49 protein-coding genes (2 of these 49 cut by a window edge) are annotated in these 57,671 nt (G+C 58.0%); 21 read left to right on the top strand and 28 right to left on the bottom strand.

The annotated features are described in order from the left end of the window. Nucleotides 1-530 carry the 3' end of a hypothetical protein gene (locus JK199_RS02445; protein WP_212373687.1) on the top strand. Its footprint begins 1,777 nt before the window's first position, so the window shows 530 of its 2,307 coding nt (coding positions 1,778-2,307); its start codon lies off the left edge, out of view; it ends in the stop codon at nt 528-530. Between the two features lie 139 nt (nt 531-669). Continuing rightward, nucleotides 670-3,051, top strand: a complete 2,382-nt coding sequence (locus tag JK199_RS02450; protein ID WP_077931670.1) for a TonB-dependent receptor — start codon at nt 670-672, stop codon at nt 3,049-3,051. A gap of 205 nt (nt 3,052-3,256) precedes the next feature. On the opposite strand, the gene JK199_RS02455 is transcribed toward JK199_RS02450, so the two are convergent. The 8 genes from JK199_RS02455 to JK199_RS02490 form a co-directional block, all read right to left on the bottom strand. Further along, entirely contained in the window at nt 3,257-3,463 is a 207-nt protein-coding gene (locus tag JK199_RS02455) for a hypothetical protein (protein ID WP_077930359.1), read from the bottom strand. A gap of 2 nt (nt 3,464-3,465) precedes the next feature. After that, nucleotides 3,466-4,422 (bottom strand): glycosyltransferase family 2 protein, encoded by a 957-nt coding sequence (locus JK199_RS02460; RefSeq protein ID WP_456304278.1) that lies wholly within the window; start codon nt 4,420-4,422, stop codon nt 3,466-3,468. A 650-nt stretch (nt 4,423-5,072) separates the two neighbouring features. Continuing rightward, nucleotides 5,073-6,485, bottom strand: coding sequence for a hypothetical protein (locus JK199_RS02465; protein ID WP_212373691.1), 1,413 nt, complete (start codon nt 6,483-6,485; stop codon nt 5,073-5,075). Nucleotides 6,486-6,562: 77 nt separating this feature from the next. Beyond that, nucleotides 6,563-7,510, bottom strand: coding sequence for a glycosyltransferase family 2 protein (locus JK199_RS02470; RefSeq protein ID WP_212373693.1), 948 nt, complete (start codon nt 7,508-7,510; stop codon nt 6,563-6,565). Nucleotides 7,511-7,806: 296 nt separating this feature from the next. Beyond that, entirely contained in the window at nt 7,807-8,814 is a 1,008-nt protein-coding gene (locus tag JK199_RS02475; protein WP_212373695.1) for a glycosyltransferase family 2 protein, read from the bottom strand. Between the two features lie 160 nt (nt 8,815-8,974). Next, nucleotides 8,975-10,978, bottom strand: a complete 2,004-nt coding sequence (locus JK199_RS02480; RefSeq protein ID WP_212373697.1) for an OPT family oligopeptide transporter — start codon at nt 10,976-10,978, stop codon at nt 8,975-8,977. 168 nt (nt 10,979-11,146) lie between these two features. After that, complete coding sequence (locus JK199_RS02485; protein ID WP_408736772.1) at nt 11,147-12,916, bottom strand: alginate export family protein; 1,770 nt, start codon at nt 12,914-12,916, stop codon at nt 11,147-11,149. Nucleotides 12,917-13,435: 519 nt separating this feature from the next. Next, a complete protein-coding gene (locus JK199_RS02490) occupies nt 13,436-14,173 on the bottom strand; it encodes a hypothetical protein (RefSeq protein WP_212373699.1) in 738 nt (245 codons plus the stop codon). A 219-nt stretch (nt 14,174-14,392) separates the two neighbouring features. On the opposite strand from JK199_RS02490, the gene JK199_RS02495 reads away from it, so the two are divergent. Next, nucleotides 14,393-14,626: a DUF3126 family protein gene (locus JK199_RS02495; RefSeq protein WP_025829560.1), complete on the top strand. Its 234-nt coding sequence runs from the start codon at nt 14,393-14,395 to the stop codon at nt 14,624-14,626. A 64-nt stretch (nt 14,627-14,690) separates the two neighbouring features. On the opposite strand, the gene JK199_RS02500 is transcribed toward JK199_RS02495, so the two are convergent. Continuing rightward, nucleotides 14,691-15,302, bottom strand: a complete 612-nt coding sequence (locus JK199_RS02500; RefSeq protein ID WP_212373701.1) for a DUF2939 domain-containing protein — start codon at nt 15,300-15,302, stop codon at nt 14,691-14,693. A gap of 202 nt (nt 15,303-15,504) precedes the next feature. Between JK199_RS02500 and JK199_RS02505 the strand changes: the two genes are divergently transcribed. The 5 genes from JK199_RS02505 to JK199_RS02525 all read left to right on the top strand — a co-directional run bounded on the left by JK199_RS02505 (nt 15,505) and on the right by JK199_RS02525 (nt 20,647). Continuing rightward, nucleotides 15,505-16,287: a HesA/MoeB/ThiF family protein gene (locus JK199_RS02505; protein WP_212373703.1), complete on the top strand. Its 783-nt coding sequence runs from the start codon at nt 15,505-15,507 to the stop codon at nt 16,285-16,287. Continuing rightward, complete coding sequence (locus JK199_RS02510; protein WP_212373705.1) at nt 16,280-16,771, top strand: DsrE family protein; 492 nt, start codon at nt 16,280-16,282, stop codon at nt 16,769-16,771. Before JK199_RS02505 ends, JK199_RS02510 begins: the two co-directional genes overlap by 8 nt. A gap of 43 nt (nt 16,772-16,814) precedes the next feature. Beyond that, a complete protein-coding gene (locus JK199_RS02515; protein WP_212373708.1) occupies nt 16,815-17,807 on the top strand; it encodes an SH3 domain-containing protein in 993 nt (330 codons plus the stop codon). A gap of 37 nt (nt 17,808-17,844) precedes the next feature. Further along, nucleotides 17,845-19,278 carry a pyruvate kinase gene (gene pyk / locus JK199_RS02520; protein ID WP_212373710.1) on the top strand — a complete coding sequence of 478 codons (1,434 nt, stop codon included), beginning with the start codon at nt 17,845-17,847 and terminating at the stop codon, nt 19,276-19,278. 136 nt (nt 19,279-19,414) lie between these two features. Next, the gene (locus JK199_RS02525; RefSeq protein WP_025829511.1) at nt 19,415-20,647 is read left to right on the top strand and encodes an SMP-30/gluconolactonase/LRE family protein; all 1,233 of its coding nucleotides are present in this window, start codon (nt 19,415-19,417) and stop codon (nt 20,645-20,647) included. Between the two features lie 21 nt (nt 20,648-20,668). Here JK199_RS02525 and JK199_RS02530 read toward each other — a convergent pair whose 3' ends face one another. Then, a complete protein-coding gene (locus JK199_RS02530) occupies nt 20,669-21,124 on the bottom strand; it encodes a hypothetical protein (protein ID WP_086655124.1) in 456 nt (151 codons plus the stop codon). A 91-nt stretch (nt 21,125-21,215) separates the two neighbouring features. Beyond that, nucleotides 21,216-22,373 carry an MFS transporter gene (locus JK199_RS02535; RefSeq protein ID WP_244984846.1) on the bottom strand — a complete coding sequence of 386 codons (1,158 nt, stop codon included), beginning with the start codon at nt 22,371-22,373 and terminating at the stop codon, nt 21,216-21,218. Between the two features lie 260 nt (nt 22,374-22,633). Here JK199_RS02535 and JK199_RS02540 point away from each other — a divergent pair, with 260 nt between their 5' ends. After that, nucleotides 22,634-25,018, top strand: a complete 2,385-nt coding sequence (locus JK199_RS02540) for a TonB-dependent receptor (protein ID WP_244984847.1) — start codon at nt 22,634-22,636, stop codon at nt 25,016-25,018. A gap of 19 nt (nt 25,019-25,037) precedes the next feature. On the opposite strand, the gene JK199_RS02545 is transcribed toward JK199_RS02540, so the two are convergent. The 4 genes from JK199_RS02545 to JK199_RS02560 are packed head-to-tail and all read right to left on the bottom strand — an operon-like array spanning nt 25,038 to nt 28,421. After that, nucleotides 25,038-25,958, bottom strand: coding sequence for an alpha/beta fold hydrolase (locus JK199_RS02545; RefSeq protein ID WP_244984848.1), 921 nt, complete (start codon nt 25,956-25,958; stop codon nt 25,038-25,040). A 46-nt stretch (nt 25,959-26,004) separates the two neighbouring features. After that, complete coding sequence (locus JK199_RS02550; protein WP_077930351.1) at nt 26,005-26,244, bottom strand: DUF6587 family protein; 240 nt, start codon at nt 26,242-26,244, stop codon at nt 26,005-26,007. Nucleotides 26,245-26,274: 30 nt separating this feature from the next. Further along, complete coding sequence (feoB, locus tag JK199_RS02555; protein ID WP_212360236.1) at nt 26,275-28,113, bottom strand: ferrous iron transport protein B; 1,839 nt, start codon at nt 28,111-28,113, stop codon at nt 26,275-26,277. Beyond that, the gene (locus JK199_RS02560) at nt 28,110-28,421 is read right to left on the bottom strand and encodes a FeoA family protein (protein WP_212373712.1); all 312 of its coding nucleotides are present in this window, start codon (nt 28,419-28,421) and stop codon (nt 28,110-28,112) included. The genes feoB and JK199_RS02560 overlap by 4 nt, the downstream gene beginning before the upstream one ends. 294 nt (nt 28,422-28,715) lie before the next feature. Here JK199_RS02560 and typA point away from each other — a divergent pair, with 294 nt between their 5' ends. Together typA and JK199_RS02570 are read left to right on the top strand one after the other, a co-directional pair. Continuing rightward, complete coding sequence (gene typA, locus JK199_RS02565) at nt 28,716-30,539, top strand: translational GTPase TypA (RefSeq protein ID WP_212357668.1); 1,824 nt, start codon at nt 28,716-28,718, stop codon at nt 30,537-30,539. 293 nt (nt 30,540-30,832) lie between these two features. After that, a complete protein-coding gene (locus JK199_RS02570; protein WP_386884775.1) occupies nt 30,833-31,252 on the top strand; it encodes a hypothetical protein in 420 nt (139 codons plus the stop codon). A gap of 120 nt (nt 31,253-31,372) precedes the next feature. Here the strand turns inward: JK199_RS02570 and JK199_RS02575 are convergent, their stop codons facing one another. Then, nucleotides 31,373-32,101 (bottom strand): DUF2268 domain-containing putative Zn-dependent protease, encoded by a 729-nt coding sequence (locus JK199_RS02575; RefSeq protein ID WP_212373714.1) that lies wholly within the window; start codon nt 32,099-32,101, stop codon nt 31,373-31,375. Nucleotides 32,102-32,197: 96 nt separating this feature from the next. Here JK199_RS02575 and JK199_RS02580 point away from each other — a divergent pair, with 96 nt between their 5' ends. Further along, a complete protein-coding gene (locus JK199_RS02580) occupies nt 32,198-33,328 on the top strand; it encodes an acyltransferase family protein (protein ID WP_212373716.1) in 1,131 nt (376 codons plus the stop codon). A gap of 276 nt (nt 33,329-33,604) precedes the next feature. Here JK199_RS02580 and JK199_RS02585 read toward each other — a convergent pair whose 3' ends face one another. After that, nucleotides 33,605-34,537, bottom strand: coding sequence for an SDR family oxidoreductase (locus tag JK199_RS02585; RefSeq protein ID WP_212373718.1), 933 nt, complete (start codon nt 34,535-34,537; stop codon nt 33,605-33,607). Between the two features lie 150 nt (nt 34,538-34,687). On the opposite strand from JK199_RS02585, the gene JK199_RS02590 reads away from it, so the two are divergent. Then, a complete protein-coding gene (locus tag JK199_RS02590; RefSeq protein ID WP_212373720.1) occupies nt 34,688-35,380 on the top strand; it encodes a type 1 glutamine amidotransferase domain-containing protein in 693 nt (230 codons plus the stop codon). Here the strand turns inward: JK199_RS02590 and JK199_RS02595 are convergent. After that, a complete protein-coding gene (locus tag JK199_RS02595) occupies nt 35,377-35,889 on the bottom strand; it encodes a MerR family transcriptional regulator (protein ID WP_244984849.1) in 513 nt (170 codons plus the stop codon). The two genes, JK199_RS02590 and JK199_RS02595, sit on opposite strands and share 4 nt — an antisense overlap. Nucleotides 35,890-35,981: 92 nt before the next feature. On the opposite strand from JK199_RS02595, the gene JK199_RS02600 reads away from it, so the two are divergent. Continuing rightward, nucleotides 35,982-36,818 carry an alpha/beta fold hydrolase gene (locus tag JK199_RS02600; RefSeq protein ID WP_212373722.1) on the top strand — a complete coding sequence of 279 codons (837 nt, stop codon included), beginning with the start codon at nt 35,982-35,984 and terminating at the stop codon, nt 36,816-36,818. 242 nt (nt 36,819-37,060) lie between these two features. Here the strand turns inward: JK199_RS02600 and JK199_RS02605 are convergent, their stop codons facing one another. The 3 genes from JK199_RS02605 to alr all read right to left on the bottom strand — a co-directional run bounded on the left by JK199_RS02605 (nt 37,061) and on the right by alr (nt 41,113). Continuing rightward, nucleotides 37,061-38,614, bottom strand: coding sequence for a M81 family metallopeptidase (locus tag JK199_RS02605; RefSeq protein ID WP_212373724.1), 1,554 nt, complete (start codon nt 38,612-38,614; stop codon nt 37,061-37,063). Nucleotides 38,615-38,724: 110 nt separating this feature from the next. Continuing rightward, nucleotides 38,725-39,978, bottom strand: coding sequence for a D-amino acid dehydrogenase (locus JK199_RS02610; protein ID WP_086655152.1), 1,254 nt, complete (start codon nt 39,976-39,978; stop codon nt 38,725-38,727). A 4-nt stretch (nt 39,979-39,982) separates the two neighbouring features. Then, nucleotides 39,983-41,113 carry an alanine racemase gene (gene alr / locus JK199_RS02615; protein ID WP_212373727.1) on the bottom strand — a complete coding sequence of 377 codons (1,131 nt, stop codon included), beginning with the start codon at nt 41,111-41,113 and terminating at the stop codon, nt 39,983-39,985. Nucleotides 41,114-41,254: 141 nt separating this feature from the next. Between alr and JK199_RS02620 the strand changes: the two genes are divergently transcribed. From JK199_RS02620 to JK199_RS02640, 5 genes are read left to right on the top strand one after another with little or no spacing between them, the layout of a single operon-like run. Further along, nucleotides 41,255-41,830, top strand: coding sequence for a TetR/AcrR family transcriptional regulator (locus JK199_RS02620; RefSeq protein WP_212373729.1), 576 nt, complete (start codon nt 41,255-41,257; stop codon nt 41,828-41,830). Between the two features lies 1 nt (nt 41,831). Beyond that, nucleotides 41,832-42,149: a DMT family transporter gene (locus JK199_RS02625; protein WP_077930339.1), complete on the top strand. Its 318-nt coding sequence runs from the start codon at nt 41,832-41,834 to the stop codon at nt 42,147-42,149. 33 nt (nt 42,150-42,182) lie between these two features. After that, nucleotides 42,183-43,280, top strand: a complete 1,098-nt coding sequence (locus JK199_RS02630) for an efflux RND transporter periplasmic adaptor subunit (RefSeq protein WP_244984851.1) — start codon at nt 42,183-42,185, stop codon at nt 43,278-43,280. Further along, nucleotides 43,280-46,324 carry an efflux RND transporter permease subunit gene (locus JK199_RS02635; protein ID WP_212373731.1) on the top strand — a complete coding sequence of 1,015 codons (3,045 nt, stop codon included), beginning with the start codon at nt 43,280-43,282 and terminating at the stop codon, nt 46,322-46,324. The genes JK199_RS02630 and JK199_RS02635 overlap by 1 nt, the downstream gene beginning before the upstream one ends. 43 nt (nt 46,325-46,367) lie before the next feature. After that, nucleotides 46,368-47,774 carry an efflux transporter outer membrane subunit gene (locus JK199_RS02640; RefSeq protein WP_244984852.1) on the top strand — a complete coding sequence of 469 codons (1,407 nt, stop codon included), beginning with the start codon at nt 46,368-46,370 and terminating at the stop codon, nt 47,772-47,774. A 25-nt stretch (nt 47,775-47,799) separates the two neighbouring features. On the opposite strand, the gene JK199_RS02645 is transcribed toward JK199_RS02640, so the two are convergent. Beyond that, on the bottom strand, nt 47,800-48,252 hold the full coding sequence (locus JK199_RS02645) for a hypothetical protein (protein WP_212373735.1): 453 nt from the start codon (nt 48,250-48,252) through the stop codon (nt 47,800-47,802). A gap of 277 nt (nt 48,253-48,529) precedes the next feature. Here JK199_RS02645 and JK199_RS02650 point away from each other — a divergent pair, with 277 nt between their 5' ends. Further along, entirely contained in the window at nt 48,530-49,042 is a 513-nt protein-coding gene (locus JK199_RS02650; RefSeq protein WP_212373737.1) for an SMI1/KNR4 family protein, read from the top strand. A gap of 115 nt (nt 49,043-49,157) precedes the next feature. Here JK199_RS02650 and ppk2 read toward each other — a convergent pair whose 3' ends face one another. The 6 genes from ppk2 to JK199_RS02680 form a co-directional block, all read right to left on the bottom strand. Beyond that, nucleotides 49,158-50,072: a polyphosphate kinase 2 gene (gene ppk2 / locus JK199_RS02655; protein ID WP_077930333.1), complete on the bottom strand. Its 915-nt coding sequence runs from the start codon at nt 50,070-50,072 to the stop codon at nt 49,158-49,160. A gap of 95 nt (nt 50,073-50,167) precedes the next feature. Beyond that, the gene (locus JK199_RS02660) at nt 50,168-51,658 is read right to left on the bottom strand and encodes a carbohydrate porin (RefSeq protein ID WP_237591932.1); all 1,491 of its coding nucleotides are present in this window, start codon (nt 51,656-51,658) and stop codon (nt 50,168-50,170) included. Nucleotides 51,659-52,097: 439 nt separating this feature from the next. Next, a complete protein-coding gene (locus JK199_RS02665) occupies nt 52,098-53,117 on the bottom strand; it encodes an NAD(P)/FAD-dependent oxidoreductase (RefSeq protein ID WP_212373740.1) in 1,020 nt (339 codons plus the stop codon). Nucleotides 53,118-53,453: 336 nt separating this feature from the next. Then, nucleotides 53,454-53,816: a hypothetical protein gene (locus JK199_RS02670; protein ID WP_212373742.1), complete on the bottom strand. Its 363-nt coding sequence runs from the start codon at nt 53,814-53,816 to the stop codon at nt 53,454-53,456. 411 nt (nt 53,817-54,227) lie between these two features. After that, nucleotides 54,228-54,518, bottom strand: coding sequence for a hypothetical protein (locus JK199_RS02675; protein WP_212373744.1), 291 nt, complete (start codon nt 54,516-54,518; stop codon nt 54,228-54,230). A gap of 600 nt (nt 54,519-55,118) precedes the next feature. Beyond that, entirely contained in the window at nt 55,119-56,336 is a 1,218-nt protein-coding gene (locus tag JK199_RS02680; RefSeq protein ID WP_212373746.1) for an NADP-dependent isocitrate dehydrogenase, read from the bottom strand. Nucleotides 56,337-56,584: 248 nt separating this feature from the next. Between JK199_RS02680 and JK199_RS02685 the strand changes: the two genes are divergently transcribed. Beyond that, nucleotides 56,585-57,671: the 5' portion of a peptide MFS transporter gene (locus JK199_RS02685; protein WP_077930328.1), read on the top strand. Its footprint extends 404 nt past the window's final position; only the first 1,087 of its 1,491 coding nucleotides appear in the window; the start codon lies at nt 56,585-56,587; its stop codon lies off the right edge, out of view.

The raw sequence follows: 57,671 nt of genomic DNA on the forward strand, positions 1-57,671 counted from the left end.
GCATTACCCCCAACCGCCCCGGTGGCCAGTTTTTTCTGGCGGACACACTTGCGAAAAGGCCAGAGGTTTTTGAAAAACTGGGTGTGGCGCTGGCTCTGGTGCCGCATGGGTTCCCGCTGCCGGGCAGCGAGGCGCTTGCGCCGGAAAACCGCCTGAAGCTGCTTTATACCGATGCCACAGCCGATGTGTATCGTCTGCCGCATGCCGCCCCGTATTTTGAGGCAGGGACCGGCTGCCATGTGCAGGCTGCCAGCCAGACAGAAGCGCGGACAGACTGTGCCGCGCCCTCTTTTCTGATCCGGCGGGAACTGATGATGGCGGGCTGGACAGCGCGCGTGAACGGCCAGACCGTCGTGCCCGTTTTTGAGGACGGCCTGTTTGAACGCATTCTCCTGCCAGCGGGGCAGGCGGAAGTCCGCTTCAGCTTCACACCGCCCTTTATGGTGTGGGGCTGGGCCGGTTTTGTGGCGGGGCTGGTGCTGCTGGGGCTGGGATTTGCGGGAAAAATCCGCCCGGCCTCAGGCGACTGAAGATCAGGAGAAAGCCGGGGAAAGACCGCGATAAGGTTTAAGCGGGACAGCTATGCACAATCTGAATTTGCGAATCATTATCATCCGCTGTTACAGCACGACACCTTCAGGCTCTTATTATAACAGGCTGTATTATCCCATGCGTAAAAACACTTTCCGGCGGATTCACCCCGCTCCTCTGGCCTTTGGTCTGGCTCTGGGGTGCGGCACGGCCCTTCCTGCCATGGCGGCGGATGATGCAACGGGGAAAGAGCCTGCGCACCCCCCTCATGCGCCTGAAAAATCAGAGAAGCTTGCCGGGCAGCCTCAGGCTGTGCTGAGCAACCCGAAGGGCCACGGGCCGGATCTGGTTAAAGAAAAGGACGGCACGGAGTCCGAGCACTGGGTTGTTACGGCCTCCCCCATGAACACGCTGCGCACGCCCATTGGCATCAGCCGCATGCCGCAGGACGTGCTGCACACGCCGCAGACGATTGATGTTGTGCCGCAGATCCTGATGCAGCAGCAGAACGTGAAGTCACTGGATGAAGCCCTCAAGAACGTGCCGGGTATTACGGCGTCCGTGGGTGAGGGGGAAGGTGGAATGTCCGGGGATCAGTTCCTGATCCGCGGGTTTGCTGCCCAGAATGATATTTATGAAAACGGCCTGCGGGATTTTGGTGTCTATACCCGTGACTCCTTTGATTACGACCATGTGACCGTGATCAAAGGTCCGTCCTCTCAGGTCTTCGGGAACGGCACCACGGGCGGTGCAATCAACATCACCACCAAAACGCCTAATGAGCAGAACCATATTGGCGCGAGCTTTTCAGGTGGGAGCGGGTCTTATTATCGTGGCACGCTGGATTTTAACCACAAGATTACCGACACCATTGCCGTGCGCCTGACCGCCATGGGGAATGAGAATAATATGGTCGGGCGTGACTATATCTATTCCCATCGCTGGGGGATCGCGCCGTCCATTATTTTCGGACTTGGTAAAAAAGTTAATTATACCATCGAATATTTCCATCAGTCTGATAACCGTATTCCTGATTACGGGGTGCCGACCGTCAAAAAACCGGGGGCGCAATATGCCCGTCCGGCTACGGAATATGGCGTAAGCCGCACCAACTGGTATGGCACGACGTTTGATCAGGACAATACCAGCGATGATATGCTGACAGGCCGCCTGAAGTGGGAAGTTAACCCGCACATCACGGTCTATAACGATACGCGCGGCGGCCTTTACAGTCGGTATTATTCTGCATCGCAGGAAGCGTGTGGCACGGTCTGTAATGCGGCGCTGTTTTCTTCCCATCCGGGAACAGCCACAATTTCCCGCAATGGCGGGCTGGGCGGGCCGAACCCCTACCAGCAGGATGACTGGTCTGTGCAGAACGTCGCCTCTGCTGTGGCGAATTTTAATACAGGGACAATCCGGCACCAGATGATTGGCGGCGTGGATGTGGAACATATTTACGACCGCCGCCTGAACTATGCCTATAACGGCACACGTCAGGGCACCAGCCTGCTGAACCCGTCCATGTTGGTGCCGGGGCTGGAACGCGGTGCCGCCGGGCAATATGCCAACAACCTGACCAACATGCCCAATGGCGTAGGGAAAAAGGAATGGAAAACGGGTGACGCCACGGATGTCGGCGCATTCTTTTCCGAACAGGCGTGGCTCGCTCCGTGGTTTTCCGTACGGGCCGGGTTCCGCTGGGACCATTGGGACAGCCACTACAGTGCAACGGGCGGTGTGGCCTCAACACCGGATACGCATCTCGGCCAGAAGCAGGATACCTTCAACCCGAATGTCAGCCTGATGTACACGCCGAATGATCATTCCATGATCTATTTCAACTGGGCGCAGTCCACCACGCCGATTGGCCTGTATGTGACCAACAGTTCTGAACCGCTGACGCCCAAGAATGCGGCTTTCAAGCCCGAACGCAGCAACCTGTATGAAATTGGCGCGAAATACTCAGCGTTTCATGACCGGATTGGCTTTACGGCTGCGGTGTTCCGGCTGGAAAAAAGCAACTCTCTCATGACGGACCCCAGCTCTGGCGATGTGACGGCCTCCAGTGACAACCAGCGCAACCAGGGACTGGAACTGAGTGCTTCCGGCCAGATTGTAAAAGGCTGGAACATGATTGCGACCTATGCGCGGTATGACAGCGAGACAACATCGTCCCTCACGCTGGCGGATGTGGGCAAGCAGGTGCAGTACGTGCCGCGTAATCAGGCAACTGTCTGGACCACGTATGAGTTCGCGCCCAAAAAAGCCTATAACCTGACCTTTGGCGGTGGCGTGACATGGCGGGAAGGCGTGTTTCTGGATCCGGCCAATACGGCACGCGTGCCAGCAAACGTCGAGTTTGATGCAATGGTGTCTCACCAGTTTGGTCAGCACTGGAAAGTCACCATGAATGGCTACAATCTGGATAACCGCCTGAACTACAGCAACCTGTTCAGCAACCGCGTGACGCCGTCCATTGGCCGGGCGTTCCTGTTCAACCTCTCCATGACATACTAACAAAAAACCCGGAGGGCGCAGAACGCGCTCTCCGGGTCGGTATCAGCATCGTTTTCCGGCCTCTGTCCTGATCAGGACAGAGGTTTTTTTGTTCAGGACGCCTGTGGGCGCTGGTTGCGCACCAAAGCGCGTCCGGCGCGTAACAGTCCGGGCAGCAGAACAAGATAGAGCGCCAGACTGAGGCCGAGGAACAGGGAAACCCATTTCACGGTAAAGACTGGAACCAGCGGTAAAAAGGGGAGTGCCAGTCACTATATCTGTGGGTCTGTATTTCTTCGAGAATGAGTTTGGAGTCAGAATACAGATACCCCGGAAGGGTGGCGCGGAGATTGAGCACAACCCCGATAAACGCCAGACAGGTAAAGAGCAGTCCCTGTCTGGACTCCGAATTCTGCGCAGGGCTTACGGCCATGCTCAGTGTCCGGCGGCGGAAGGGGTGGAGCTGGCAGGCAGCGCGCTTTCCAGCCGGAGGGGGGCGGGCAGGGCAAGGTAGGCGAGCCGTTTGGCTTCACGCCGCCCGAGCGCCACGCTGTCCAGTATCAGGCCGCAGCCCATGGAAAACGCCGAGAGTGTCACCAGTCCAGTGGCCAGAACCGCTGTAGGCAGGCGCGGCACCAGCCCGGTGCGGAAGAAGTCCAGCACGACAGGAACGCCAAGGCCGATCCCGCACAGCAGGGTGAGACCGCTGATGATGCTGAAAAACATCAGCGGGCGTTCCTGTTTGACCAGATTGATGATCATGCCAAGAATACGGAAGCCGTCGCTGTAGGTTTTCAGCTTGGAGGTAGAGCCCGGCGGCCGCTCGACATAGCGGGTTGGCAGTTCGCCAATGGGCATGGCCTGCTCAAGCGCATGCACCGTGAATTCAGTTTCCGTTTCAAACCCGGAGGACAGAGCCGGGAAGGATTTGACAAACCGGCGCGAGAAAACCCGGTAGCCGGTGAGCATGTCAGACAGCCTGCGGCCAAAAACACTGGTGACAAGGCCGGTCAGAACCCGGTTGCCCAGAACATGGCCGCGCCGGTAGGCGTCTACCCGGTCTGTCACGCGGGCGCCGTTGACCATATCCAGCCCGTTTTCCATGGCCAGTTGCAGCATGGCGGGCGCGGCTGCGGCCTCATAGGTCGCGTCCCCATCCACCAGAATGTAAAACTCGGCATCAATGTCCGAGAACATGCGCCGGATGACGTAGCCTTTGCCCTGAAGGGATTCCGTCCGGACGATAGCCCCCGCCGCCTGCGCGCGGGCGACCGTCTGATCCGTCGAGTTGTTATCATAAACGTAAATAGGGGTCTCAGGCAGCGCTGCCCGAAAGTCCTGCACAACAGAGGTAATTGTAATTTCCTCATTATAGCAGGGAATCAGGACCACAATTTTAGGGACCCTCTGATCTGAGGGAAGAAGAGTTGTCACATGATCCTCGATATACAGCACTTGTTGAGAGAAATGCCTGAATGTTCTCTGTCAAAATCTGCTGGATGTGATCTTTAGCATGAGAGAACAGGCCAAACTACCCTGCGATGCCGATGTGAAGATACTCTGGGATTCCGCCCACCGGGCGCGCCCGACGCATCTGGTACACGCTGGTGCGGAAGGGACGCGCTGCATTTTATAGCGTGTGGATTGCTCAGTTCTGGCTAGTGTGGCGATCGTGTCGTCCGGTGCTTCCTGACACAGAAAGCTTTCGACATGCAAGGGGGGGGCCGGTTCCTGATTTCCAGATAAATCTTGCAAACATATTCTCCAAAAATGTCCAGAGAGGGTGTCTGTAAGCACCATTGGAGGGAATGATTAAGGTCATCCGGTTATTCCGCAACCGCGTGATTCCCTCCATTGGCCGTAAGATCCTGTTCGATCTATCATGACTTATTGAAATCAATTGTAAATTTTGTTCATGAATAGGGTTTACAGCAGTCAGGTATATGGAAAATGAAAAAGCCGGAGAGATCTTATTATGGTTTTTCCGGCTTTTGTTTTGCAAAATTTGTATGAGGCTGCTGGCGATTATACGACTGTTAAACTTACATACAGGCTAGAACGCCATTTTCCGAAAGGTGATGCAAATATCCGGGAGCCGGGAAGCGTGGTGAGTTATGACACTGGGCAGCCTCCCCCGAAGTGGGAGTGTTGACAGGCCAGTCAATATTGGCGGTTTCATGAAGCAGTCCTTTGATGGACCAGGAAACTAGAAAGGTTGAACGACCATAAGATGCGGGATTGGATACGACTGAAAGCGAAGCCGGGGGCTGGTTCTGGGTAAAGATTTGTACATCCCGGACCAGAGACCATGCCACGTTCATATCCCACCGATTTTCCTTGAGTTGGTTCGCCAGGAAATCATTGGATACCATCATGGAGTGCAAGGAAAAAGCCAGCATGATTCCGGCCAGAACCCGGGTAAGGCAGCCGGAAATACCGCAGATCCACACAACCCAGAGTGAAATGATAAAATAGCTGCCCAGCAGTGTGCGCGGTGTCGGCTCCCAGTGTTCCAGAATGGAAAGGGGAAGCAGGATAAGCGCGTAGAGAGCTAGTGCAGCCAGAAAAGTCAGGCCGGTAGGAAAGCTGCGCTTGAAAAATGCCAGCATGCTCAGGCTGACCAGCACAATGGTAAAACAGATTTTTGCACTGATAAGATGCGTGTTGAGGTCTAGAATGAATTTTGTAACATCGTAAATATCATGCAGTCTTTGCGGAATACTGGAAAAGTGAAGAAGTGTTCCTCTCTGGTCCCAGTCATTTGTGCCAGCAAGATGTCTAGTTGCGGCGAAAAGGACCATATACAGAACGAGGCTGGAAACAGGGGCAGCAAAAATTTTCGCGACTAAAGATAGGGAAAAGCAAGTGCCTTCATATGTTTCCTTGATGACGAGGAAAGAGGCGTACACAAAAATAAGAATGACAAAAATCTGGTAGCATCCAAGCGCCAGCGTAAAACAGAGAGACGAAAGAGCGATATTTAAAAAATCACGGCTCTCATACCTGATGTTTCCATGGAAATAAAAACCACCAGCAATAAAAGCAAAACCAAATGCTGTATTGAAAGTTGCTTCCCGGTAGTTCAGAAGAGTTGCCATAAAAGGGCTTGAAGCAACGTAAGCTCCGGCAGCAGCCAGCAGCAAGCGGTTGAACGTTTTGGGTGTACAGCTATCCAGAATATAGGTGATCAGAAATGCATAAAGTACCAGTGCCAGACATTCAAACCCAAATCCGACATTGAACATTGTCAGATGCAGGGAGTTCATGCAAAGGACGATCAGTCCTTCAGTAAAGCGCCCCTGATTGAGGAAAAAGGCCGTCGGAAGAAAGGTGCTCCCTGTCAGAAAATCGTCAGGTGTATATCCGGGAAGTAGGGCCTGACCAAAGCTGAATATGGACACGGAAAAAATCGCCAGAAAAAGTACGATAAACGGCTTTTCTGTTATTCTTTGCATATGACTGTAGTCCTGAACGGTGTGTTGCCGGTATCTGGTGTGCAGCTTACAATTTAAAAATGATAATATAGTATTTTTTATGGAATATTTTTATTTTTCTGATGGATTTTTCTTACAAGATAAACTGGGCGCTGCTTGGTTTCCACGTAAATACGGCCAATATATTCTCCTAACATCCCGATGCTGATGATCTGAATACTTCCGAAAAATGTCACGGCAAAGAAGAGTGAGGCATAACCTGGGACGGAATTTCCCAGAAGCAAAGTTCGTACAACAATAAACAGGCCATAGAGCAAGGCGAAAAGGGCTCCTATGGTGCCAACGTATGTCCAGATGCGGATGGGTAGTGTTGAAAAGCTGGTCAGTCCTTCCAGTGCGAAGTTCCATAAGGCCAGTCCGGAAAATTTGGTCTCACCCACATGACGGGCCGCACGGACATAATCCAGAGTAACAGTGCGGAACCCGACCCAGGCATACAACCCTTTCATAAAACGCTGGCGTTCCGGAAGCTGCTGGAGGGCGTCAACGACGCACCGGTCCATCAGGCGGAAGTCTCCAACATTGGAGGGGATTTTGATTTTGGAAAGACTGTTGTGCAGGGAGTAGAACCATGAAGCCGTGAGGCGCTTGGCGGCACTGTCGGATGAGCGGTCTACACGTCGGCCCAGAACGACCTCAGCGCCATTCCTCCATGCGTCTATCATGTCGGGAATAAGTTCTGGCGGGTCCTGCAGGTCAGCATCAATGACGATAACGGCAGCGCCGGTCGCAGTGTCCAGACCGGCTGTCATTGCGGCTTCTTTGCCAAAGTTGCGCGACAGCTCAACAATCCTGAACTGGTTGTGCTGTTCGGACAGGGCAATTAGCCGTTTAAGGGTATCATCCCTGCTGCCATCATCAATGCAGAGAATTTCCCATTCTGTTTCCGGGATGGCTGCCAGTACCGGCATAATGGTCTGGGCGAAGAGCTCAACACCATCCCCCTCATTATAAAAGGGTACAATTAAAGAAATGAGGCTTGGCATTGAAGTTCCGTTATCCATGGTCGTGCTATTTCAAAGCAAGTCTGATCCAGAAGAAGAAGGCTTTGAACGCTTTATAGAAGAAGGGTCTGGAAAGGATAAAGCAATATGTAGCATGGGAACAGTCCGGGCAACTAGAGCAGATCCAGTTTGAATGGACCCATTCGAACTGGTGAAGATGCTCGATAAACACTGAGTTATAGAAATTCCACTGAGCCAGAGTTTAGTGGAACTGCTCTTGAAGCGAAGGATAATGCCATTCCTGCTACGTCCGCAGGAAGCATCCTGCGTGGCTGGGGCTAATCATTCTCTTCCGTGTGGTCAGAGAGGGGGGCTAAGGCACCCCGGCTAAGGACGCTTTCAATATGGAAGCGGGGACGATGCTTGGTTTCCAGATAGATCTTGCCAATATATTCGCCAAGAATACCCAGAGAGAGCATCTGAACACCCCCCATAAAGAAAATGGAAAGGATAAGGGAAGACCAACCTGCTACGGTTGCGTTGCTGAATTTTTGTACCAGCACATAAAGAGCGGCGATTACTGAAAGCAGGCAGATAAAACATCCGAGTGCGGCAATCAGTCGCAACGGGGTGATGGTCAGGGACGTAATGCCTTCCATGGCCAGCCCCAGCATTTTGCTGAGTGGATATTTAGACTCTCCGGCTGTACGGCTGCCGCGGGTATAGGTGACTTCTGTCGAAGGAAAACCAACCAGCGGGACAAGCCCGCGAATATAGACGTTGCGTTCTGCGTAGCGGAGCAGGCCTTTTACAGCGCGCTGGCTCAGCAGGCGGAAGTCGGCATGATTGAAAACCTGCTGCACGCCCATAATTGCCATCAGCCGGTAGAACCCTTCGGCAGACGTGCGCTTGAACCATGTATCTGTCTGGCGTGATTCCCGCACACCGTACACAATATCGTATCCGGCGTGATAGCAGGCTATCATACGAGGAATGGCCTGAATATCGTCCTGAAGGTCGGCATCAATGCTGATAACTGCGTCTGCCTGCGGGGCGGCAGCAGCAAGACCAGCCAGAAGAGCAGTCTGGTGGCCTTCGTTACGGGAAAGTTTCAGCCCCTGAACATAGTTCTCTTCCGTGCAGGCTGTGCGGATTTGTGCCCATGTGCTGTCCCGGCTGCCATCATCCACAAACAGCAGAAAGCTGTCCGGCTGTACCATCTGATCCTGCACCATGGCATACAGCAGTGCGCTCAGCTCCTGCTGGCAAAAGGCGAAAACCTCTTCTTCATTGTAACAGGGGATGACAATGGCAAGCCGGGGTGCAGGAAAGGTGGCTGTCGGCATCAATAAGAGTCTTTCAACGCGGGGAGAATAATAAAGCTGATTAAAAACCAGAGTATCATTTTCAGCTTTAGGTTCGATCACCTCTTTCTAAGCCGGTTTGGCAAAACGTGTTTCTATAAAAAACAATGTTTGCCAAACCTGATAGATATGACGCTTTTCCTTATTTTTGCAGCACTTTCCGGCTAAACCAGAAACACACAGCGCAGAAGGCCGCCAGCCCCAGAATGGCGGGGGTTCCGGCGGGCAGGAAGGCGGCGAGGGAGAGCGCATTGTCTTTCCCCAGTGCGCCGGACAGCACCGCCAGCGCGACGCCAATCAGGCTTTCCCCCACAATAAAGCCGGAGGCGAGCATGGTGCCGATGCTGGCATCATGTTCCGGTGCGGTGCCGTCTGGATGGTGGCGGGCATCCTCTGTGGGAGTGGCCGGGGCACGGCGTTTTTTCAGCGCGCTGTTCAGCACCCAGCCCAGCACCGCGCCGACGGCCAGCGTGACGCTGACGGAGGCGGGCAGGTAGATCCCCACCGCAACGCCAAGCGGCGGCAGGGAGAGCTGGCGGCGGCGGAGCAGCAGATCCAGCCCGATCAGCACAGCCCCAAGCCCGAACCCGATGGAGAGCATGCTCCAGTCCAGTGACTGCGTGAAAATCCCCTTGGCGATCATGGCAATCAGCGCGGGCTGAGGGGCGGCCAGCGCGTGGGCCGGATCCATGCCGGGGCGCGGCATGGGGGCACCGGCAAAGCCGTAGGCCTGATACAGCAGGTTCAGCACCGGCGGGATAACGGCGGCGCCCACAACGCACCCGGCTATCAGCGCGACTTCCTGCTTCCAGGGGGATGCGCCGACAAGCTGGCCGGTTTTCAGATCCTGAAGGTTATCGTTGGAAATGGCGACGGTCGCGGTAATGGCGGAGAGCAGGAGAATGGTGAAGCCGGTGGCGAGTGTCTGCCCTTCCGCCATCATTTCCGCAGGCATCAGGCCGAGGGATTCCAGCCCCAGAATCATCAGCGCGCACAGCACGGCGGCAATAATGATAATGCCGGAAATAGGCGAGGAGGAGGAGCCGACAATGCCCGCCATGTAGCCGCAGGCGGCCGCCATCACAAACCCGAACACCACGCAGAACAGCACCGCAGCACACACGGCGGGCCAGATGCCATGCGCCATAGGGGCAAGGAACGCGGCAAACAGGCCGCCCAGCAGCAGCACGGTTACGGCGAGAAGCGCCATCATGGTGCGGGGGGAAAGGTCACGGTCTGCGTCCGGCACCAGTGCGCCGCTGCGGTTGCGGAACACGCTGCTCAGGCCACGCAGGACGGGGCCCATCAGTTCCACCAGTGTCCAGAGTGAGGAAATGGCAATCGCGCCTGCCCCGATAAACCGGACTTTATGCAGCCAGATGGCATTGGCAAAGCTGGCGGCGTCCAGATGCTCCGGGTTGGGCATGTGGGCTGTCAGCCAGGGCACGCCGAGGCCCCAGGCCAGCACACAGCCCAGCAGCATGGCCAGCCCTCCGGCCAGACCGACCAGATAGCCCGCGCCAAGAAGGGCGAGGGACAGGCCGCCGGAAAACCGGAAAACCGCAGCGCCCACGGACCCGGTGATGCTGACGGTATCCGCCAGAATTTGCAGGCCGCTACAGGCAAAGGAGAAGACCCCGGCCACAACGCTGCCACCGATAAGAGCGGAGAGGCTTTTGCTGTTGCCTGTCTCTCCCCCGGCGCGAAGGATTTCAGCCGCGGCAACGCCTTCCGGGTAAGGCAGGGCGCTTTCCGTCACCAGTGCGCGGCGCAGGGGGATGGTAAACAGTACGCCCGCAATGCCGCCCGCCAGTGAGAGGCCAGCCGTCTGCCAGAACGGAAAACTGTGCCAGAAGCCGGTCATGATCAGGCCGGGGAAGGTGGCAAACACGCAGGAGAGCGTACCCGCCGCCGAGGCCTGACTCTGCACCATATTGTTTTCCAGCAAAGTGCTGCGGCCCAGCGCACGCAGCACGGCCATGGAAATGACAGCGGCAGGGATGGAGGAGGCAAAGGTCAGCCCGATCCGTAACCCCAGATAGACGTTGGATGCGGTGAAGACGATGGTGATCAGCGCGCCCAGAATCAGGCCGCGTACGGTCAGTTCCCGCACGGAAGGGGTTTGCAGGGGGGAGGGTGCGGTCATGCCCGGAACCTTGTCAGCGTATCAGAAATCATAAGCATTTCGATACGCTGCCTGATGCGCCTTGTCTCCCCTGAATGAACCGGAAAGGCAATGAGACGGTAAAAGAAAGCCTGATGCCCGGGGGAAATCCGGCCATCAGGCCCGTTATCTCAACACAGCAGGCTGGGCTCAGAACGTGAGTTCCAGATTGCTCTGCACATATGCGCCAGAAGAGGCTCCGGCTTTGATCATAGCGCGGGAGGCGAAAATATATTCGCCATCAAGGCTGAAGGTCACGTGCCGGGTGGCACGCCATGTAAAGCTGGCCTGTGGCATGGTGGCGGTGTAGCCCCCCTGCGGGCGAAAGTTGTAGGCGGCCGTCGGGTTGGCATAAATCGCGTCATTGGTGCTGTTGCGCCAGATAACCGGCACTTTCAGCAGCAGGCTGGTGTTGCGGCTGGTGGCAATGGTGGCCAGCGGGCCGACGTCAATCAGGTTGGAGTTGCCGATATAGGTGCTCATATCCAGATAGTAGGCGCTGGGCACGAACGGGGAGAGGAAATTGCCCCAGCTACTGGTCTGGCTTTTACGGGTATCCCCGCCGGAAATGGCGTCCGCCTGAAGGCCGATGGCCGGTTTGCCCCACCATCTGGCGAAGCGCCAGGAAACGGTGGCGTTGAACGAGTAGGCCGAGACAGGGCGTGACGGCCCGTTTTTGGCGGCGTTAAAGGAGCCGCCCTGCCACATGCCCCCCAGTGAAAATTCAATCGGTCCGGCATTGCCCCAGACGCGCATGCCGGGTGTGTCACGATGCGTGGACCCGGCAATGGTGCCGGTGGTGCTGGCAATGGGGTTGCTGGCCAGAATGTAGCCCAGATAAAAGGTGTCCACAAAAATCTGGCTGTTTTTCTCCATGAATTTAAAGTTCGGAATGGCGTAGGAGGTGTATGCGCCAAACAGGCGTGTTCTCCAGCCCACCTGATCATGGAACGCGGTTGTGGGGGCGTTGTTGGTCAGGCTGAGGTCAAACAGATCCACGCGGAAGCGCTTCCAGAAGGCGTAGCCGCGCACACCGTTCCAGGAATAGGGGAGTGTCGGGTAAACGCTGCCTGCGGTGACGTAGGGCGGCGCATCCAGAAAGGACATACGGCCGATCATGGCCCCCATATTGGCGCCCAGCAGATGGCCTTTGACTTCCAGAAACGCCTGCTGCGCATCCAGCTTGCTGCGCCAGCGGCCACCGGTATAGCCGTAATAGTTGATACCACCGGCCTGACCGCTCATCAGTTCTCCATACAGGCGCACATGCTCACCCAGATGCAGGTCTGCTCCGGCGTTCCAGCGCAGGGTGGAGCGGTAGGCCGGGTCTTTCTTGATGGTGCCAAACCCGGCCCGCTGGTCATAAAACCCGTGGTGACGGAAGTTGCCGCTGAGTGTCAGGTAAATAGAGCCGCTGTTATTGAGCGGGATGTATTTCAGCGGGTCTGCCCAGTCGATATGGTTTTTCTTGTCACGCAGGTTGGACCAGTCTTCCGCCCAGCGGGAGACGGCGTAATACGCAACCGTGCCAAACCCGGAGGCCGCCCCGGTATTGGCGTTAAACACGCCCCACGGGCCCTGATGCATCAGCGCGGTGGGCAGCGGCTTGAGTTCCAGAGACTGCGGCTGGCCGTAGGCTTCCGGTCGGCTGGTCAGCGGCGGCAGCAGCATATTATCCCAGAACCCGCCTTGGGCCGGGGTCTCGGTGGAGTGACGTTCCGGGCCGTTGGGCACAACCGGATCTTTCGGCGTTTTGCGCACCACGTCTGACAGGCGGGCGGGCATGGTGTCATGCGTCACGTTGAGGTCCGAAGCATGGGCGTGGTCCCGCACGACGGAGGGCGTTGCCTGCACAGCGCTTTGCGCGTGGGCCGCCACAGGCGGGAGCAGGAGAGCAAGGAGCGCCCCGGCCGGGGCCATCCGGACGACTCTGACAGGCACATATGTAGACAGGCTGCTGGAAAAGCAGAACCGGGGGGAGCAGACGGATGCGCAGTGCGCACGGCCTGCGCCTGTATGACGGGCGGACAGGTGGTTCATGACAGAACACTCTGAAAAAGGGGAAACCGGAAAAGGGGGCAGGAAACGAGCGGGGCGGACGCAAAGGGAAATACGGCCGCCAGAGGCCTCAGGCGCTAAGAAGGACGCGCCTGCGCGGGCCTTGAGTCCCTTTAAGGTTTACCGGGAGGAGTGAAAGCACAGAACAGGATGTGCGCGGCCATAGCCGCAGAGACGCACCGGGTGCGTAAGGGGGCAAAAAAACAGCGCCCGAACCGGGACAGCGGAACATCAGCATGACGGCACGACCTTATTGCGTCATGGCATAGCTCAGAGCTTGCCATGCGTTTTTTGTTATTCTGGCGTGCGTTATAGGTATGACTAAACGAGAGCCGTGTCAGCTCTCGTTTGCGTGTAACACGAAATGTTTAAGTGGAAAGATCAGCCCGCCTGTGGCAGGCCACCCAGTCGTGTCAAGCAGTCCCGCGCGCGGGTGATCAGATGGATTTCATGCACGCTCGCCACCGCCTTGCGGGCGTTGCTCTGCCAGCTGCGGGACATACCCTGCGCGGAGCAGACGGCGCGGGCGCCAAACAGCGGCCCGTCCGTCTGGTCCATGGCGGCCAGAACGGCAGCCGGATGGGTGGGCAGGGCGCGGCGCATGGCCGCCCGGAGGGACAGAGCCGTTGCCGGGTCCGCCTCCGGCATCAGGGCGGCCACCATAGAGGCCGCTTCCGGCTGCCCGCTGGCCACAGCCAGTCGCACGTCGGACCATTTACGGCTTTTGGTCAGGGTGCGTGCCGTCTGCTCAGGCCCGTCATTTTCCAGCATATGCAAAAGATGTGTGGAGGCCTGTGTGGCGGCTGTCTGCAGGTGCGTCTGGGGGGAGGACGACTCTGCCTGCGCCTCAACATGCACCGGCGGGCTGACAGACGCTGTGGCCTGTTGCGGGGCCGCAAACGCCCGCGCGAGCGAGGTGCTGACCGGTGCTGAGGGAGCGGTTGCGGCCTGTGCCGGTCTGGCCGTATCTGTTTCCGTCTGCCCGGGCGCCGGGGTGGACAGAGCCGCCCGGCGCATATCCGCGACCAGAGGCCGGGGCGGCGTGTGCGAAAAGGTAGACAGGCTCAGGGCTCCGGCAACCAGAGCGGAAAGGATTACAAAGCGGGGCATGCGCATCATTGAAGTGTCTCCTTTCCTGAACAGAGGACCAGACCGGAAGGGCGGGCCGGAAAATAAGAAGGACTGGTAGCTATTGAGGCAGGTCAAAAATGGCGGTGTGAAGGCAGGACGACGGAAAGGTTGCGGCGGGGGCAGGCTGTGTCCTATAGCGGGCCGGATTGGTCAGAGCGTTAAGGCGTCTGTCTGTGTAACCCTACCTCCCTGAGGATTGTATTTCCCATGAGCAGCACGTCCCCTTCTTCTTCTGAAATTGCCCGTTTGCAGGTTGCGCTGCGCCGTCTGCTTGGGGCCAAAGGTCTTTCCGTTAATCCGCCGCCGCGCGCCGGGATGTCGGTTGAACTGGCTGTAGACGGTGAAGTGATTGGCACCATTCATCGTGATGATGATGAAGGCGAAGTGTCCTACGCCATCAACATCATTCTGCTTGAAGAAGATCTGCCGGCTGAAAAATAAGCCGCGATTTTTTCAGGTCTGAACAGAACGGGGGTGGGCCTGCGGGCCGCCCCCGTTCTGGCTTTCAGGCGTTGGACGGCGCTGCGGAAGCCTGCATGATGGGCGCGCGCCGGGCGGGAAATTCCACCTTTGTCACTTTCCAGCGCCAGTTCTGAATCCGCATCTCGATTTTCAGCGGCGTATCCTGCTCGTGGCCGGGCAGAGGCACATCCACTTCAAACTGATCCAACCGGGTAAACCGCACGGAGGCCTTCTGCGCCAGCGTGGCAAAGGACGGCATGGGCTGGCTGGCCGGGATGGCCGCAGGCACAGCCTGATCCACCAGTGTGCCGAGATTGGCTTGCGTTACGGTGAAATCCACCGCGTTTGAGACGGCTGTGGTGGCGAAGGATGAGCCGAAATCCGGCAGATCATCCGAAGCCTGTTCCAGATGCAGGCCGGAAAGCGTCTGGTGCTTGATGGAGGCATCCAGCTCCGACCAGTTGATGGCCTGACCAAGGGTGGTCATGTCATGCGTCTGGATGGCGGAGCCGATGGACCAGAGCGTAACAAACGGGGAGGCAAGATACAGGCCAAGCGCTGCCGCGGATGCAGCCACACACACTCTGCGCGCGGCCTGGAACGTCTTCAGACTGGCAGGCCGGGCGAAAGGCCCGGCAGAGGTGAGGGCGGTCATCTGGTGCACTCCTCGTATGATGAAATTGCAGATCACGTATAGCAGACGCATGGCACCCATGCATAGTTTCATGAATGGTATTTCATGAGATCACGAAAATGTGAATTTGGGTGTTCTGGCGCTTCCTGAAAAAAGCGGGGCGCGCGGAACGGGCGGGCATGGCATAAATGCCGCTCTCTGCCCGCAGCAAAAAGGCGCTCAGATGGCGTTTGACTTCACCGAAGCCGAAATTCAGCGATATTCCCGCCATATTCTCCTGCCGGAGGTCGGCGGGACGGGGCAGGCGGCGCTGAAGGCGGCCTCCGTTCTGGTGGTGGGGGCCGGGGGGCTTGGCGCGCCCGCCGCCCTCTATCTGGCCGCCGCCGGTGTGGGGCGGATTGGTCTGGTGGATGATGATGTGGTGGAGCTTTCCAACCTGCAACGCCAGATTGTGCACACAACGCAGTCTGTCGGCACGCCCAAGGTGGAGTCTGCCCGCGCCACGCTGGAAGCCCTGAACCCTGAGGTCACGCTGGAAACATGGCCCATGCGGCTGACAGCCGCGACGGTGGATGATCTGGTGAGCCGGTATGATCTGGTGTGTGACGGGTGTGACAACTTCACCACCCGTTATCTGGTTAATGCTGCCTGCGTGCGGGCCGGAAAGCCACTGGTCTCTGCTGCCGTGCAGCGGTTTGAAGGCCAGCTCTCCACCTTTCATCCGGCGCGGGGCGGCCCCTGTTACCATTGTCTCTACCCGCAGACCGATGGTGAGGCACAGGGGTTAAGCTGTGGCGAGGCCGGGGTGTTTGGCGCGGTGACGGGGGTGATGGGCACCCTTCAGGCCACGGAAGCCCTCAAGGAACTGCTCGGGCTGGGGACATCACTGGTCGGGCGGCTGCTGATGTGGGATGCTCTGAACACACGTTTTACAACCATCGCCCTGCAACGGGACCCCACATGCCCGGTGTGCGGGGCACTGCAACGGGAGACGTCTCATGGCTGAACGGACCGGACATGAGTCTGGCGGAATTTTTGCCGGAAGTTCTGCACCTTCTGCCGCACCCTCTGGCCGCACGGGGTTTGCCGCCGCCGTGGGCGCATCCGCGTTCCCCCCGTGTGATCTGGCGCTGGTGATTGTGGAGGCGCGGTATGAGCGCATCCATGCGGCTTTAATGCTGGCCGCCACGGCCTGCGCGCTGGGCCAGAGCGTGGTGCTGTTTGGCATGGGGGCCGGGGTTGCGGCGTTTACGGCCGGGTGGGACGGGCTGGAAGACGCAGAGCATGAAGACTGGCGGACGGCTGCCGGTGTCGCCGGGCTGTCTGACCTGCGGACCGCCCTGCTGGAGATGGATGCCACGCTGATAGTGTGCGACTCCGGGGTAAAGACCATGGGGCTTTCTCCCGCAGAGCTGGCAGAGGGCGTGGCAGTTGTGGGCCTGCCTACGTTTCTGGACAGGGCAGGGGCAGCCCGCGTGACGGTTTTCTAAAAACCGCTTGCCCCGGCGTTTCTCTCTTGGCAGGGATGCAGGCATGATGTTCACATTGCCTCTGACTTTCCGGTTCCGACTGCTGTCCTGCCTGGCAGGGTGTGCGGTCGCGCTGTCTGGCGCGGTTGCTGCTGAGAAAAAGCCCGCCGCGCACAAGCACCATGCCCACCACGCTGAAGCGGGCCACGCTGCTGCCAAAAAGAAAGCGGCGGACAAGCCTGCTGGTAAAAAAGCCGCTGCGGCGGACAGCAAGAGTGCGCATCACTCCCACCATGAGACGGCTAAGGCGGCCTCCACCAAGGGGCATCACGCCGCAGGCCAGACGGCCCACGCGCCTGCCCGCCATAAAGCAGCAGCCGCTGCTGCTGGTGCGGCCGCAGCGGGTGCCGCCGCCGGGGCCGCCGGGGCCGAGGCTGCTGAACAGCCTGCCACGCCGCCCGCCGCAGCAACGCCGCCTGAACCGCCGAAGGGGACCGTGACGGGTCTGCCGCTGCCGCGTTATGCCGCCCTGCGCTCTGATGAAGTGAATATGCGGGCCGGACCGGGCCGCCGTTTCCCGATCCTGTGGGTGTATCATCGCCGCGGGATGCCGGTTCGGATTGAGCGCGAGTTTGACGTCTGGCGTCTGGTGGAAGATTCGACCGGCCAGAAAGGCTGGATTCAGCAGGCCACGCTGTCCGGCGGGCGGGACTTCCTTGTGCCGGGTGAAGCGCCGGGCAGCGATGCTCCGCTTGAAGTCAAGCTGGACAAAAACGGCAACAAGGAATCGCAGTCCGGCCATATGGATACGCGCGTGGTGGCAACCCTCCCCACAGCGGCCGATGCCGGGCATGAGCCGGGCACGGTTGTTATGCGCGGCACGGCCAGCAACGATGCACCTGTGATTGCTGTTCTGAAACCCGGTGCTGTGGGATCAGTTAAGGAATGTGCGGCCGGGACTGAATGGTGCAAGGTCTCGGTCAAGAATTATACCGGCTGGGTTCCCCGTCGTGCGATCTGGGGTGTTGATGCGGAGGAAGCGATCACGCCCTCCTGAACCCCGTACCCGGTTACGTTAAGGAGAAGGACTGATCATGCCGACCTCAAACGCGCTTATCTGCCGGACCAAGATTGTCGCAACGCTTGGCCCGGCCTCCAGCGATTACGAGACAATCCGGGATCTGGCGGTAGCAGGGGCGGATGTGTTCCGCTTCAACTTCTCCCACGGGACGCATGAGGACCATGCCGCCCGCCACGCCATTGTGCGGCGGGTGGAGGCCGAACTGGGTGAACCCATTGGTATTCTGGCGGACATGCAGGGGCCGAAGCTGCGGGTTGGCGTCTTTGCCGAGGGCAAGGTAATGCTGGAACCCGGCGCGTCCTTCCGGTTCGACCTCTCAGACGTTCCGGGGGATAAAACCCGCGTCTGTCTGCCGCATCCTGAAATTATTGCCGTGGCCAGACCCGGCAGCCGCCTGTTGATGGATGATGGCAAGCTGGCTGTGGTGGTGCAGGCCGTAGGGCCGGACTGGCTGGAAACCACGGTAGATGTCGGCGGCGTGCTCTCCAACCATAAGGGCGTGAACGTGCCGGATGTGGCGCTGCCCATCCCGGCCCTGACGGAAAAGGACCGGCGGGATCTGGCGTTTGCGCTGGATCTGGGGGTGGATTACGTCGCGCTGTCCTTCGTGCAGCGGCCCGAAGATGTGAGCGAGGCCCGGGCGCTTGTGGGTGAGCGGGCCAGCCTGCTGGTCAAGCTGGAAAAACCGCAGGCGCTGGATAATCTGGACGCCATTCTGGAACTGACGGACGCCGTCATGGTCGCCCGTGGGGATCTGGGCGTGGAGCTGCCGCCGGAAAACGTGCCTCTGGTGCAAAAGCGCATTATTCGTCTGGCCCGCCGCCTTGGTAAGCCGGTGGTGGTGGCAACCCAGATGCTGGAAAGCATGATTTCCTCCCCAACACCCACCCGCGCTGAGGCATCAGACGTAGCGACGGCGGTGTTTGATGGCGCGGATGCCGTCATGCTCTCTGCCGAATCTGCCGCCGGGCAGTATCCGCGTGAGGCGGTGCGGATTATGAACCGGATTATCTGGCGCATCGAGCAGGATGCCGAATGGCAGAGCATGATGGCGCGTGCGCGCATGGCCCCGGAAGATTACGTGGCGGACGCCATTGCGGGAGCCGCGCAGCAGGTGGCGGATACGCTCAAGGCACCCGCCATTGTGGCCTACACGCATCGGGGGGCCACGGCCTTCCGCATTGCGCGGGAGCGGCCATCCTGCCCCATTCTGGGCATTACCCCCACGCATGAGGCCGGGCGGCGCATGGCGCTGGTCTGGGGTGTGCGGGCCTTTGTGAATGAAGGCCGGCAGGTGATGAACGTGGAGGATATGGTGGACTCCGCGCTGGAGGTGGTGCGCCGGGCCAGAATAGGCAGCTCCGGCAATTCTATTGTGATTGCCGCAGGCGTGCCGTTTGGCGTGAGTGGCTCCACCAATACGCTGCGTGTGGCCAGAATCCCCTGAAGATCTGAATTTTCTGCGGATTTGCCCTGCATGTCCGCTCTCCGGGTGGACACATCGCCCGAGGAATGACACTGGAAACGGACAAGCAGCGCGCATCTGTGGACAGCGCGCCGGATGAGGGCAGGAGTCAGACACAATGGTTCAGGCAATACGCCGCAACAATGTGCCGCGCCGCGCGGTTTTGCAGGGTCTTGCCTGTGTGCCTGCGGGTCTTGCCGTCTCCTCTGCCGCACAGGCGGCGGACCATAATGCCGTAGCACCTGCCCAGCCGGAAACGACGCGTCCGGCGGATGTCACCACCACCCCGCCGCGCCAGTGGGGGGCGGGTGCGCCTCCGGCCTATACGCCGGACCCGGATGTGATGGTGATTGACCGGTCCTTCCGGGACCTGCTGTTCAGCGCGGCGACGATTCACCGGGTTTGGGATAAGGGCGTCTGGCTGGAAGGCCCGGCCTGGTCCGCCGAGGGCCGGTATCTGCTGCTGAGCGATACCGTGACCAGCCGCCAGTACCGCTATTTGTGGGAAACGGGTGAGGTGACGGTGTTTCGCCCGGAATCCTACCATTCCAACGGCAATACGTTTGACTATCAGGGCCGCCAGATTTCCTGCGAGCATTTTCTGCGCCGCGTGATCCGCTGGGAGCATGACGGGTCAGCCCATGTGCTGGCTGACCGGTATGAAGGCCATGCCCTGAACTCCCCGAATGATGTGATTGCGCACCCCGATGGCAGCATCTGGTTTACCGACCCTGGCTATGGCGATGGCTTTACCGAAGGCCATGCGGATGAACCGGGCGGTGAGGCAAACCCGGACGGGCATATCCGCTGGCGGATTGGCGAGGAACTGATTGGGGAGCTAGGTGGCGTCAAACGGCAGGCTGACCATACGTTCCGGATTGATCCTTCAGGCCGGATCGAGTGTGTTTTAACACAGGAACAACTGCCGAACCCCAACGGTCTGTGCTTTTCGCCTGACCATGCGCGGCTGTACGTCATTTCCTCCGGCAAGCAGGCCGGGGGGCACGGGCATGACGGGGATCAGGCCGTACATGTGTTTGACGTGAAAAAGGACAACACCCTCTCCAACCCGCGTCTGTTTACCAACATGCGCTTTCAGGGCGTGCAGATGGGGCCGGACGGGATGAAGGCCGATATCTTCGGCAATCTCTGGTGCGGGGTGGGTGGTCCGCTGGGGTTGTGCGGTGTGTTTGTGTTCAACCCGGAAGGCCAGTTGATTGGCCGCATCCGCCTGCCGCATGGGGTGTCTAACCTGACATTTGGCGGCCCGAAGCGGAACTGGCTGTTTATGTGTGCGGGGGAATCCCTCTACCGCCTTCAGGTCAACACGCAGGGGGCTGGTGCAGCCTGAAGGCCGCTGGTTTTCAGGTCCTCAGCCGCCGTTGGCGGACAGAATACTCTGTACAGACCAGATGCCGGGCTGGCCGGGGGTGACCTCCCCGGTTTTATAGAACCGCACCACCGTCTCCTTCATCGGCTTGTCCAGCCGGGTGACGGAGGCCGGGGTGCTGGTTGTGGTCTCATTGTAGTAGGTGGAATGGCGGCCTGTTCTTGTCACACTGCCACTGGTGGTGGAGGTGGCGGCGTTCTGCACGTAGGTCGGGCGGTAGCCCTGCTTGTCATCCAGAATCTGGAAATACTGAAACCCCCGCTGCTGGGCCGTGGTCGCGGCTTCCAGAAAGACCTTATGCGTCACGCTGGCGAGGTCATTAAAAGAAGACCCTTTGCCGGAAATGATGGCCGTCCGTTCATCCAGCATTTCTGTATGGGCGCTGAGGCAGCCGGAAAGAGATGCAAAGAGAAAAACAGGTAAAAGGAATTTTTTCATAGAATATCTTTTGGGCTACAGATGTTTTTTACAAAGCGCGCAGATTTTATCTTTTTTGGGGTCGCGCGCAAGAGCAGGAGAAGAGGCGTTTTCAGGCTCTGTTCTTCAGAAAAACCGGGAGCAGCGTGAACAGCCCACAGGCGCAGGCCACAAACAGCGGCAGGCCGCTGGCGGGAGAAAACGCCATGGAAGACCCGGCCATGCCGGGACCTGCAAAGGAGCCAAGCCCCCATGCCAGTGAGGTTGCCGCGTAAACCGACACCAGATCCCCGCCAGAAAACCGGCTGCCAACCACAGACATGGCCACAGTATACAGAGCGGCAAACAGGCCATCCCAGATAAACAGCAACGGGTAGGCCAGTGCCGGGGTGCTGATGGCGGCAGGCCAGAGCAGCGCCCCCAGTGTGGAGGCGGTGCCAAGGCCAATGAGCAGGGCGCGCGGGTTTTTCAGGCGGTCTGCCAGCCAGCCCAGCGGGGTTTGCAGCACAATAGCCCCCAGCAGCATGATGGAGAGCAGCAGCGTGGCCTGCCGTTCCGTCCAGCCCATATGCAGGGCATATAGCGGCAGAAAGGCGGAACTCGCGGCCTCCAGCATGGCCATGAGCAGGGTGACGCAGATGGCAATGGGGGCCAGCCCGATATAGCGCCACAGACCGCTATGGGCCGGGCGTTCCGGCCGGGGGGCGTGCATCCACGGCATGCTGACCAGCGTAAAGGCCGCAAGTACAAACACCGTGCAGATGGCAAACGGGGCCATACCATGCCGCCCCACCAGCGTGAGCAGCACCGGCCCCGCGGCAAAACCGGAGGACATGAGGGCGCTGTACAGTCCCATGGTGCGCGTGCGGTTGCTGTCATCCGTGCTCTGGTTCAGCCAGCTTTCTGACATGATGAGCATGCTCTCCGTCGCCATGCCCAGTACCAGCCGGAGCGGGAACCAGAACCACACGGAGGGCACGATGGGGAACAGAACAAGCGTTGCCGCCGTGCAGGCTAGCGCCACCAGCAGCACCTTGCGCGGCCCGGCCCACCCGGCCAGCCGGGGCAGGAAGGGGGCAATGCCCAGCACGCCAACGCCGTGCATCATGGCCAGTGCCGCAATCAGATGCGGGCCGTAGCCGTGGTCCAGCAGGGAAAAGGTGAGGAGAGGGGTGCTGAGCCCGTACGTCAGGCCGAAAATCATCCCGACGGATACCAGAGACAGCACAGGCAGACGGAGCGGCGTTGAAGGCGGAGCAGAATGGGACAAGAGAAGAAGGCCAGACACTGTTGCAAAAACACCAGCATAGAGTGCCCATGCCGGGAGGTGTCCTGAATAGCAGAATTCTGAAGTTTGTATGGTTTTTATACTTTTTTCTGCCTGCGGGTGCCGTGAGCGGCTTCCGGGAGGATTTTATAAAAAGCAACCCAGCCATGTTTTTATGGAATGTCAGACAAAAATTCATTGCGAATAATTCGCAATTGCTTCTTATGTGTGTCGGCACTGACACAATTCCAGAAGGCAGGTGAATGACAAGGACATATAAGGCGTATCTCACGCCGGTCTCTGTTGCGGGCGCACTCTTTTTCTCAGCCCATGCGTGGGGAGCGTCTGCAGACGCGCTGCATGAGGGGGATAAAAAGCCCTCAAAGCGTGAAAACAAGCGCCATAAAGCCGATGCTCAGGCCGTAACGCCCGCCACGCGCGTTGCCAGTGTGGATTCCACGGATGAGGAACGCCTGACAGTCACAGGGCATGGCTTTAACACCATGCATGACTCTACCGGCCTGTCCCGTATGCCGCAGGATGTGATGCACACGCCGCAGAACATCAATGTCGTGCCGCAGGCGCTCATGCGCCAGCAGAACGTAAAATCTCTGGATGAAGCCCTGCGCAACGTGCCTGGCGTGACCTCTTCCATCGGGGAAGGTGCGGGCGGCATGAACGGGGACCAGTTCCTGATCCGTGGCTTTCAGGCGCAGAATGATATTTATGAAGACGGGTTAAGGGATTTTGGTGTCTATTCCCGTGACTCCTTCAATTTTGATTCCGTGTCCGTCATTAAAGGGCCGTCCTCGGAAGTGTTCGGGAATGGCACAACGGGGGGCGCCATTAACATGGTGACCAAAACCCCCGGCCTGCAGAACCATTATTCGTCCGAATTTTCAGGTGGTTCCGGCAGCTATTATCGCGGCACGCTGGATATCAACCAGAAACTGGACAACTCGACCGCTTTCCGTCTGACGGGCATGGGCGATGAGCATAATGTGGTCGGGCGGGACTTTATTTATTCCCACCGCTGGGGCATTGCGCCCTCCATTGCCTTTGGTCTGGGCAAGCGCGCCACGCTGGTCCTGCAATATATGCATCAGCAGGAAAATTCCGTGCCTGACTTCGGGGTGCCGGTTGTCACAAAACCCGGTGCAGCCTATGGCATGCCCATTACGGAATACGGGATAAAGCGGACCAACTGGTACGGCACCAATAACGACCAGAACGCGACGAACGATAATATGGAAACGGCCCGTTTTACCTATAAGGTGAACGACCATATTACCATTTATGATGATCTGCGCGGCGGCCAGTATTACCGCACCTTTGCGGCGTCCAAAGCGACGTGTGACACAACCTGCGTCAATAATTACTTCAACGGGGACCCGGCGGCAGCGCTTGTCGCGCGTTCCGGCCCGGTCGGGGCAGGGAACGGCACCGGGCCGGGCACGTATATGGCTCCGCTGCCCTATGAGCAGAAAAGCTGGTCCGTGCAGAATGTGGCGTCCATGGTGGCCAACTTTAACACCGGTTTCCTGCGGCATCAGCTTGTGGCCGGTTTTGATATTGAGCGCGTGAATGACGTGCGCTCACAGTCCACGTATCTGAACGCCAAACCCTATGCCAGCCTTGTGAACCCGGACCCGTATGTGGGGAATCTCGACCTTGTTCCGGGGGATAGTAATCCGGCTGGGCTGGTTTCTCTCGGTAGCCTGCATGCCAAATCTCACAGCAGCGGCTATGGTTTTGATACCGGCCTGTTCCTGTTTGACCAGATCTGGCTGACAAAATGGCTGTCTGTCAAAGGTGGGTTCCGCTGGGACCGCTGGCAGACCAGCTATAATCTGACAGGCGGGGATGTTGCAAAAAACCCTGACAGTCACTTCCATGATGTCAGCGGTGTGTTCAACCCCAATGTCAGCCTTGTCGCCACACCGGATGACCACCAGACGTACTATTTCACATGGGCAAGCTCCACCACGCCGATGGGCATGTATGTCACCAACGGGTCTGTGCCGATCCGCCCCGGCACGAACTCCTTCGCCAGCCCGGAAAAGTCTCAGCTTTATGAACTTGGTGCCAAATACAGCCTGTTTCATGACCGGATTGGCGCAACGGCCTCTGTCTTCCGGCTTGATAAGGGCAACACCATCAATGCGGACCCGGTGACGGGGGAAGTGCAGGGATCATCGGACCGGCAGCGCAATCAGGGGCTGGAACTGTCTGTTGGCGGGATTATTCTGCCGGGCTGGAACGTAACGGCGACGTACGCTCTGTATGACAGTGATACAACCTATTCCGCCACCAAAGCCAATCGTGGCAAGAATGTTCAGTATGTTCCGCATAATCAGGCTACGCTGTGGTCTGTCTATAATGCGTTTGCGCATACGCCGTACAATATCTCGTTTGGCGGCGGTATCACATGGCGGCAGCATGTGTGGCTCAATACAGCCAACACCTTGCGGGCTCCGGCTAATCTGGATTTCAGTGCCGTGATTTCTCACCGCTTTGACAAGCACTGGAAAGTCTCCATGAACGGCTACAACCTTGCAAACCGCCTGAACTATCAGAGCCTGTTCTCCAACCGCGCGACACCGTCTGCTGGGAGAATGTTCCTTGGTGAAGTCAGCTTTACCTACTGAGGCATCCTGTCTCTGAGAGTTACGCTCCGTGAGCCTGAAGCCATGAGAGGATCATGCGGCTCACGGAGGCTTCCATGCCCTCATACCCATGCGCCGAGCGCGAACTGCATGGTTTTACGGCGTGTTCCGGGCCACCGCTGACAGAAAGCAGACGGACCTCCGGCGCGTGCGTCATGGCCTGCGCAATCTGCGTGGCCATGCGCGGAGACGCCACCGGACAGGCATCCTCCTGATTTGCGATAATCAGCACAGGCACGCGCACATTTTGCGGGTGGGCGTCAAAAACCGTTTCTGTGCTGAGATGTCCCGGCAGAGCGACTGTTTCCGTCAGCACCAGTCCGGCAATCAGCCCTGCGGCTGCACGGGCCGCGCCGTTAGTCGCGGCAATGGTGCCCTGACTTGTACCCACCAGAAAAACAGGAATGGCATGCTGCGCGCGGGCATAGCGCGCCAGACTGACCACAAGCTCCCCATAGGCGGGGGAACTGCGCGTGCCCCGCAGACTGGTATGGGTCCGGATACTGGTATGGGTTTGCGGACTGTTATGGGCCTGCGGACTGTTATGGGTCAGTGCGTCAGGAATAATGACGGCATAGCCATGCGCCACCCACTCCGCCCGCATCCGTAAGAGAAAATTCTGGGTGTGGTGAAGTGCGCCGTTGCGCGCAATCCCGATATCTCCGGTGCCACCGGGCAGCAGGATCAGGGTCGCGCGGGGGTGAGAGGGTGCAAGGACCAGAATGCGCTGGGTGACGCCGGGGGCAGGGGTCAGATCCACAACCATGCGTTGTGGCGTCTGGTCTGGCAGGGTGTCTTGGGGGCCGTCAGGCCGTGCGGAGGTGGCATGGCTCCTCGCCGGGAGTGTCAGCGCGAGAAGGAACAGAATGGCGGCGTAAGACAAGCCGGTGGCGGGCCGGGGCCCACGGCTTCGGGGTGGCATGCGGCTCACCTTTGCCCGTCTTCCCGGTCCACCGTTTTTACGGCGTTCAGTGGCAGCCGCCGCCTTTGCCGCCATCACAGTTTTTGCAACTGCCGCAGCCAGTCCGCAGGCCGCCGGGGGTGGCCAGCCGTTCGGCACGGGCGCGCAGGCCGGGCAGATGCTGCGTGTTGCGCAGCAGGCCCGCCAGACTGCGCCAGAACGGCACAAGGGTTGCCGGAGCCAGTTTTTGCAGCCAGTAGGCCGCGCAGAATACGACAATCAGAGCAACGAGGATAATCTGTGTCACAGGTGTCCTCCTGTTATCAGCCGCAGGGCATTAGCCGGTGAAAAAGAGGGTGATGCGGTACGTCAGGAACGAGGCCAGATAGGCAAGCCCGAACAGATAGGCCACGGAAACCCAGACCAGCCGCCAGGACCCGGTTTCCCGCCGGATAACGGCCAGTGTGGAAAAACACTGCGGCGCATACACATACCATGCCAGCAAAGAGAACGCCGTTGCAAGGCTCCAGTGGGCCGAGAGCAGCGGGGCAAGCTGGGCGGCGGCATCACTTTCTGACGCGCCGACGGAATAGACGGTAGCCAGACCGCTCACCGCCACTTCCCGCGCGGCCAGACCGGGGATAAGGGCCACGCAGATCTGCCAGTTAAAGCCGATAAAGGCGAAGAGCGGCAGCATGAGATGGCCGATATGCCCGGCAAGGCTCCAGTCAATCGCCGGGCCTTCCGCCCCCGCAGGCGGAGCCGGGAAGCTGGAAAGCGCCCACATGATAATGCTGAGCGTGAGGATGATGGTGCCCACGCGGGAGAGGAAAATGCGCGCGCGCTGCCAGAGCTCAATACACAGGCTTTGCAGGCCGGGCAGGCGGTAGCTCGGCAGTTCCATCAGCAGCGGGTGTTCTTCCGTATCCCGCTTTTTCAGCACACGGGCGACCACGAGCGCGCTCAGCACCCCTGCGGCGTAGAGGGCGAACAGCACCAGCCCATGCAGGTTGAACAGCCCCAGCACCGTGCGGGCGGGTACAAATGCGCCAATCAGCAGCGCGTAAACCGGCAGACGGGCAGAGCACGTCATGAGCGGGGCAATAAGGATGGTCACCATCCGGTCCCGTGGGTTCTGGATGGTGCGTGTGGACATAATGCCCGGCACCGCGCAGGCAAAGCTGGAGAGCAGCGGGATGAAGGAGCGGCCGCTCAGCCCGGCGGAGGCCATCAGCTTATCCAGCATGAAAGCGGCGCGCGGCAGGTAGCCGGATTCTTCCAGAGCGAGAATCCATAAAAAGAGAATAAGGATCTGCGGCAGGAAGACCACCACGGTGCCCGCCCCGGCAATCACCCCCTCTACAATCAGGCTGCGCAGAATGCCCTCGGGCAGCAATGCGCCAACAAATGCGCCAAGCTGGTCCATGCCGCTTTGCAGCAGGTCCATAAACGGCTGCGCCCATGAGAACACCGCCTGAAACATAATGAACAGCAACACCAGCAGGATGAGCATACCCCAGACAGGGTGCAGCACCCAGCGGTCCAGCCGGGCATCCAGTTGCGGGTGGCGTTCCGTGGCGCGGCGGACGCACAGCGCCATCAGGCGGCGGATTTCCGCGTGCAGGTCCGCCCCTTCTGGTAGCGGGGCCGGTGGCGGCGGGATGGGCGCATCCAGCGCGCACAGGATTTCCGACGCTCCGCCGCGTTTGACGCCAATGGCCGTGACAACCGGCACACCCAGTTCCGCCTGCAAACGCGGGACATCAATTTCCAGCCCCTGCCTGCGCACGGCGTCAATCATGTTGAGCACCAGCACCATAGGGCGGCCAAGCTGGCGGAGTTCCAGCGCAAAGCGCAGATGCAGACGCAGGTTGGTGGCGGCCACAACGCTGATCAGCAGGTCCGGCGCCGGCTCACCTTTATAGACGCCCCGGCAGACATCCCGCGTGACGGCCTCGTCCGGGCTGGTGGCGTTCAGGCTGTATGTGCCGGGCAGGTCAAGAATCTGCACGGCGCGGCCCGCGGGCGTCGTCAGGCGGCCCGCCTTGCGCTCTACCGTCACGCCCGCATAGTTCGCTACTTTCTGGCGGCTGCCGGTCAGCTGATTGAAAAGGGCAGTCTTGCCGCAGTTGGGGTTGCCAACCAGAGCAACACGCTGGGGCAGGGCGCTGGTCATGCTTCCTCCGTCGGGGCGGGGGGCGCAGTATGTAGGGCCGGGTCCAGTGCTTTGAGTGTTGGGGCGGAGTCCTGCTCGGCCTGCATGACAACCCGCGCCGCTTCTGAGCGGCGGAGGGCAAAGCGCGTAAACCCGATTTCCACAGCCATCGGGTCTCCCCCAAACGGACCGAAGGCAACAACTTTCACAGGTTCACCGGGGACAAAGCCAAATTCTTCCAGCCGCCGGGCAATGGGGTCTGCCGGGGTTGTGGGGGCGACGTGGTCAATAATGCCCTGACACTCAAGGGGAAGCTCGTTCAGGCGCACGGCTGCGTTGTCCTGCTGTGGCGGTGGAAGGGGTGATGTTGAGAGTGATCCTTAATTCCATTTACCCCCGCTGTCCAATGGTGCTGCCCTGTGATCTGGGTTGTCAAAATACTCTGGCAGGTGGGGGTGCGGGGCCTGCGGCATGGAAGAGTTGCGGACCTTGTGAGGATTTTACGTGCAATATTCCGCGCTGGCGATTATCAACGGGCCAGCGAAATTATAGACCGCGACGAACCGCCCCGACAAAGAGACCGTCGGAGGCGGCTTAGCGCGTAGGGAAAATCAGGCCTTTTCATGGATATCCGCAATATCGCCATCATTGCTCACGTCGATCATGGCAAGACGACTCTCGTTGATGAACTGCTGAAACAGTCTGGCTCGTTCCATGAGCATCAGCACGTTGCTGAACGCGCCATGGACAGCAATGATCTGGAACGTGAGCGTGGTATTACCATTCTTGCCAAGTGCACGTCCGTTGTCTGGAAAGACACGCGCATCAACATCATTGATACACCCGGACACGCCGACTTCGGCGGGGAAGTGGAACGTATTCTGAGCATGGTGGATGGCGCTGTGGTGCTGGTCGACTCTGCTGAAGGCGCTCTGCCGCAGACCAAGTTTGTGGTCGGCAAGGCTCTGGCCCGTGGCCTGCGCCCGATTGTTGTGGTCAACAAGATTGACCGTGGCGATGCCCGTCCGGACGAAGTGCATAACGAAATTTTCGATCTGTTTGCAGCCCTCGGCGCGAATGACGCGCAGCTCGACTTCCCGATGCTGTATGCCTCTGGCCGTCAGGGCTGGGCCGATGTTGAGCTTGATGGTCCGCGGAAAGACCTCAGCCCGATGTTCGACCTGATCCTCAAGCATGTTCCCGCTCCGGCGCTGGACAAGGACAAGCCGTTCGCCATGACGGCCACCATCCTTGAGAACGACAACTTCCTCGGCCGCGTGCTGACGGGCCGTGTTGAGCAGGGCCGCGCCCGCGTCAACATGCCGGTTAAGGTGCTGCGCGCTGATGGGTCCGTGGTGGAAACGGGCCGTCTGACCAAGCTGCTGTCCTTCCGTGGTCTGGACCGCGTGGGCGTTGAAGAAGTGGAAGCTGGTGACATTGTGGCCGTTGCCGGTCTGTCCGAAGCGACCATTCCTGACACCATTGCGGCCCCTGAAGTGACCGAGCCGCTGCTGGCTATTCCGGTTGACCCGCCGACGCTGTCTATGACGTTCCGCCTGAATGATGGCCCGCTGGGCGGCCGTGAAGGCAAGAAGGTGACGTCTCGCCAGATTCGTGACCGTCTGTTCAAGGAAACGGAAAGCAACATCGCTATCCGCGTGTCTGAAAGCCCGGAAAGCGAAGCGTTTGAAGTGGCTGGCCGTGGCGAACTTCAGCTTGGCGTGCTGATTGAAACCATGCGCCGTGAAGGCTTTGAGCTGACCATTGGCCGTCCCCGCGTGCTGTATCGCACCAACGAGGAAACGGGTGAGCGCGAAGAGCCTTACGAAGAAGTGACCATTGACGTGGACGAGCCCTATTCCGGCGTTGTCGTGGAGAAAATGTCTCTGCGTAAAGGCCAGATGCAGGACATGCGCCCCTCCGGTGGTGACAAGGTGCGTCTGACCTTCATCATCCCGTCCCGCGGGCTGATCGGCTACCATGGTGAATTCCTGACCGACACGCGCGGCACAGGTATCATGAACCGTCTGTTCCACGGTTATCAGCCTTATGCTGGCTCGATTGAAGGCCGCCGCAACGGGTCCCTGATCTCTGCGGAAGATGGCAACACGACCACGTATTCCCTGTACTCTCTGCAGGACCGTGGCACACTGTTTGTTGATGCTGGCGAGAAAGTCTATGTCGGCATGATCATCGGTGAGCATTCCCGCGAAAACGATCTGGAAGTGAACGGCGTTCGCGAAAAGAAGCTGACCAACATGCGTGCGTCCGGTAAGGACGAAGCCCTGTTCCTGACGCCGCCGCGCCGGATGTCTCTGGAACAGGCGATTGCCTACATTGAAGACGATGAACTGGTGGAAGTGACGCCCTCCGCTATTCGTCTGCGTAAGCGCTACCTTGACCCGAACGAGCGCAAGAAGCGTGAACGCGCGGGCGATAAAGCCTGAGTCTGCCGCACTGCGGCGCATGATGTGCATCCCTGCCATGCCGGTCTGCCCGTAAGGGGCTGCGGGCAGGGATCTTCTCCTTCCGGTTCCGGCTGGAAGGAGGGGGCGCATCCGGGCAGGCCAGCCATTCTGAATGGCGCGGAACACCGGCTTTTTTCGCCCGGTGTTCCCTCCCCCTGCGGGAGCATCAAATTCCTGAAAAACAATGTGGCGAGATAACGGTTGAGGCGTGGCGTAGTCACGGCAACCCTCTGGAATGTCTGAATTTTAATTCGAGACGTGAAGAAGCTGTCATGCTATCCAGAGTGCCAGCCAGACGGATGCAGCTTGTCCTACGGACTTCTGGCGCACTGGTCTGGACCCCTGACGTCTCAGACATTTTTGGAGACATGATTATGATTTCTCGTCGCCTTCTCGCAGCTCTGTCCACCGTCGCTCTGATGGGTGCTGCTGCTCCGTCCTTCGCTCAGGAAGCTGCCGCTCCTGCTGCTCCGGCAACCACCCCGGCCGCGCCGGCTGCTGAAGCCCCTGCTGCTCCTGCCGCCCCCACAGCCGAAAGCGCCGCTCCTGCTGCGCCGGAAGCTGCTGGTGAAGAAGGCACCAAGAAGAAGCACCACGGCAAGCACCACCATGGCAAAAAACACCATGGCAAGAAGAGCAAGAAAGCTGCCGCTCCGGCCGCTGACTCCTCTTCCGACACGTCTGCTCAGTAATCCGGGCACACAACGGAAAACCGGCACAGGGCTTTCGAGCCTTGAGGCTGGCAAAAAGGCCGGGGGAGCAATCCTCCGGCCTTTTTTACTGGATATCCGTTGAAAGGGCGGCGTGGAGGATTACTCCGGGCCAATTAAACCGCTTGTGATGGCGGCGGCGAGAGGGATGTCGGCAGGTATATTGATCCAGTCGACGGCCTCCGGATGTGTGTTGAGCAGCCAGTTACCGACAATCTCATAACCAAGCGTATAGCCAAACCATCGTGGGAGCGATCCGCGCCCAAAAAACCATCGTGCGTGATCATACTGTGTTTTTGAAAGAGTGCTGGCCTGCACCCCAAAGGTTTTGAGGTCTGAGACCGGGAGTGCGGCTTCCCATGGTTCAGGGTGAGAGTGCAGAACATGCTGCACAAAGCGCCCTGCCAGCCCTTCGCTGACCAGCGCCTCCCCTAATGTTCTTCCATAGCCCGGACCTGCCATTCTGAAGCAGTGGTGAGCCTCATGGATGATTTGGCGTGTCAGGGTTCCATCAAGAAGGCTTTTTGCAAAATTCTGATTATCAGGATCAACGCTCAGGGCGAATAGACTTGCTCGATAGGCCCGCCCTGATAGTCCGAATTCAGGAATTGTTCGGCCCTCTGCGCGCTGAATAAGAACATCTATTTCGGGTAACTGAACATGGTGTGACAACGCAGTATATGCGGCATGGAGTGCGTCCATGATAGGCGTGCGATGCGCGTCAAGGCTGCCCGAGGCTTCCAGCCAGTGAACCGTCCAGATTTTATGGCTCTCCGTGCCTGTCTTGGGTGACAGTTTCAGGAGAGGCTGATGGGAACAACGGACAGTCATCAGACTATATTTCCTCGGGTTAAAAACTCTCTTACTGTCTCTTATGATACAGTGCGATAGCCTGTCATGCCTGAAACGACGGACAATTATACCGCCATGAAGAACAGCAATAATCAGGCGATCGGTACCTTAAGGCTTTGCCTGACGTTAGCCGTCGTACTGCATCATTCTGTTCTGGCTTACTGCACCTTCGGACATTTTGATTACCAGCATTATCTTCTTTCGACAGCACCCATTATCGACAGGGAACGATGGAGCGGGTTCGATCTTCTGGTGCGCTGGAACGATACCTATTTTATGGCGCTCATGTTTTTTATTTCTGGGATTTTTGTGTTGCCGGGTCTGCAACGGAAAGGATCTTCCCGTTACTTAAAGCACAGGCTCCTGCGTCTCGGCTTACCTTTTATCGCGTGTGTGACGGTTATCATGCCTGTGGCATATTACCCTTCCATTCTGGAGGCAGGGCAACACATTTCTTTTGTGAGCTTCTGGCTTGGGTATTTTAGCCGCTTCCACTGGCCCGGCGGTCCGGCCTGGTTTCTGTGGTATCTTCTCCTTCTTGACGCTCTATGCGTTCTGATAATCCGTTTTTTTTCTTGTCTTTCAAAACAACTCAGTATTGTTCCTGATTTTATAAATCGTCATTTTTTTGCGGCCATTTTGGTCGTTATGACTGCGGCGTATGCCGCTTATCTCCCGTTAGCGTATGGCTTTGGCCCTGATCGCTGGTTGAATTTCGGCCCGTTCTTTATTCAGGGAAGCAGGATTGCGTTGTATGCCTTTTTCTTCGCTCTTGGCTGTGCAGCAGGCGCAACAGGAGTTTATCACCCTATATTCCAGAGAGGCAGCGCACTGGCCCGTTACTGGGTGCTTTCTTTCTGCTTCGGAGCCCTGTCTTTCGGTTTCTTCCGCGTGCCCGCGGTCACCACGCTGGGTCTTCAGCCTTTTTTCTTTGTTTTTTGCTGCGTGTCGTTTTGTATGGTCCTGACGGGTCTCTGTTTATGTTACGTCACGACTGTATCAGCATGCGTAGAACGCTTTATGGGAGACGCCTACGGGGTTTATCTTCTGCATTATGCTTTTGTGACATGGAGCCAGTTTTATGTGCTGCCGCTAGCGTGGGGAGCCGTGCCGAAAGCTGCTTTTGTTTTGGCCATAACGTTATCTTGCAGCGTCTTTATGACGCGCGCCGTCCGACACGTTCCGGCCACGCGGCGTGTGATCTGAACTTGTGGCGCTCGGCTTTAGGTACGTAAGCCTTATGAAAAGATGAATGCTGTTTGTCTGCTCTCGTTGATAGAGCGGACTGGCAGATTAGGGGGGGGGGAAGTGGAATTTCCGGTTTCGGAAACAGCCTTCAGGAAGCTGACATTATATAAGGCAGTGTCACCTAAATCACGAACCCTTCCGCGCACGACGGATTTTTTGATCCCACGTCCGCAGCATAAGTACTCGTCTCTACCAGTCCGGTTCAGAGTGATGGCAGGTGGCTAGGAAGTCGCGTTATCCGCCTCTCCACTCCTTCCTGATCAGTTGCAGACCCCCTTCATATGTCGTGACGGAAAACTCAGGGAAATGACGTTTGAATTTCGTTGAGTCGAAGAAATTGTCTTGCTCGTAGCGTGGCAGAAGTTCCTTTATCTCCCACACCCTTTTTGAGAGAATGCCTGCGATGATCAGTGACCATTTACCAATAACCGAATAGGAAGGTGTGCGGTCGAAAGCTCGGCTGGCCATAGTGACAAATGTCTTATAGGTCGGTCGATCATCACAGCATGGCAGATGCCAGCTCTGGCCATAAGCATCCGGCGTATTACCCAGAGTTGCAAGAGCACGGCTCGCATCAGGCGTCCAAATTAGGGTCCGACGTGTGTCGTCACGGACAGGGACCAGTGGCCTTCTGCCTGCTTTCAGCCTGTCAATGATCAGAGCGTTGGTGAAGCTCTGTGTTTTCCCCGGACCATAGAATTCCGGCGCACGGGCGATGAGCACCGGAATGTCTCCCCGTGCCATTTCTTCCAGCACCATGGACGCCATTGCGGCGCGCACCCGTCCTTTCCGACCAACCGGGGCGAAGCGCGTTTCCTCAGTCTGGATCTGGCTGTTCTGAGGATACATGTACGTATTGTCGAAATAGGCAAAATTGGACCCAGCCGCCCGGCACGCTTGCAAGGCGTTCTTCAGCATGACCGGAAACTGCTCTTCCCAGAGCGTGCTGTCAGGGGGAAGGCCGGCTGTGAAATAGACAATCCGGCTGCCTTTCACCGCCTGTGCCGTCTGCCCTGCATCAAGCAGGTTCGCCGCCATGAGCGTGTCGTCGTCATTGACCTTGCGGGGATTGCGGCTCACGAGCCGCAGGTCCCCTGTGTGATGCTGATGCAATGTCCGCGCCAGTTCCGTAGCGATCTGGCCATTTGCGCCAAGAATTGTCTGCATGTGGGGCTGCCTCCGTTGTGCAGGTAGATTTGCCCTTACACTGTTAACGTTGAAGTTAGATTTAATGTCAAACGACAGATTGACCTTCAACCGGCCTTGAACGTTACAGAACGGCCGTCCGAGGACCTTGCCGCATGAAAGGGACAAGCCATGAGCCGCCGTATCCTGCACGTCGCCACCAATATCTCGCATTTTGACAATCCCGCACATCCGACCGGATTGTGGCTGTCGGAACTTACACATGCCTGGGACGTGTTTGCCGCCAGAGGTTATGAGCAGCGCATTGTCAGCCCCAGGGGGGGCAAGGTTCCACTTGACCCGCGTGCGTTGAAATGGCCGATGCGCGATACCTCCTCCAGAGCCTGGCTGGCCGATCCGGCTAAGATGGCCCTCTTATCTGCAACGGCCTGTCCCGCAGACATCAATCCGCAGGATTATGATGCGATCTACTTTACCGGCGGGCATGGCGTGATGTGGGATTTTCCGAACAGTGAAGGCCTTCAGGCCATCACACGCGTAGTGTGGGAAAAGGGGGGTATTGTTTCCGCTGTCTGCCATGGATATTGCGGGCTTCTGAATACCCGGCTTGAAGACGGTTCTTTTCTGGTGTCCGGGCGCAAAATCACCGGATTTTCGTGGACTGAGGAGAGGCTGGCGGGCGTCTCCGGGGAGATACCCTACAACGCGGAAGCTGAAGTGAAGGCGCGAAAAGCGCTTTACGAAAAAGCCCTTCTGCCATTCATGTCCCATGTCGTGGTGGATGGAAAACTGGTGACAGGCCAGAACCCTTTTTCAGCCAGAGCGACCGCAGGAAAAGTCGCGTCCCTTCTGGAAGGGATTTAAGGCGGAACAGCTTTTTTGCTGCGTCCTCTGCTCACGGACTGACGACGATCCGTCCTGTCCAGAAGACGCACATCGTCCGGTGTGATGTCCAGATTGTCGGAAGATCCTGTAAGCACATTCGTCAGGACACGATGGGCGTTAGCTGCGCAGTCCATGTCTTCGGGGCGCGCCTGAATGTCCTCCACCAAACGAAGGAGATGCGCCTTGCTCTGGATCAGACGTGCCTGCAGCGCCTCGATATCCGCAATCTTGCGTGTTAGTGCGTCCATGAGCGCATCATGGTCCCAGTGTTGCAGATCAGAGGGCAGCAGGGTGCGGATTTCATCCAGCGTAAATCCGGCCCGTTGAGCCGTTGTGATGAGTCCCAGAAGCAGAACGGCCTGTGGTGGGTAGGCACGGTATCCGTTGGAGCGACGATCAACCGTTGTCAGCAATCCGATGCGCTCATAGAACCGAATTTTTGACGTCGTAAGATCGGTTTTCTGGGCCAGTTCTCCAATTTTCATCATCAGTCTTCTGTTACAAATTCATCTTGACGTTGAACTTATGTTCAACGTTAGCGTCTGAGCATTATCAGTTTTGAATGCTCAGGAGAAGCATCATGTCATCTGTCACGACATCCGACGGTGTAGAGATTTTTTATAAAGACTGGGGGCCGAAGGATGCACAGCCTATCGTTTTCCATCATGGCTGGCCACTCAGCGCGGATGACTGGGACACGCAGATGCTGTTCTTCCTGCGCAAGGGCTTTCGCGTCATTGCGCATGACCGCCGCGGTCACGGACGATCCGCGCAGGTGAGCGACGGTCATGACATGAACCATTACGCGGCCGACGCATCGGCAGTTGTGGAACATCTCGACCTGAAAAACGCGGTTCATGTTGGACATTCGACAGGGGGCGGACAGGTTGCCCGTTATGTTGCGCAATACGGTCAGCCGCAGGGACGGGTTACCAAAGTCGTGCTCGTCAGTTCCGTGCCGCCTTTGATGGTCCAGACGGATCGCAGCCCCGAAGGCGCACCGATCGAAGTGCTGGACGGACTGCGTGCCGGGCTGGCAGCCAACCGTGCGCAATTCTTTCTGGATGTAGCGAGCGGCCCATTCTACGGTTTCAACCGCCCTGAAGTTGACGTTTCAGAAGGGGTGATCCGCAATTGGTGGCGTCAGGGCATGATGGGCAGTGCAAAAGCCCATTATGAAGGGATCAGGGCCTTCTCCGAAACGGACCAGACAGAAGATTTGAAGGCAATCATGGTGCCAACCCTCGTCCTGCAGGGGGATGATGATCAGGTGGTTCCTTACAAAAATGCAGCAATTCTTCAGGACAGGCTACTTCAGAACAGCACGCTGAAAATCTATCCTGGTTATCCGCACGGCATGCACACAACCCATGCTGATATCATCAATGCTGATATTCTGGCATTTATTACTGGCTGAAGAGCGAAGTATACCGATGTGGCGTTTTAATGTGGGCAGGGGGCTGTTTCGTCTCTTCGCCTGCCCACGTGAAATTAATCTCGCAATATCGCCGGGCTGAAATCAGCCAGTAAGGTCAGCTTTACGATAATATCTCGGATAGACACAATGTCTGATATGAGGGCGATAGTCGCCCGTCTGCTTTGGTGCGAAAAAGCAGACATGGCGTTTCAAAATGTTGAATTTTGGGGGTTGCTCCAGCCTCACCCCCGCCCGAACCGCGCTGAAACGTACGGGTCTGGCGTCCAGTTCAGGTCCGCGACCCATGGCCATGTTGGTTTGCGGCGATGGTTGCCGATGTGCAGGATGTCCTGATCAATCGCGCCGGGGGAGAGGGCCATCAGGGCCGGGTTGGCGAGGGCCTTCATGGTCGGGTGCAGGTAGCCGCATTTCAGCACCACAATATGGAACCGGGCCGGGTCTACGCCGAGATCGCGGAAAGATTCCGCGGAGTGATACAGGCGGCGGCGGGCGGAGAGTGTGGCGGTAATTCCGTCAAACTCAATCACGGCTTCTCCGTCTTCCGGCTTGGTGACAGGGGCCAGATGTTTTACAACGGCGTTTGTCACATGCACTGGCTTGCACATCACGGGGTCCAGTGTCGCACCGATGGACAGCGGCAGCGTGGCCCCTACGCCCGCCCGGTAGCAGGCGTCCGTTGCGGGCCGGTCTGTCATGCCGCCCAGCAGAACATCTTTTGTTCCGGCTTTGAGCAGAGCCTGAAGGAAAAAGGTCTGGTCGGAATTGCCGCCACCGCCAGGATTATCCCCGGAATCTGAAATAACGACCGGGTGCGTGGTGGCACTCATGGCGCGGGAGAGACACTCCTCAATCGTCCCGGTCGGGCTGCCAAACTTAAACGCGTGCCGTGCATCCCAGTAACGGCCAGCAAGTTCCGCCACAACGCGCTTCTGTTCCTCAATATTCGTGCCGGTTGCCACAACGGAGGCCGCGGCGCGCGGTTCATCCGCCCAGACATAGCCGACAAGCTGTGAGACATCGAGAATACCGGGCAGGCGGTTATATTCGCTCAGGTCTGCCCATAAACGCCGCCCCGGTTCCCATTCCGTACTGCTCTGCTCACCCGGCAGCAGCGCCGGGATGCTGGCCCAGACAATGCCGGGGCGCAGGCCGTAGCGCAGGCAGTGCGTGAGCATATCCGCAGCCCGCATCACGTTTTCCACCCGGTCCACATGGGGGGCGGTGCGGTAGGCGGTCATGGCGTCCAGCGTATCCACGGCCCGGCGGCTCAGATTGCCGTGCAGATCATAATACGCGGAAATCAGGCAGTCCGGCCCGACCACGGCGCGGGTTGCCTCGTACCAGTCGCCTTCTGCATCATCCATGCCTTCTACGCTCAGCGCGCCGTGCATCATCAGATACACGCCGTCCAGCGGCAGGAGTTTTTTCAGACGGTCCAGATACTCCGCTTTCAGCGTATCATAGGTTTTGCGCTCTACCGGGCCGCCGGAGGGGGCTGTGGCTTCCAGCGTTGGCAGGAAGGGCACGTCATAGCGCAGCAGCGGCAGGGAGAGAGGGGCTTCAAAAATTTCCGGCCCCCGGCGTACGGTCAGATCCTCCATCCGGGCGCGGATGCGGCTGTAGGTGCTACATTCCGAGGCAATGCCACCCACGGCAAGCCGGGGTGTGCCCCGGAAGGCAGGCACCAGTCCCGCCGCCCGTGCTGCTCCGTTCAGGGCCGGTAATCCGGCCAGAACGCTGGCAGGAAGCATTTTGAGAATCAGTCTGCGCCGCACGGGAAGGCCTCCATCTGATATGACAGATCAATCGTTCTTTAACTGTAACGATAAAAGCCGGGCCTATCAAATCCCCTTCAAGGGGCGTGCATGGAAGCGGGAAGGGGGGGCTAGCGGTAGCGGCTGATGGACAGGTCCAGCACAGGAATATCCGGTTTTCTGCCGTGGATCATATCCGCCAGAATCCGGCCGGAACCGCAGGCCATGGTCCAGCCGAGCGTGCCGTGCCCGGTATTGAGCCACAGATTGCTAAAGCGCGGGACAGGGCCAATAACCGGCGTGCCGTCCGGCGTGTTGGGGCGCAGGCCGGTCCAGTAGGTGGCAGCGGACAGATCCCCCCCGCCAAACAGTTCTGAAAAGGAGAGTTCCAGCGTCTCGCGCCGGTCCGGGCTGAGGCGCAGATTATAGCCTGTCAGTTCCGCCGTGCCACCCACGCGGATGCGGTTGCCCAGCCGGGTGATGGCGACCTTGTAGGTCTCATCATTCACCGTGGAGAGCGGGGCGTGGCTTTCATCCGTCAGCGGCAGGGTGAGGGAATAACCTTTGACCGGATAGACAGGCAGATGCACCCCCAGCGGCCTGAGCAGCAGCGGGCTGTAACTGCCCATGGACACCACATAGGCATCGGCCCGCAGATGGCCCTTGCTGGTGCGGATGGACATGACCTCATCCGCAGCGGCGTCCATTCCTTTAATGGTAGTGTCATACAGGAACGTCACACCCTTTGCCGCGGCCATTTTTGCCAGACGCTGGGTAAAGATGTGCGCATCCCCGGACTGATCCCCCGGCAGATACAGCCCCGCCTTCAGCAACCCGCGCGCGTGCGACAGGCCGGGTTCATGCTCCAGAATCTGGTTCACGTTCAGCAGTTCATGCGGGATGGCGCTGTCTGAGAGCAGCTTCATGTCATGATAGGCTTTGTCGATCTGCTTTTCCGTGCGGAAAAGCTGGATCAGCCCGCGCTGGCGGTCATCATAGGTCAGGCCGGTTTCTTCGCGCAGGGCATCAAGGCAGTCGCGGCTATATTCCGCTACGCGCAGCATCCGGCCTTTATTGATGTCATAGGCGTGGGCGTTACAGTTTTTGAGAAGCTGCTCCATCCACCGGAACATGGCGAAGTCGATCCGCTTGCGGATCACCAACGGGCTGTGCCGCTGCATCATCCAGCCAATGGCCTTCATCGGCAGGCCGGGCGCGGCCCATGGGGTGGAATAGCCCGGAGAAACCTGCCCCGCATTGGCAAAGGACGTCTCCAGCCCCGGTTCCGGCTGACGGTCCACCACAATGACCTCATGACCCAGACTGTTCAGATACCAGGCTGAGGTCACGCCGATCACGCCGGCGCCGAGAATGATGATTTTCACAGTTTCATCCTTTCCGGGGATCATAATGGAGGCGGTGGTAGCGGGCTCCGAGATCCGTCAGTATTTCATAGCCGATGGTGTCCGCCAGACGCGCCACGGTGTCCAGAGGTACCTGCGGACCAATCAGGTCAAACACTGCACCGGCTGGTGGCAAAGCGGTGCCGGTGGCCATAAGAGGCGAGAGGTCCACGGCCAGTGAGTCCATGGAGATACGCCCGATTATTGGTAATTTGATGTCAGGCTGATCCGGCCAGACAACATGGCCGGTCTGGCCCAGCCTGCGGGGAAAGCCGTCTCCGTAGCCAATCCCGAGCAGTGCTACGGGTGTAGGCTGCCGGGCGGTAAAAGCCGCACCGTAGCCAACACTCGCCCCGGCGGAGACCATACGCGTCTGAATGACGCGGGCCTGCAACCGGACAGTTGCGTGCATAGGGTTTGGCTGCCCTGCGGTGGGCGCAATGCCGTAGAGGGCCGCACCGGGGCGCACGAGGTCAAAATGCCAGTCCGGCCCCAGAAAAATACCGGAGGAGGCGGCAAGGCTGGCAGGGGCTGCGGGCAGCAGGGCTTTGAGCCGGGTAAAGGTTGCAAGCTGCTGGCGGTTGAGCGGGTGCTCCGGGGTATCCGCGCATCCCAGATGGCTCATGACCAGAGTGACCTCAATGCCCTCCAGCCCCTGCGGGTGCGTGATCAGATGGTCAACTTCAGCTTCCGTCAGGCCGAAGCGGCACATTCCGCTATCAAGTTGCAGTGCTGCGGCCAGCGGGTGGCCCTGCGTGCGGGCAAGAGCCTGCCATTCCTGCACCTGTTGCAGGCTGTTCAGCACGGGCAGAAGGGTATGCGTCAGGCAGGCGCTGGCCGTGCCGGGGGGCGGGCCGTGCAGCACAAAAATGCGGCTGTCCGGCCCCACCAGCGGACGCAGGGCAGCCCCTTCCGCCAGATGGGCGACAAAAAAGGTGCGGCATCCGGCTTCATATAAGGTCTGGCCAACCTCTTTCAGCCCCAGCCCGTAGGCGTTGGCTTTGACAGCCGCCCCGCATTCCGCAGGGCTGACCCGGGCGCAAAGCTGCGCATAATTTTCGGCAATGGCGGCAAGATTGATAAGCAGCCGCCCGCCTTCCCAGCCATCCCTGTGCATGGTCTGTCTCCTGACCTCGTTAGGCGTGTCTTTATCATTTTTTTCCGGACGCTGGCAAAAGGGGGCAGGGCTGCGCAGCGGGCGTAAAAAAAGCATATTTTCCGCTTGAAATAAAAACCGTCCGGACGGTATGTATTGCGCATGACAGCCAGATCAAAACGCACCAACAAGCCCGAGGCCGTGAAAAATGACCTCCTGAACGCCGCAGGCCATATTCTGGTCACGGGTGGAATTCAGGCCTTTACGCTGGAACTGGTGGCAAAGGAGGCCAGGGTCAGCAAGGGCGGGCTCCTGCATCACTTCCCTAATAAAAAAGCCCTGCTGGACGGGTTGTTTATACGGGAGATGGACATGTTCCGGCAGGAAATGCTGGCCTCCCAGCAGAAAGACCCGGTGGCGGCGGGCCGGGCCGCGCGCGCCTATATTGGCCTGAATCAGGAAAATGAGGCTGAAACGCCTGTCATTCTGCGCCATTTGCTGGCGGCCATGCTGATTGACCCGCAACTTGGTCAGGAATGGATCCGGCATTACTGGGATGTCATTCGCTCCACGGGCCTGTTTGAAGACATGACCCCCACACTTCTGCTGGCCTGCATGGCGGCAGACGGGTTGTCTTTGTGGGATATTCTCGGCGCGGAGATTCTGGATCAAAAGATGCGTCAGGGCTTGTCTGACCTGATGGAAAAACTCACGCATATGTCAGAAAAAGTCCCGTGATATGCTGGGTTATGTCTATATTTTCTTTGCCGTTCTTTCTGAAATTATCGCCACAATGGCGCAGAAAGAAGCGCTGGGTTTTACCAGACTCCTGCCCACGCTGATTATGGCGGCAGGGTACGGGGCGTCTTTTGTGTTTCTGGCTCTGTCTCTCCGCCTTGTTCCTATGGGCATTGTGTATGCAGGCTCGGCTGGTCTTTCCATTATTCTGGCCAATCTTGCTGGCTGGATCTACTTCCGGGACCAGCTGGGCGGGCATCAGGCCATCGGAATTCTTCTCATTTTAGTCGGGATTTCTGTCGTCGCGACGCAGTCGTGACGCTTAAGACCTGCCTTTTTTCCGGAACTTATCATGGTGTGTCGAACGTGTTCAGAGGCTCTGAAAAGGGCGCTGCCGCTGTTTGCGGCTGGCTGTCTGCTGGCAGGGTGTAAACCGGCATCCGCCCCGGCACAGCATGACACTCTGCCTACCGTGCAGGTGCTCAGGGTGCAGGAAGACCAGCCGGAGAAAGTGCTTTTTGCCGGACGATACACTGCCAGCCGGATCATCCCGCTTGCGCCGACACAGGCGGGCCGCCTGCGTAAAATTGCAGTTGTCAGCGGTCAGTCTGTGCATCAGGGCGATGCTCTTGCCCTGCTGGAAGACAGAGTTCTGCAAGAACAGGTGGCGCAGGCGGAGGGTGAGGCCGACGCCGCCCGTGCGGATGCCGCACAGGCTGAGGCAACCTATAAACGGAGCCGCGGGCTGGATACAGCAGGCGGCCTTTCCGCCGGAATAGTGGAAGAGCGGGGGTATGCCCGGCGTATGGCGCAGGGCAAAGCCAGATCAGCACAGGCTGCCCTCATGCAGGCCCGGATTCAGCTTGCGGAAGCGACACTCCGCGCCCCGGAGGACGGGCAGATTCTGAGCGTGACCGGTGTGGCGGGCACGCTTGTGGCGGCTGGCACTGAGGTTGTGCGGATGGCCGCCGGTGCGCCAGAGGTGCGTCTTCAGGTCCCATCCCCGTCCGCGTGGAGGGTGGGGGACCGTGCAGAGGTGAGCTTTCCGGCAGATCCGGCAGCGCGGCCTGTTCAGGCTGTCGTGCAGGAAACCGGCGCGGTGGATGGCGCAAGCCAGATGCAGGCGCTGAGACTGCGGCTGGAGCAGAAGCTCGCTGTGCCCCTCAATAGTCTTGTGCGTGTGGCTCTTCCTGCGCAACGCGCGGCACCCGTCATGCGCGTGCCGCTTACGGCCCTTGTGGAGACACACCAGACACATGCGCAGGTCTGGGCGTTGACGGATGGCGATACCCCCCGCCTTGTGCTGCGGCATGTGGATATTGCGGGCCTGCGCGGCGCGGATGCGCTGGTTACGGGGCTTAGAGCCGGGGAGAGAATTGTTACCAGTGGTGAGGCGTCCTTCCAGCCTGATCAGGCGGTGCAGATGATCAGTCAGGCCAGTGGACGCTGATGATGGAGCGTTTCAATGTTTCGCGCTGGGCCGTCGGGCATCCGGCACTGGTCAGCTTCATGATGGCATGCCTGTTTCTTGCAGGCGGATACGGGTTTTTTCACCTTGGCCGCGCGGAAGATCCGGCTTTTACACTCAAGAATATGGTTGTTTCCGCACAGTGGCCGGGGGCCAGCGCACAGCAGATGCAGCAGCAGGTTGCGGCCGTGCTGGAGCAACGCCTGCGCGATGTGGAAGCGATTGATAGTCTCAGCACTTATTGCGTTGCAGCCAGTTGCGTCACGCAGATTTTTCTCCGCGATGATGAGAGAAAAGAGCGTGTGCCGGTGATCTGGCAGCAGGTGCGCAACAAGCTCTCGGACCTCGGGCCGGACCTGCCCTCCGGCGTGGCCCTTGCCGCGAATGATGATTATGCGGACGTCTATGGGTATGTTTTTGCCCTGACCGGGGGAGAAAATGCTGACCTGATCAAAAAAGCCGAGGACCTGAAAAAACTTTTCCAGACGGTGCATGGCGCTGGAAAAGTGCAGGTCAGCGGGGAAATCCCGCAGCAGATTACCGTCGAGGTTGACCCGCAGCAGAGTGCGGCAAGAGGGATCACTCTTGATCAGCTTGCCAGAGCCCTCCGGAACCAGTCGGCTCTGGCGTCTGGCGGATCTGTTGACTTTACAACCACTGTGCCGCTGCGGGTTTCCGGCGCGCTGGATGGGGTGCGGGCTGTTGCGGAGACGCCGGTTGCGGGGCCATCCGGGCTTGTGCGGGTGGGAGACATTGCGCAGGTCAGCCGGGGCTATGCCAGTCCGGCTCCCGCGCTGATCCGCTATAATGGCAAACCCGCCGTTGTGATTGCCATCGCCATGGCAGAAGGCGCGGACGGCATGACACTGGGGAAAACGCTCCGCAATGTGGCGGCCACTCTCACACTGCCTGCCGGTATGGTGCTGACGCAGGTGGAGGACCAGAGCGGCGTGATTCGGGAAGCCGTTAACACCTTCCTGATCAAGTTTGTCGTTGCGCTGAGCGTTGTTCTGCTGGTGGCGTTTGTCAGTCTGGGCTGGAGAGCAGGCATTATTGTCGCCTGTTCCGTCCCGCTGACGCTGGCCGGGGTCAGCCTGTTGATGGGCATGGCGCATATCGGCCTGGACCGTATTTCCCTCGGGGCGCTTATTCTTTCCCTCGGGCTGCTGGTGGATGATGCCATTATCAGTATTGAGGCGATGGTTGTGCAGCTTGAGCATGGGCGCAGCCGGGAGGACGCGGCCTCGTTCGCATGGAGCCACACGGCGTTCCCCATGCTGACGGGCACTGTTCTGACGGTTATCAGCTTTCTGGCGGTCGGGCTGGCGCACTCAACAACGGGCGAATATGCCGGAGAAATTTTCTGGGTGAGCGGTGCCGCCCTGCTGCTGAGCTGGGGTGTGGCCGTGGTGTTCATCCCTTTTCTGGGCGTGCATCTTCTGCCCCCGCCAAAGCCTGTGCGCATGGCGTATGAACCGTTTTCTACCATTCTGCTGCGCCTCGTGCTGGGGACAAGCCTGCGGTATAAAGCCGTAGTGGCAGGGGGAACATGCGTGTTGCTTGTGGCGGCGTGTGTTGGTTTTCTGTTTGTGGACCAGCAGTTTTTTCCGCAGTCCGACCGGCCGGAAGTGATGGTGGATGTTGCCATGCCACCGGGCACCGCCCTTGCGGAGACCGGAAAAGCAGTTGCTCTTCTGGAAAAACACCTGTCAGGACAATCTTCTTTACGACATATGCAGGCGCATATCGGGGATGGCGCGCCGCGCTTTTATCTGCCTTATGCGCCTGCCACGCCCAGCGCGGCCCACGCCACGCTGCTGCTGGTGGCGCAGGACCTGAAAGCGCGGGAGACGCTGATTCATCAGGTCGAGACTGTTTCTCTCCCGCCGGGGGTGCATCTGCATGTGCAGCGGCTGTCACTTGGGCCAACGGCGGATTTCCCGGTGCAATACCGCATTATTGGCCCTGATCCTGAAAAACTGAGGTCTGTTGCACAGGATGTTGATAAAATTCTGCGCGCGACGGAGGGGGCCGTTGCCGTGCAGGCGGACTGGGGAAACCGCACCCCCAGCCTGACATTTGAGGCCGACCCGGCCAGACTGGTCCATTTCCAGACGGACCGTGCCAGCGTGGCGGCGCAGCTTCAGGCCGCTCTTACGGGTGCGGATGGGGGCGATGTGCCGGACGGGCAGCATCATCGTCCCGTTGTGGTGCGTGCCATCCAGTCCGTGCGGTCTGACCCCGGCCAGTGGATGACCCTGCCGGTTGCAACCGGAGCCGCTGTGGTGCCGCTCAGCCAGCTTGGCAGCATGAGGGTGAGCACTGATTATCCCATTCTCTGGCAGAGGAATGGCGTGTTGTGCATGACGGTGCAGTCGGCTGTTGCGGCGGATGTCCAGCCCGCGACTGTGGTGCAGCGTGCGGCGTCTGCCATGCAGGCGCTCAGCAAAACGCTTCCCGCAGGCTACCGGATTGAAACTGGCGGGGATGTGGAACTTTCCTCAACGGCGGATAGTGCCATTTTCGCGTTTCTGCCGCTGACGGGTGGCCTGATCCTGCTTGTGCTGATGGTCCAGTTGCAAAGTTTCAGCCGGTCTCTGCTGGTTTTGTTTTCTGCTCCGCTGGGGCTGGTTGGCATGGTTGGCGGTCTGCTGCTCACCGGTGCGCCATTTGGGTTTGTGGCCCTGCTGGGGCTGATCGCTCTGGCCGGGATGATTATGCGCAACACCATCCTGCTGGTGGACCAGATTCAGTTTAACCACAGCAATGCCATGCCGCTGCATGAAGCCGTGATTGATGCCACCATGACGCGCGCCCGGCCGGTCTGCCTGACCGCAGTGGCGGCTATTCTGGCGTTTATCCCCCTCAGCTTCAATGTGTTCTGGGGGCCAATGGCCATTGTCATGATTGGTGGGCTTGCAGGCGGGACGGTGCTGACTCTGGTGGCTGTGCCCGCATTCTACGCCCTGCTGTTTGACCGCGCTGGAAGCCCGGCACAAGAGGCGGAAGGGGTGGCTCATGTCTGAATGCAGGTCGGACCATAGTGTGCTCAGGGTGTCGTGTGCCGTCATGTTGCCGTTTCTGCTGTGTCTTGCCGGGTGCAGTATGGGGCCGGATTTTGTGCGTCCCCATCCGGTTGTGCCGGACCACTGGCAGAATGCCGGGACCGCGCCAGCCGTTCGTTCCGCTTCCCCATTCTGGTGGACGATGTTTGATGATCCGGCTCTGAACAGTCTCATGATACGGGCCGAGACGGGAAACCCGGATATGGCTCTGGCGCGTGAGCGGATTAAAGCAGCACGTATCCAGCGCCGTGCGGCATCGGCTGAAAGTCTGCCTACGCTCAACGGGCAGGCGGCCTATACGCGGGAACGTCTGGCAACCGCCGGGGTTGGGCAGGTGCTGCGCCCTCTTCTGGGGCTTTCTCCGGGTGCGGAGGGGCAGGAGCCAGAGGGGGTAGCCTACACCAATTACAGCGTTGGCGCGGTCGCCTCATGGGAGCTTGATCTGTGGGGGCGACAGCGCCGTCTGCGGGAGGCCGCGCACGAGCAGGAAGCCGCAGTCAAGGCGGATGCGGATGCCATGCGGCTTTCAACACAGGCCGAACTGGCACGGACCTATTTCCAGTGGCTGAAAGTGTCTGACGCGCTGAACCGTGCGGAAGGCGCGCTGGAAAATGCCCGGCACCTGCTGCGCATTGCCGAGACAGTGCGGGCGCACGGGTTGCTGGCAACGGTTGATCTGGACGAGGTCCGGATCGCCTGCCATGCGGCTCTGGAGAAAAAAGAGGGCCTTGCCTTGCAGCAGGCGGCACTGCTCCGTGCGTTAGGGGTTCTGGCCGCAGGTCGCCCGGATGCTGATCTGCCTGAACTGCGCCAGCCTGCCAGTCTGCTGGCGGAAAAAATACCGCAGGTGTCTGCGGCAATGCCGTCAGAGATTGCCAGAAAACGCCCGGATATTCAGGCCGCAGAGGCACGGCTGCATGCGGCAACAGCAACGATCGGCATGGCGCAGGCTGATTTTTATCCGCAGATTACGCTCACCGGGCAGATCAGTCTGGATGCCCTGACGCTTGCTGAACTGGGGTGGAACGCACGCAATACGTCCTTTGGTCCCTCGCTCACGCTTCCTGTTTTTAATGGCGGGCGTCTCTCGCGTCAGCTTGAACTGCGCCATTCCGAGCAGAAAACCGCGGGAATGCTGTATCAGATGGCGGTGGTCAATGCGTGGGTTGAGATAGAAAATCTTCTGGCTGAGCAGAAATTTTTAAAAGAACGGGTGCAGGACCAGCAGGAGCTTGTGAACCGCGAGAAAGCGCGTGTTCTGGTCCTGCAAAAGCGGTATGAGCGCGGGGACAGCGCCCGGACCGACGTATTGCGTGCCTCTGTAGCGGAAACGGAGCAGGAAGAGGAACTGGCCGCACTCCATGCGGCGCTTCTGACCAATGCTGTGAACCTTAAAATAGCTTCCGGATAAAGCAAGTTTGAAAGGGGAATCTCCGTTAGTAAAAAACTCTACGCTCTCCAGCGGGGGAGGCGAGCCAGAAGACCAGCCCGGCCGCTGCGCCGCCCGCTATGTTGGTAATAAGGATGCGGTTCCAGTCAGGGAGCGCATGGCCGGACGCGGAGAGGGAAAAACTGGCAACGCCAAGCAGAAGGCCAAGCAAGGCCGCAGTGCCACACGCCCATATAATGCCCAGCAGCAGGCAGCCCGGCAGGGTGGTGTGATGGCTGGCCCGAGATAAAGCCCGATGCAGCGACAGGCAAAGGCACGCCATCGGGACGCCCAGAAAAACAAAAACCAGAAAGAACAGGCCGCTTCTGCCCAGACAATAAAGCAGGGCCGCAGGGGGCGTGAGGGTAGGGCCATGCCCGGCACCGTACAGGCTGACCAGTGCGGAGCAGATAAAGCTGTAACTCAGGACGGTTACAAAATAGCGCTGGCCCAGCCGCATGACGGTGTTCCTTTCTGAAAGACCCTCCGGGACGATCATTTTTAAGACTCAACAGCGTTTGAGAGGTTCCCCCGGAAGGGAAATTTTAACAAGGGGGCCAGAGCAGGCTAAAGGTATGTTGCGTGCTGGCACGGTATTTGCAGGAGATGCTGCCCTGCTCCCAGCTCCTCTGCGGCGTTTGCGTTACGTTGCGCGCCTTGTTTCAAAAGGAGCACGTTCGCGTTCGTGACGCGGGGTGTTATGCTTGAAGCGCGGCAGAAGAGCACAGGCATAAGCTATGATAAATATGAAAGAAAAAACGCGGGACACGAGCGAACAGGAACTTGCAGAAATAGAGTGCGTGCTACAGGCGCATTTTACAGAAGAATTTAAGGCTTTTATTTTAGAGCATAACGGATGCTCGGTTGAGAGAAATATTATTCGCATTTCTGAAAATGAAGACAATGCCCTGAGATATTTTCTGGACGTTAAGGATATTCCGGCGTGTTTATCATCCCTTCAGGACGATTATACGCAAAAACACTATTTTCCATTTGCGGAAGGGGAGTGCGGTGCTTTTTTTCTGATGAAAAAGCAGGGTGATCCGGGTATTTATTATTATGATCCCGATTATATGGGGCAAGACGCCATGACAAAACTATCTGACGAATGGCAGGGTTTTCTTGATAAAATTCAACCTGAGACAACAGACTTGTCAGAGGCAGACCAGCAGGCGCTTTCAAAGGCTGTTGTGTGGGTCAGGCCGGGTTTTCTGGAAAGTCTGGACAAAAAATATCTTATAAAAAAATAATTGGTGGCGGAGTGCGTGCAAAGGTGTTTGTCAGTAGCGCTGCCTTTTAAAGGAATGGCTGGATAAAGTCTGGCAGAACACAGCGCGCAGGCCCTGTTCTGCCAGTAGTTATGATTTAGTAGAGTTCCGGCACAATCATGGATTCCGGCGTCGGCTGCCGTTCATAATCCGGGTGGAAGATACGCGGCGGCAGAACCACTTCCGGGCGGGAGACGGGCTGATACGGCACCAGAGACAGAAGATGGGCAATGCAGTTCAGGCGGGCCTTCTTTTTGTCCACACCCTGCACCACCCACCAGGGGGCTTCCGGGATACTGGAGCGTTCCAGCATGACTTCCTTCGCCAGAGTGTAGGCTTCCCACCGCTTGCGGCTTTCCAGATCCATGGGGGAAAGTTTCCACTGCTTGAGTGGATCATCCATACGGGCGCGGAAGCGGGCTTCCTGTTCATCATCCGTGATGGAAAACCAGAATTTGATAATCTGGATACCGCTGCTGACGAGCATCCGCTCAAATTCCGGCACTGAGCGGAAAAACTCTTCGTATTCTTCATCCGTGCAGAAGCCCATTACGCGCTCCACGCCTGCGCGGTTATACCAGCTCCGGTCAAACAGCACGATTTCTCCCGCGGCGGGCAGGTGCGCCACGTAACGCTGGAAATACCACTGGGTCTTTTCACGGTTGTTGGGGGCGGGCAGGGCTGCAACCCGGCAGGTGCGGGGGTTCAGGCGCTGGGTAATGCGTTTGATAGCGCCGCCCTTGCCTGCGGCGTCACGCCCTTCAAACAGCACAACCACGCGGTGGCCGGTGGCCTGCACCCAGTCCTGTAGTTTGATCAGCTCACCCTGCATGCGGATCAGTTCACGAAAATACACGCGGCGAAATGCGCGGTCTTCGGCGTCCAGCCCGCCTATGCCAGAGGCATCATCTTCCAGAGAAAGTTCAAATTCTTCGTCAAGATCATCAATAATCTCACGACGCATCTGCACGCGTTCACGTTCTTCCGCTGTCAGGCTGTCCAGATCGCTCATTTTGTTCCCTTTATCGTCGCCGGAGGGGGCTGGAAGCGGACTATAAAGACTGGCGGAATTGATCAGTTTGAAACTTTCATGACATTGGCGGCGTGTCAGAAGGTTGTGGTGAGATTCAGCCCGGTGACAACGCCATTGCGGATATGTTTGCCAGTCTGCGGGTTGAGGGAGGTGCCGCCCACGTTCCAGAAATACTGGAAATCCGGCTGCACAATCAGCCAGGGCGTGGCTGCCGCCTGATAGGTGAATTCCAGATGGTGCTCCGGCACAAGCGCTCCTGCTGTGTTGGTGCCCAGCCGGAAACTGTCATGCGTGTTTTCCTTGGCGCGCAGGCCATACAGGCTGGTGCCCCATGCAAGGCCCAGCGTATCATCCGGCCTGCCGGGCAGCAGTTCATCAAACGTGAAGCCGCTTTGAATTTCAGAGGAAAACCGACTGGTTGTGCCGTTGCTCAGCGTAGCACGGGCAAAAAAGTTGATGGTTTTGCCAGAGCCTTTTTCTTTCCGCCAGATCATCTGATCAATAACGAAATAAGCCATCCAGTTCCCCTGATGATAAAATGGAGACCCGCTGCTGTCCGGGCTGGCCAGCAGGCCGCGTTGTGCATCATACCGCTGGTCCGGGAAGCGCCCGGTGTCATACAGCCCGCCGACTTTCCACACGCCGGGCAGCGCCACATCATCCCGTCCGCCTATCTGTTTCGCGGCGTCCAGCCAGAGCTGGGCTTCCCCCATGAAGAGCGCGCCGCCTTTGGTGGAAAACAGCGTGCCGGACGGGTCGCGCTGGGAGGCGCTGATATCACTATAAAACGGGCCGTGGGTCGGGTTGTCATTCGTAATGGCGCCCATCAGGACGAGAGGGGCCGCAGGCCGCCACTTTACGCGGCCGCCCACAGCGGAATAGGGCCATGAGGGCCCGCCGGAATAGAGGTTGCTGGACGTGGAAAGGGGCCAGCCAAAGCTGGAGTTCAGAAAAAATGAGGCGTTCTGACTGACAAGAAATTCCGTATCCAGATCCAGCGTGCCGACGCGTACATCCAGTGTGCTGTTCAGAAAACTTTGCCCGTACCATAGTTCAAACAGCCGGGTTGAGCGCCCGGCATCATACCCGCTGACGGTGTTGAGCGCGCCCAGACGTTCCCCGGTAAAGGACCGTCCGCGGATTTGCAGCGCGCTGACATTCAGCAGGCCGCCCTGCCAGCCAAAAGCCTTCCCGGTGTCCAGTGAGAGCGCGACGGCGGTCATACCATCATAGGTTGCCCCGCGCTGCATCCCGCCGGAGGCCAGCCCCCAGAGTTCCTCGACATCCTGCAAGGTAATCCGCACGCCTTTCTTGCCCAGCCATGTGCGCGCGCCGCCCATTGTGCCCAGCATTTCTGTGCTGGCATCCTCTTCGGGCGGGGAAAAGGTGGGGGAAGGCACCGGGAGCGGAACACCGGAGGGCAGAATATCGGTGGCGAGCGGTGTTGTGGCCGCCTGAACCGGGAGGGAGGCAAACAGGCCGGAGACCAGACTGCACAGCATTGCAAGACGCCGGGCGGGCCGGGTCCGGCTGGTGAGCGGAAAGGCGTCAGGCGTTTTCAGCATGGGACGGGCGGGCAGGCCGGGGCTCCGTAGGCAGCACAAGGGAACGGCGCGTACGGGGCACAGGGGCAGGAGGATCGGGTTTGTGGCACGCCTGCTCCTTTATAGTGACGGCAGTGGGGGACTGTTGACGATGCCTTCGTCGATTTAAAGTGACGGTATCATGACACAGCCTCAACCTGCCGTCGTTTACAGGGCAAAGGTGGCTGATGTGCGCGGCATGCGGGGCGTTTGCCGCATCAGGGGCGCGTCAGGGTGTCTGGCACTTTGCTGCCCTCATTCAGGCTGCGGTTGCCAGACCCCGGAAGAGGTGGCTCCGGGTAGGGCACCCTCCTCCGGAATGGTCCGTCCGGAAGGATGATGGGCCGGGACCGATACGGGTGGAGGGCAGGCAGGGGCTCTGGCTGTGGAGCAACAGGGAGCCGACTGCCTGAGTGTGGCCTCAGACCGTGGGCACGCCCTTGCTGGTGGAATATTCGAAGTGCAGGGCCTGATCGGGGTTGACGATCGGGTAGATGGAATGGGCGGCCATTGCCCCTTCACTAAACCCTTGCAGGATCAGTTTGAGCTTGCCGGGGTAGGTTGCCACATCACCAATTGCGAACACGCCGGGCATGCTGGTCTCACAGGTGGAGGGCGTGACGGGAACGGTGGAGCGGATGGTGTCCATGCCCCAGCGGGCAATGGGGCCGAGGTCCGTCGCCAGCCCGAAGAAGGGCAGGAGCGTGTCTGCTTCAAGGTGCCGGGTTGCACCGTCCAGATCCACTACTTCCACGCTTTCCAGAGCACCATTTGCGCCGTGCAGGGCGTGGAGCTGGTAAGGCACGACTTTCTCAATCTGCCCGGCGGCTACCGCATCATCCAGCAGACGCAGGCTTTCCGGCGCGCCGCGGAAGCGGTCGCGCCGATGCACCAGATACAGCTTTTCCGCCTTGTCTTTAAGGGCCAGCGCCCAGTCCAGTGCGGAATCCCCACCACCGGCAATCACAATACGTTTGTTTTCAAAATCGGCTTTGCGGCGCACGTAATACTGGACGGCACCGCTTTCCTCAAACGCCTCAAGCCCGTCCAGCGGGGGGCGGTTGGGGCCGAATGCACCGGCGCCTGCTGCAATAATTACGGCTTTGGCGGTAACGGTTGCCCCTTTATCCGTGCCCAGCGTGAACGCGCCCCGGTGGCCGCTCAGGCTTTCAATCCGGTGTTTGAGCAGGCGCGGGATATCAAACGGGGCAATCTGCTGTTCCAGATTGGCAATCAGTTGCGCGCCTTCCACCGCGGGGCAGGCGGGAATGTCATAAATCGGCTTTTCAGGATACAGCGCCACACACTGGCCGCCTACTTCCGGCAGCACATCAATCAGCACGCACCGCAGGCGCAGCATGGCGCACTGGAAGGCGGCAAACAGCCCCGTGGGGCCCGCGCCGATAATGGCGACATCAGTCTCAATCGGCATATCCGTCATGGCGCGGTGGGTCTCCCTTTCTGGCCGTATGATCTGCCGTTGTTTTTGCGACAGGTTGCCAGTGGGTGCAATAGGGGAGGTCACAGGGGTAATTTAGGCCTTTGTTGCACGGGATAAGATTTGCGATCGGGAAAGTGTGTTCAGAATTATGAACTCCTGATATTCTCTCCTGCACTAGATATTTGAACATGCGTTATTCAACGCAAAGACGCTCAGCAGTATCTGATTAGAAAGTTAAAAGATCTCTGGTTTTGGGGTGTCGACTAGGACCCACATCATCGTGGAAAGTCTCATGCTAAGCTGCACCATTCATCCGCGATTTTTCAAAAAGAGCGTTTAATCAGGAAGGAACAAATATGTTCCTTCTTTGAGAACGGCCCAACCGTATTTGGTCATAGCGTATGCGATAAACTCTCTTGTAACGTCACCGTTGTTTTCTGGTAATTTTAGATTTTTTAAATCTGAGAATATACGATGTACAACTACATAAGGATCATCTCTAGAAAATACAGGGCATTGATTTTCTAAATCATACTCAAGAAGTATATTCTTTTTCATTCCATATATGAAGAAATCAAAAAATTTTTCTTTTTTGTCGTGCGTTTTTAATTTTTCATTGTGCCTAAAAAGGTCATTCCATATACCATAAAAGTTATCATCTGATAAATTTTCTAAAACACTATTATAAATATTTTTCATAATCAAACCCTTACCTAGAAAATTTTATTATTTTTACAAAATTAATCATAAATTTTCATTGCCTATAGTGTAATATTTCCAAAACATTAATACTGTTCCTAGTGTTACTGTTTGATGCGGAATTTCTACTGTGTAGACAATACCGTCGTAAATTTTTGCTGTCTCTAAAGGACCAGTCAATATCCTTCAGACCAAATCAACCGTGTTTTGAAGGACGCTCCAGGCCCCCTGGGCGAGATTGAGGAAAGACAGCAGGACGCATCTCAAGGGAGATTAGGAACAGAAAAAAGCCAGCAAACCGGGCAGCATGCAGTAGTGGAGCGAGAACAGGGGCGTGGTCGTGTTGCCGGAAAGGGGCCGCGACCGTAAACTGTATTTCGAAATGTGAAGGCCTTTGTTCAGTTTCCTTCTCTATTTATGGGGTTTAGGTCGCCAAGATAGCTTTTCTTCTGGAAGATGCTGTCTCGTTATGGTTTTTTCCTGAGCAATTTTTATGGCTTTTAAAGTCCACTCAAGGGGAATATCATGTTTAACGTATTCTGGACTCATTGTTTGGTCTGGAGTAACAATAAACATATTATCTAAACCATGATCAATACTGATAAGGAATACATAAATGTCATCAAAATAAACTTCTGTTACCAGTTTTTCGTAACTTGGATCACTGAAAAATATAATCTTTAGATGTTCTAAGGCTTGCATTCACGATCCTTTTTGATTCAATGGTGTTGTGTGTGGAGCGACCTCTCTTACTCTCCATAACTTGAGAGTATCGCATTGAGATTGTTTTTTCCATTTTATAAACACTGAGAAAATTTTCTTTGGAATTAAATATTATCATAAATTCTTTCACTTTATCCCATATAGCTAAGCGATCATTTCGTAAGTCGCTTGAAATTTCAAATTGATTTGCGTCGCTTTTGTCTCAATATCGGAAATGAAACGTGATTCTGATATGTAATGGCTGTGGGGGATAAATGTGATGCGGTTTTGGTGAATATATCATTTTCTTTTGAAGGGTTGTGAAAATTTAGAGTGTGAATATTGGTGTCGGATATAGGTTTCTCATATAAAATATTAAAATTTTTATTTATGCAGATCGTTCTGTATAACAAAAAGCTCAGGATTAATAACCTGAATACATTATGATTTACAATAAAAAATTTTTAACGCGTAACGTTTGGACCGCACCTAAGTGTTAAACGGATTGCATTGACGAATCTGTTTATTTCAACCGCTTAGTGTGCATCACAGTGGGGACTGTGCAGAAAACTTTTGCTTTCTACACAATCCCCTATTTTATCAGGCCGCCAGAGCCTTTTTCAGCCCTGCATCCAGCACATCAAGGAAGTCCTGCGTGTTGAGCCATTTGGTGTCTTTGCCGACCAGAAGTGCCAGGTCTTTGGTCATCTGGCCGCCTTCCACGGTTTCAATGCACACGCGTTCCAGCGTTTCAGCAAAGTGGACCACGTCCGGCGTGTTATCAAAGCGGCCCCGGTAGGCCAGCCCGCGTGTCCATGCAAAAATGGAGGCAATGGGGTTGGTGCTGGTGGGGCGGCCTTTCTGGTGCTCGCGGTAGTGGCGGGTCACGGTGCCGTGGGCGGCTTCTGCTTCCACAACGTCACCCGTCGGGTTGAGCAGAACGGATGTCATCAGGCCGAGGCTGCCAAAGCCCTGGGCCACAATGTCACTCTGCACGTCACCGTCATAGTTTTTACAGGCCCACACATAGCCACCCGGCCATTTGAGGGCGCAGGCCACCATGTCATCAATCAGGCGGTGTTCGTAGGTCAGACCAGCCTTTTCAAAATCCGCTTTGAATTCCTTGTCATAAATCTCCTGAAACACGTCTTTAAACAGGCCGTCATAAGCCTTCAGAATGGTGTTTTTGGTGGAGAGATAGACCGGCATGTTGCGGTCCCGCCCGTAGGAGAGGGAGGCGCGGGCAAAGCCTTCAATAGACGCACGGGTATTGTGCATGCCAAGGGCCACGCCGGGGCCTTTGAAGTCATGCACGTCCAGCGTCACAGGTTCACCGCCGCCTTCAGGCGTGTAGGTCAGCTTGACGGTGCCGGGGCCGGGAATCCGGGTTTCCACAGCGCGGTAAATGTCACCATAGGCATGGCGGCCGATCACAATCGGTTTGGTCCAGTGCGGTACAAGGCGCGGCACGTTGGAGCAGATAATCGGCTCACGGAAGATGGTGCCATCCAGAATATTGCGGATGGTGCCGTTGGGGGAGCGATACATGCGCTTCAGCCCGAATTCCGTCACGCGGGCTTCATCCGGCGTGATGGTGGCGCATTTGACGGCCACACCGTAGCGTTTGGTGGCTTCAGCAGCGTCTACCGTCACCTGATCATCCGTGGCGTCCCGGTGCTCAATGCCCAGATCATAATATTTCAGGTCAATATCGAGATAGGGCAGAATCAGCCGTTCGCGGATAAAATGCCAGATGATGCGTGTCATCTCATCACCATCCATCTCGACGATGGGATTTTTAACTTTGATTTTTGCCATGGTGAAATACTCCCTCATCCCCGCACGGGACCGTAAAAATGCACACGAAGCGTATAAGCATCATGCGGCAGGCGGAGGGACGGAATAAGGGGTAAGGGCCGGTCTGTCGCTTCACATTCCGGGTAGGAAAAGACGGGCAACAGCGGTGTTTTCCCCGGTTTTATGCCGCTGGAGGCCGGATTTGCGCGGGGTATGTGCAGGGGGCGGAAGTGGTGTAGGAGGGGGCATCACAATATGGTCAGGACTTCATGACAGCATCAGCGTCTTCTCTGCCATCCCGAACCCAGTCTTTTTCCGTCGTGCTGGCGATAGAGCTGTGGGAACGGTTCGGCTTTTACGGCATGCAGGGCATCCTGCTGCTTTACATGATCCAGCGGCTCGGCTTTTCCGATGCACAGGCCAATCTGCTCTGGGGCACTTTCTCCGCCGTCTGTTATGCGGCCCCCGCTGTCGGCGGCTGGGTTGGAGATAAAGTTCTGGGTGCCCGCCGCACCATGGTGCTGGGCGCTGTGGTGCTGACGGTGGGTTACGCCCTGCTGGGGGTGGATCTGGGTGGCCAGATGGCGCTGTTTGCCGCCCTCGCGGTCATTGCTGTGGGCAACGGGCTGTTTAAATCCAACGCGGCCAATCTGGTCCGCCGGATTTATGAAGGCGACGATACCCGCATCGATGTCGCCTTCACCATTTACTACATGAGCATCAATGTTGGCTCCACGCTGTCTCTCCTGCTGACGCCGTGGTTGCAGGAAAAATACGGGTGGTCTCCGCCATTTCTGGTCTGTGCGGCGGGGCTGGCGTTTGGGGTGGCGTGTTACACGCTGTTCCATAAATGGCTGGCGCGCGTTGGCTCCCGCCCGGATTTTGAACCCGTCGTGTTTTCCCGCCTGATGGCGGTGCTGGGCGGTATGGTGCTGGTTCTGGCCGTTATGGTCGGGCTGCTGCGCTATCCGGCCGCGGGCCGGGCCTGTGTGTGGGTGGCCGCGCTGGCAGTCGGGTGTGTGTGGGTGGTGCTTTACCGCCGGGCTTCCGCCGCCGTGCGCCCCGGCCTGCGGCTGGCCTATCTGCTGATTGTGCAGACCATGCTGTATTTTGTGTTCTATCAGCAGATGGTCACATCCCTCACACTGTTCGCGCTGCGGGATGTGGATTCAGCCTTCACACTGGGCGGCATCACGCTGTTCCATATGTCCGCCGGGCAGTTTCAGGCGCTTAATCCGGTCTGGATTATGCTGGCCAGTCCGCTCCTGTCATGGGTGTATAAGAGCATGGCGGATAAGGGCTGGAATTTCCCCATTGCCGAGAAGTTTATTGTCGGGTTCTCGCTGGTCTCGCTCT

The sequence above is a fragment of the Acetobacter persici genome (genome assembly GCF_018256955.1).
GTDB classification, from domain to species: domain Bacteria; phylum Pseudomonadota; class Alphaproteobacteria; order Acetobacterales; family Acetobacteraceae; genus Acetobacter; species Acetobacter persici.

Bases quoted from the DNA above. Each gene is read 5' to 3' on its own strand.
- JK199_RS02545 (WP_244984848.1), bottom strand. From the start codon at position 25,958: ATGCCACCCCGAAGCCGTGGGCCCCGGCCCGCCACCGGCTTGTCTTAC.
- JK199_RS02455 (WP_077930359.1), bottom strand. From the start codon at position 3,463: ATGGCCGTAAGCCCTGCGCAGAATTCGGAGTCCAGACAGGGACTGCTC.
- JK199_RS02515 (WP_212373708.1), top strand. From the start codon at position 16,815: ATGATGTTCACATTGCCTCTGACTTTCCGGTTCCGACTGCTGTCCTGC.
- JK199_RS02630 (WP_244984851.1), top strand. From the start codon at position 42,183: ATGGTGTGTCGAACGTGTTCAGAGGCTCTGAAAAGGGCGCTGCCGCTG.
- JK199_RS02635 (WP_212373731.1), top strand. From the start codon at position 43,280: ATGATGGAGCGTTTCAATGTTTCGCGCTGGGCCGTCGGGCATCCGGCA.
- feoB (WP_212360236.1), bottom strand. From the start codon at position 28,113: ATGACCAGCGCCCTGCCCCAGCGTGTTGCTCTGGTTGGCAACCCCAAC.
- JK199_RS02640 (WP_244984852.1), top strand. From the start codon at position 46,368: ATGTTGCCGTTTCTGCTGTGTCTTGCCGGGTGCAGTATGGGGCCGGAT.
- JK199_RS02540 (WP_244984847.1), top strand. From the start codon at position 22,634: ATGACAAGGACATATAAGGCGTATCTCACGCCGGTCTCTGTTGCGGGC.
- JK199_RS02595 (WP_244984849.1), bottom strand. From the start codon at position 35,889: ATGATGAAAATTGGAGAACTGGCCCAGAAAACCGATCTTACGACGTCA.
- JK199_RS02590 (WP_212373720.1), top strand. From the start codon at position 34,688: ATGAGCCGCCGTATCCTGCACGTCGCCACCAATATCTCGCATTTTGAC.
- JK199_RS02510 (WP_212373705.1), top strand. From the start codon at position 16,280: ATGGCTGAACGGACCGGACATGAGTCTGGCGGAATTTTTGCCGGAAGT.
- JK199_RS02500 (WP_212373701.1), bottom strand. From the start codon at position 15,302: ATGACCGCCCTCACCTCTGCCGGGCCTTTCGCCCGGCCTGCCAGTCTG.
- JK199_RS02600 (WP_212373722.1), top strand. From the start codon at position 35,982: ATGTCATCTGTCACGACATCCGACGGTGTAGAGATTTTTTATAAAGAC.
- ppk2 (WP_077930333.1), bottom strand. From the start codon at position 50,072: ATGAGCGATCTGGACAGCCTGACAGCGGAAGAACGTGAACGCGTGCAG.
- JK199_RS02575 (WP_212373714.1), bottom strand. From the start codon at position 32,101: ATGACTGTCCGTTGTTCCCATCAGCCTCTCCTGAAACTGTCACCCAAG.
- JK199_RS02570 (WP_386884775.1), top strand. From the start codon at position 30,833: ATGCTATCCAGAGTGCCAGCCAGACGGATGCAGCTTGTCCTACGGACT.
- JK199_RS02660 (WP_237591932.1), bottom strand. From the start codon at position 51,658: ATGCTGAAAACGCCTGACGCCTTTCCGCTCACCAGCCGGACCCGGCCC.
- JK199_RS02450 (WP_077931670.1), top strand. From the start codon at position 670: ATGCGTAAAAACACTTTCCGGCGGATTCACCCCGCTCCTCTGGCCTTT.
- JK199_RS02480 (WP_212373697.1), bottom strand. From the start codon at position 10,978: ATGACCGCACCCTCCCCCCTGCAAACCCCTTCCGTGCGGGAACTGACC.
- JK199_RS02645 (WP_212373735.1), bottom strand. From the start codon at position 48,252: ATGCGGCTGGGCCAGCGCTATTTTGTAACCGTCCTGAGTTACAGCTTT.
- JK199_RS02675 (WP_212373744.1), bottom strand. From the start codon at position 54,518: ATGCAAGCCTTAGAACATCTAAAGATTATATTTTTCAGTGATCCAAGT.
- JK199_RS02585 (WP_212373718.1), bottom strand. From the start codon at position 34,537: ATGCAGACAATTCTTGGCGCAAATGGCCAGATCGCTACGGAACTGGCG.
- JK199_RS02470 (WP_212373693.1), bottom strand. From the start codon at position 7,510: ATGCCAAGCCTCATTTCTTTAATTGTACCCTTTTATAATGAGGGGGAT.
- JK199_RS02490 (WP_212373699.1), bottom strand. From the start codon at position 14,173: ATGATGCGCATGCCCCGCTTTGTAATCCTTTCCGCTCTGGTTGCCGGA.
- JK199_RS02475 (WP_212373695.1), bottom strand. From the start codon at position 8,814: ATGCCGACAGCCACCTTTCCTGCACCCCGGCTTGCCATTGTCATCCCC.
- JK199_RS02465 (WP_212373691.1), bottom strand. From the start codon at position 6,485: ATGCAAAGAATAACAGAAAAGCCGTTTATCGTACTTTTTCTGGCGATT.
- JK199_RS02680 (WP_212373746.1), bottom strand. From the start codon at position 56,336: ATGGCAAAAATCAAAGTTAAAAATCCCATCGTCGAGATGGATGGTGAT.
- alr (WP_212373727.1), bottom strand. From the start codon at position 41,113: ATGCACAGGGATGGCTGGGAAGGCGGGCGGCTGCTTATCAATCTTGCC.
- JK199_RS02580 (WP_212373716.1), top strand. From the start codon at position 32,198: ATGAAGAACAGCAATAATCAGGCGATCGGTACCTTAAGGCTTTGCCTG.
- JK199_RS02525 (WP_025829511.1), top strand. From the start codon at position 19,415: ATGGTTCAGGCAATACGCCGCAACAATGTGCCGCGCCGCGCGGTTTTG.
- JK199_RS02670 (WP_212373742.1), bottom strand. From the start codon at position 53,816: ATGAAAAATATTTATAATAGTGTTTTAGAAAATTTATCAGATGATAAC.
- JK199_RS02665 (WP_212373740.1), bottom strand. From the start codon at position 53,117: ATGACGGATATGCCGATTGAGACTGATGTCGCCATTATCGGCGCGGGC.
- JK199_RS02625 (WP_077930339.1), top strand. From the start codon at position 41,832: ATGCTGGGTTATGTCTATATTTTCTTTGCCGTTCTTTCTGAAATTATC.
- typA (WP_212357668.1), top strand. From the start codon at position 28,716: ATGGATATCCGCAATATCGCCATCATTGCTCACGTCGATCATGGCAAG.
- JK199_RS02530 (WP_086655124.1), bottom strand. From the start codon at position 21,124: ATGAAAAAATTCCTTTTACCTGTTTTTCTCTTTGCATCTCTTTCCGGC.
- JK199_RS02495 (WP_025829560.1), top strand. From the start codon at position 14,393: ATGAGCAGCACGTCCCCTTCTTCTTCTGAAATTGCCCGTTTGCAGGTT.
- JK199_RS02485 (WP_408736772.1), bottom strand. From the start codon at position 12,916: ATGGCCCCGGCCGGGGCGCTCCTTGCTCTCCTGCTCCCGCCTGTGGCG.
- JK199_RS02650 (WP_212373737.1), top strand. From the start codon at position 48,530: ATGATAAATATGAAAGAAAAAACGCGGGACACGAGCGAACAGGAACTT.
- pyk (WP_212373710.1), top strand. From the start codon at position 17,845: ATGCCGACCTCAAACGCGCTTATCTGCCGGACCAAGATTGTCGCAACG.
- JK199_RS02620 (WP_212373729.1), top strand. From the start codon at position 41,255: ATGACAGCCAGATCAAAACGCACCAACAAGCCCGAGGCCGTGAAAAAT.
- JK199_RS02505 (WP_212373703.1), top strand. From the start codon at position 15,505: ATGGCGTTTGACTTCACCGAAGCCGAAATTCAGCGATATTCCCGCCAT.